The 56922-nt window shown below is 59.5% G+C and carries 56 protein-coding genes (1 of these 56 only partly in view); 32 read left to right on the forward strand and 24 right to left on the reverse strand.

Features of this window, described 5'->3' with window-relative positions; translation table 11 throughout:
• Positions 1-123 precede the first annotated feature (123 nt).
• Positions 124-1344: a CaiB/BaiF CoA transferase family protein gene (locus tag J7E41_RS04880; protein WP_214990523.1), complete on the reverse strand. Its 1221-nt coding sequence runs from the start codon at positions 1342-1344 to the stop codon at positions 124-126.
• A gap of 13 nt (positions 1345-1357) precedes the next feature.
• Positions 1358-2539: an acyl-CoA dehydrogenase gene (locus J7E41_RS04885; RefSeq protein ID WP_029290432.1), complete on the reverse strand. Its 1182-nt coding sequence runs from the start codon at positions 2537-2539 to the stop codon at positions 1358-1360.
• Between the two features lie 158 nt (positions 2540-2697).
• Here J7E41_RS04885 and J7E41_RS04890 point away from each other — a divergent pair, with 158 nt between their 5' ends.
• From J7E41_RS04890 to J7E41_RS04935, 10 genes are all read left to right on the forward strand, one after another.
• Entirely contained in the window at positions 2698-3597 is a 900-nt protein-coding gene (locus J7E41_RS04890) for a LysR family transcriptional regulator (RefSeq protein WP_214990525.1), read from the forward strand.
• A 449-nt stretch (positions 3598-4046) separates the two neighbouring features.
• Positions 4047-5168 carry a Re/Si-specific NAD(P)(+) transhydrogenase subunit alpha gene (locus J7E41_RS04895; protein WP_214990527.1) on the forward strand — a complete coding sequence of 374 codons (1122 nt, stop codon included), beginning with the start codon at positions 4047-4049 and terminating at the stop codon, positions 5166-5168.
• Between the two features lie 15 nt (positions 5169-5183).
• Positions 5184-5507 (forward strand): NAD(P) transhydrogenase subunit alpha, encoded by a 324-nt coding sequence (locus J7E41_RS04900; RefSeq protein WP_155585984.1) that lies wholly within the window; start codon positions 5184-5186, stop codon positions 5505-5507.
• Entirely contained in the window at positions 5504-6940 is a 1437-nt protein-coding gene (locus J7E41_RS04905) for an NAD(P)(+) transhydrogenase (Re/Si-specific) subunit beta (RefSeq protein ID WP_155585985.1), read from the forward strand. The genes J7E41_RS04900 and J7E41_RS04905 overlap by 4 nt, the downstream gene beginning before the upstream one ends.
• A gap of 180 nt (positions 6941-7120) precedes the next feature.
• Positions 7121-8614, forward strand: coding sequence for an acetyl-CoA hydrolase/transferase family protein (locus J7E41_RS04910; protein ID WP_214990529.1), 1494 nt, complete (start codon positions 7121-7123; stop codon positions 8612-8614).
• A 318-nt stretch (positions 8615-8932) separates the two neighbouring features.
• Entirely contained in the window at positions 8933-9148 is a 216-nt protein-coding gene (locus J7E41_RS04915) for a DUF1127 domain-containing protein (RefSeq protein WP_003214752.1), read from the forward strand.
• A 441-nt stretch (positions 9149-9589) separates the two neighbouring features.
• Positions 9590-9910, forward strand: coding sequence for a DUF2388 domain-containing protein (locus tag J7E41_RS04920; protein ID WP_214990531.1), 321 nt, complete (start codon positions 9590-9592; stop codon positions 9908-9910).
• Positions 9911-10017: 107 nt separating this feature from the next.
• A complete protein-coding gene (locus tag J7E41_RS04925; protein ID WP_214990533.1) occupies positions 10018-10326 on the forward strand; it encodes a DUF2388 domain-containing protein in 309 nt (102 codons plus the stop codon).
• 26 nt (positions 10327-10352) lie between these two features.
• The gene (locus J7E41_RS04930) at positions 10353-10673 is read left to right on the forward strand and encodes a DUF2388 domain-containing protein (protein WP_214990535.1); all 321 of its coding nucleotides are present in this window, start codon (positions 10353-10355) and stop codon (positions 10671-10673) included.
• A complete protein-coding gene (locus tag J7E41_RS04935; RefSeq protein ID WP_214990537.1) occupies positions 10670-12631 on the forward strand; it encodes a DUF4105 domain-containing protein in 1962 nt (653 codons plus the stop codon). The genes J7E41_RS04930 and J7E41_RS04935 overlap by 4 nt, the downstream gene beginning before the upstream one ends.
• A 128-nt stretch (positions 12632-12759) precedes the next feature.
• Here J7E41_RS04935 and J7E41_RS04940 read toward each other — a convergent pair whose 3' ends face one another.
• Positions 12760-13161, reverse strand: a complete 402-nt coding sequence (locus J7E41_RS04940) for a GFA family protein (protein WP_214990539.1) — start codon at positions 13159-13161, stop codon at positions 12760-12762.
• 265 nt (positions 13162-13426) lie between these two features.
• Between J7E41_RS04940 and J7E41_RS04945 the strand changes: the two genes are divergently transcribed.
• From J7E41_RS04945 to J7E41_RS04985, 9 genes are all read left to right on the forward strand, one after another.
• On the forward strand, positions 13427-14734 hold the full coding sequence (locus J7E41_RS04945) for a CitMHS family transporter (protein ID WP_214990541.1): 1308 nt from the start codon (positions 13427-13429) through the stop codon (positions 14732-14734).
• 63 nt (positions 14735-14797) lie between these two features.
• The gene (locus J7E41_RS04950; protein ID WP_214990543.1) at positions 14798-15565 is read left to right on the forward strand and encodes a TerC family protein; all 768 of its coding nucleotides are present in this window, start codon (positions 14798-14800) and stop codon (positions 15563-15565) included.
• Positions 15566-15860: 295 nt separating this feature from the next.
• Entirely contained in the window at positions 15861-17519 is a 1659-nt protein-coding gene (locus J7E41_RS04955) for a Na/Pi cotransporter family protein (RefSeq protein WP_214990545.1), read from the forward strand.
• A gap of 68 nt (positions 17520-17587) precedes the next feature.
• Positions 17588-18970, forward strand: coding sequence for a M16 family metallopeptidase (locus J7E41_RS04960; protein WP_214990547.1), 1383 nt, complete (start codon positions 17588-17590; stop codon positions 18968-18970).
• A gap of 72 nt (positions 18971-19042) precedes the next feature.
• Positions 19043-20074, forward strand: coding sequence for a DUF5924 family protein (locus J7E41_RS04965; RefSeq protein WP_214990549.1), 1032 nt, complete (start codon positions 19043-19045; stop codon positions 20072-20074).
• A gap of 55 nt (positions 20075-20129) precedes the next feature.
• Positions 20130-21278 carry an ABC transporter permease gene (locus J7E41_RS04970; RefSeq protein WP_214990551.1) on the forward strand — a complete coding sequence of 383 codons (1149 nt, stop codon included), beginning with the start codon at positions 20130-20132 and terminating at the stop codon, positions 21276-21278.
• Complete coding sequence (locus J7E41_RS04975; RefSeq protein WP_214990553.1) at positions 21275-22078, forward strand: ABC transporter ATP-binding protein; 804 nt, start codon at positions 21275-21277, stop codon at positions 22076-22078. The genes J7E41_RS04970 and J7E41_RS04975 overlap by 4 nt, the downstream gene beginning before the upstream one ends.
• Position 22079: 1 nt before the next feature.
• A complete protein-coding gene (locus J7E41_RS04980) occupies positions 22080-23018 on the forward strand; it encodes an MlaD family protein (RefSeq protein ID WP_214990555.1) in 939 nt (312 codons plus the stop codon).
• Positions 23015-23701, forward strand: coding sequence for an ABC-type transport auxiliary lipoprotein family protein (locus J7E41_RS04985; RefSeq protein ID WP_214990557.1), 687 nt, complete (start codon positions 23015-23017; stop codon positions 23699-23701). The genes J7E41_RS04980 and J7E41_RS04985 overlap by 4 nt, the downstream gene beginning before the upstream one ends.
• On the opposite strand, the gene J7E41_RS04990 is transcribed toward J7E41_RS04985, so the two are convergent.
• The 5 genes from J7E41_RS04990 to J7E41_RS05010 all read right to left on the reverse strand — a co-directional run bounded on the left by J7E41_RS04990 (position 23698) and on the right by J7E41_RS05010 (position 28064).
• Entirely contained in the window at positions 23698-24927 is a 1230-nt protein-coding gene (locus J7E41_RS04990) for a nucleoside recognition domain-containing protein (RefSeq protein WP_155586000.1), read from the reverse strand. The genes J7E41_RS04985 and J7E41_RS04990 overlap by 4 nt on opposite strands.
• Positions 24928-25030: 103 nt before the next feature.
• Positions 25031-26362 carry a glutamate/aspartate:proton symporter GltP gene (gene gltP, locus J7E41_RS04995; protein ID WP_214990559.1) on the reverse strand — a complete coding sequence of 444 codons (1332 nt, stop codon included), beginning with the start codon at positions 26360-26362 and terminating at the stop codon, positions 25031-25033.
• 704 nt (positions 26363-27066) lie between these two features.
• Positions 27067-27534, reverse strand: coding sequence for an inhibitor of vertebrate lysozyme family protein (locus J7E41_RS05000; protein WP_214990561.1), 468 nt, complete (start codon positions 27532-27534; stop codon positions 27067-27069).
• 2 nt (positions 27535-27536) lie between these two features.
• Positions 27537-27701, reverse strand: a complete 165-nt coding sequence (locus J7E41_RS05005) for a DUF1328 domain-containing protein (RefSeq protein ID WP_003170804.1) — start codon at positions 27699-27701, stop codon at positions 27537-27539.
• Positions 27702-27779: 78 nt separating this feature from the next.
• Positions 27780-28064: a hypothetical protein gene (locus J7E41_RS05010; protein WP_214990562.1), complete on the reverse strand. Its 285-nt coding sequence runs from the start codon at positions 28062-28064 to the stop codon at positions 27780-27782.
• Positions 28065-28480: 416 nt separating this feature from the next.
• On the opposite strand from J7E41_RS05010, the gene algB reads away from it, so the two are divergent.
• Positions 28481-29827 carry a sigma-54-dependent response regulator transcription factor AlgB gene (algB, locus tag J7E41_RS05015; RefSeq protein ID WP_214990564.1) on the forward strand — a complete coding sequence of 449 codons (1347 nt, stop codon included), beginning with the start codon at positions 28481-28483 and terminating at the stop codon, positions 29825-29827.
• A gap of 10 nt (positions 29828-29837) precedes the next feature.
• Positions 29838-31625, forward strand: a complete 1788-nt coding sequence (locus tag J7E41_RS05020; protein WP_214990566.1) for a KinB sensor domain-containing domain — start codon at positions 29838-29840, stop codon at positions 31623-31625.
• Positions 31626-31633: 8 nt separating this feature from the next.
• Here the strand turns inward: J7E41_RS05020 and J7E41_RS05025 are convergent, their stop codons facing one another.
• The 6 genes from J7E41_RS05025 to J7E41_RS05050 all read right to left on the reverse strand — a co-directional run bounded on the left by J7E41_RS05025 (position 31634) and on the right by J7E41_RS05050 (position 37276).
• Positions 31634-32410, reverse strand: coding sequence for an N-acetylmuramoyl-L-alanine amidase (locus J7E41_RS05025; RefSeq protein WP_214990568.1), 777 nt, complete (start codon positions 32408-32410; stop codon positions 31634-31636).
• Between the two features lie 100 nt (positions 32411-32510).
• On the reverse strand, positions 32511-34622 hold the full coding sequence (locus J7E41_RS05030; RefSeq protein ID WP_214990570.1) for a GGDEF domain-containing protein: 2112 nt from the start codon (positions 34620-34622) through the stop codon (positions 32511-32513).
• Positions 34619-35497 (reverse strand): endonuclease/exonuclease/phosphatase family protein, encoded by an 879-nt coding sequence (locus J7E41_RS05035; protein WP_214990572.1) that lies wholly within the window; start codon positions 35495-35497, stop codon positions 34619-34621. The genes J7E41_RS05030 and J7E41_RS05035 overlap by 4 nt, the downstream gene beginning before the upstream one ends.
• Before the next feature lie 10 nt (positions 35498-35507).
• Entirely contained in the window at positions 35508-36143 is a 636-nt protein-coding gene (gene dsbA, locus J7E41_RS05040; RefSeq protein WP_214990574.1) for a thiol:disulfide interchange protein DsbA, read from the reverse strand.
• A 191-nt stretch (positions 36144-36334) separates the two neighbouring features.
• Positions 36335-36940 carry a c-type cytochrome gene (locus J7E41_RS05045; protein WP_214990575.1) on the reverse strand — a complete coding sequence of 202 codons (606 nt, stop codon included), beginning with the start codon at positions 36938-36940 and terminating at the stop codon, positions 36335-36337.
• 33 nt (positions 36941-36973) lie between these two features.
• Positions 36974-37276 carry a c-type cytochrome gene (locus J7E41_RS05050; protein WP_214990577.1) on the reverse strand — a complete coding sequence of 101 codons (303 nt, stop codon included), beginning with the start codon at positions 37274-37276 and terminating at the stop codon, positions 36974-36976.
• A gap of 192 nt (positions 37277-37468) precedes the next feature.
• Between J7E41_RS05050 and yihA the strand changes: the two genes are divergently transcribed.
• Positions 37469-38110 carry a ribosome biogenesis GTP-binding protein YihA/YsxC gene (yihA, locus tag J7E41_RS05055; RefSeq protein ID WP_214990579.1) on the forward strand — a complete coding sequence of 214 codons (642 nt, stop codon included), beginning with the start codon at positions 37469-37471 and terminating at the stop codon, positions 38108-38110.
• A 277-nt stretch (positions 38111-38387) separates the two neighbouring features.
• On the opposite strand, the gene polA is transcribed toward yihA, so the two are convergent.
• Complete coding sequence (polA, locus tag J7E41_RS05060; RefSeq protein ID WP_214990581.1) at positions 38388-41195, reverse strand: DNA polymerase I; 2808 nt, start codon at positions 41193-41195, stop codon at positions 38388-38390.
• A gap of 74 nt (positions 41196-41269) precedes the next feature.
• On the opposite strand from polA, the gene J7E41_RS05065 reads away from it, so the two are divergent.
• Positions 41270-41560, forward strand: coding sequence for a DUF2782 domain-containing protein (locus tag J7E41_RS05065; protein ID WP_214990583.1), 291 nt, complete (start codon positions 41270-41272; stop codon positions 41558-41560).
• 56 nt (positions 41561-41616) lie between these two features.
• Positions 41617-42570: a homoserine kinase gene (locus J7E41_RS05070; RefSeq protein WP_214990585.1), complete on the forward strand. Its 954-nt coding sequence runs from the start codon at positions 41617-41619 to the stop codon at positions 42568-42570.
• 136 nt (positions 42571-42706) lie between these two features.
• Here the strand turns inward: J7E41_RS05070 and J7E41_RS05075 are convergent, their stop codons facing one another.
• The gene (locus tag J7E41_RS05075; RefSeq protein WP_214990587.1) at positions 42707-43636 is read right to left on the reverse strand and encodes a zinc ABC transporter substrate-binding protein; all 930 of its coding nucleotides are present in this window, start codon (positions 43634-43636) and stop codon (positions 42707-42709) included.
• Positions 43637-43694: 58 nt separating this feature from the next.
• Between J7E41_RS05075 and zur the strand changes: the two genes are divergently transcribed.
• Genes zur through J7E41_RS05095 form a run of 4 tightly spaced genes read left to right on the forward strand, consistent with a single transcriptional unit; the run spans position 43695 to position 46500 of the window.
• Positions 43695-44177: a zinc uptake transcriptional repressor Zur gene (gene zur / locus J7E41_RS05080; protein WP_435304113.1), complete on the forward strand. Its 483-nt coding sequence runs from the start codon at positions 43695-43697 to the stop codon at positions 44175-44177.
• Positions 44177-44962, forward strand: coding sequence for a zinc ABC transporter ATP-binding protein ZnuC (gene znuC, locus J7E41_RS05085; RefSeq protein ID WP_214990589.1), 786 nt, complete (start codon positions 44177-44179; stop codon positions 44960-44962). The genes zur and znuC overlap by 1 nt, the downstream gene beginning before the upstream one ends.
• Positions 44955-45743 carry a zinc ABC transporter permease subunit ZnuB gene (znuB, locus tag J7E41_RS05090; protein WP_169357212.1) on the forward strand — a complete coding sequence of 263 codons (789 nt, stop codon included), beginning with the start codon at positions 44955-44957 and terminating at the stop codon, positions 45741-45743. The genes znuC and znuB overlap by 8 nt, the downstream gene beginning before the upstream one ends.
• Before the next feature lie 37 nt (positions 45744-45780).
• Positions 45781-46500, forward strand: coding sequence for a PA5502 family lipoprotein (locus J7E41_RS05095; protein ID WP_214990591.1), 720 nt, complete (start codon positions 45781-45783; stop codon positions 46498-46500).
• A 115-nt stretch (positions 46501-46615) separates the two neighbouring features.
• On the opposite strand, the gene katE is transcribed toward J7E41_RS05095, so the two are convergent.
• Entirely contained in the window at positions 46616-48757 is a 2142-nt protein-coding gene (gene katE, locus J7E41_RS05100; protein ID WP_214990593.1) for a catalase HPII, read from the reverse strand.
• Positions 48758-49023: 266 nt separating this feature from the next.
• Here katE and J7E41_RS05105 point away from each other — a divergent pair, with 266 nt between their 5' ends.
• From J7E41_RS05105 to J7E41_RS05115, 3 genes are read left to right on the forward strand one after another with little or no spacing between them, the layout of a single operon-like run.
• The gene (locus tag J7E41_RS05105) at positions 49024-50031 is read left to right on the forward strand and encodes a methionine ABC transporter ATP-binding protein (RefSeq protein ID WP_169357209.1); all 1008 of its coding nucleotides are present in this window, start codon (positions 49024-49026) and stop codon (positions 50029-50031) included.
• Positions 50031-50705: a methionine ABC transporter permease gene (locus tag J7E41_RS05110; RefSeq protein WP_155582256.1), complete on the forward strand. Its 675-nt coding sequence runs from the start codon at positions 50031-50033 to the stop codon at positions 50703-50705. Before J7E41_RS05105 ends, J7E41_RS05110 begins: the two co-directional genes overlap by 1 nt.
• Positions 50706-50756: 51 nt before the next feature.
• Positions 50757-51530: a MetQ/NlpA family ABC transporter substrate-binding protein gene (locus tag J7E41_RS05115; protein ID WP_214990595.1), complete on the forward strand. Its 774-nt coding sequence runs from the start codon at positions 50757-50759 to the stop codon at positions 51528-51530.
• A 115-nt stretch (positions 51531-51645) separates the two neighbouring features.
• Here J7E41_RS05115 and J7E41_RS05120 read toward each other — a convergent pair whose 3' ends face one another.
• Genes J7E41_RS05120 through J7E41_RS05140 form a run of 5 tightly spaced genes read right to left on the reverse strand, consistent with a single transcriptional unit; the run spans position 51646 to position 55560 of the window.
• Positions 51646-52281 (reverse strand): SCO family protein, encoded by a 636-nt coding sequence (locus tag J7E41_RS05120; RefSeq protein WP_214990597.1) that lies wholly within the window; start codon positions 52279-52281, stop codon positions 51646-51648.
• A complete protein-coding gene (gene cyoE, locus J7E41_RS05125) occupies positions 52278-53177 on the reverse strand; it encodes a heme o synthase (protein WP_214990599.1) in 900 nt (299 codons plus the stop codon). Before cyoE ends, J7E41_RS05120 begins: the two co-directional genes overlap by 4 nt.
• Positions 53165-54244 carry a COX15/CtaA family protein gene (locus J7E41_RS05130; protein WP_214990601.1) on the reverse strand — a complete coding sequence of 360 codons (1080 nt, stop codon included), beginning with the start codon at positions 54242-54244 and terminating at the stop codon, positions 53165-53167. Before J7E41_RS05130 ends, cyoE begins: the two co-directional genes overlap by 13 nt.
• A 10-nt stretch (positions 54245-54254) precedes the next feature.
• Entirely contained in the window at positions 54255-54854 is a 600-nt protein-coding gene (locus J7E41_RS05135; protein ID WP_214990603.1) for a hypothetical protein, read from the reverse strand.
• The gene (locus tag J7E41_RS05140) at positions 54820-55560 is read right to left on the reverse strand and encodes an SURF1 family protein (protein ID WP_214990605.1); all 741 of its coding nucleotides are present in this window, start codon (positions 55558-55560) and stop codon (positions 54820-54822) included. The genes J7E41_RS05135 and J7E41_RS05140 overlap by 35 nt, the downstream gene beginning before the upstream one ends.
• Before the next feature lie 84 nt (positions 55561-55644).
• Here J7E41_RS05140 and J7E41_RS05145 point away from each other — a divergent pair, with 84 nt between their 5' ends.
• Positions 55645-55848 carry a twin transmembrane helix small protein gene (locus J7E41_RS05145; protein WP_016978774.1) on the forward strand — a complete coding sequence of 68 codons (204 nt, stop codon included), beginning with the start codon at positions 55645-55647 and terminating at the stop codon, positions 55846-55848.
• Between the two features lie 6 nt (positions 55849-55854).
• Here the strand turns inward: J7E41_RS05145 and J7E41_RS05150 are convergent, their stop codons facing one another.
• Entirely contained in the window at positions 55855-56742 is an 888-nt protein-coding gene (locus tag J7E41_RS05150) for a cytochrome c oxidase subunit 3 (protein ID WP_214990607.1), read from the reverse strand.
• Between the two features lie 34 nt (positions 56743-56776).
• On the reverse strand, positions 56777-56922 hold the final stretch of the coding sequence (locus tag J7E41_RS05155) for a cytochrome c oxidase assembly protein (protein ID WP_155582264.1). 406 nt of this gene lie beyond the right edge of the window; only the last 146 of its 552 coding nucleotides appear in the window; the start codon falls outside the window, past its right edge — the gene reads right to left on this strand; it ends in the stop codon at positions 56777-56779.

A 56922-nucleotide genomic window follows, 5' to 3' on the forward strand; every position in this document is an offset into this window, starting at 1 on the left:
GACTTCCAGAATCTGCCGTCAACCCCTAATTTTGCTTTTCTATCAATTACTTAGGAATGGTTAAGAAACGAGCAGCTCTTCTATATAGAGAGCGTCATCCGCTCTCTATATAGAAGAACCGAATCAGATGACCCCAGCCTCCCTCAACACTGCAACACTTGAAGGCGACAGCCCCAGCACTTGCTCCAACACTTGGCGAGTGTGCTCACCCAGCAAGGGAGGCGCACTTCGGTACTCAACAGGCGTCTTGGAAAGGCGGATAGGGCTCGCTACCTGGGGAACCATACCCGCCAACGCATGAGGCAGCTCAATAGCCAAACCGCGAGCCTGCACCTGCGGATCGGCGAACACCTGTGCCAAATCATTGATAGGCCCACAAGGGACGCCCACTCGCTCAAGTTGCGCCACCCACTCAGCCGTCGTCTTGAATACGGTAGCCTGACGAATCAATGGAATCAGCACCGCCCGATTGGCGACCCGAAGCTTATTAGTGACAAACCGCGGATCATCCGCCCACTGCGGCTGCCCAGCCACCTCAGCAAACTTGCGAAACTGCCCGTCATTACCCACCGTCAGGATGAAGTCACCATCTGCCGTGGGGAAATCCTGATAAGGCACGATATTCGGATGCGCATTGCCCAACCGCTTTGGAGGGACACCTGTGGTCAGGTAGTTCATTGCCTGGTTGGCCAGACAAGCCACCTGCACATCCAACAAGGCCATGTCGATATGTTGGCCACCGCCATCATGATCGCGGTGTGCCATAGCCGCCAGAATCGCAACCGTTGAGTAGAGCCCTGTCAGGATATCGGTCAGCGCCACGCCCACCTTCACCGGCCCGGCTCCCTCATCACCCTCAGGTCGACCGGTCAGACTCATAAGTCCGCCAAGCCCCTGAATCATGAAGTCGTAACCCGCTCTCGTGGCGTAAGGGCCTGTCTGGCCGAACCCCGTAATCGAGCAATAGATCAATTCAGGATTGATCTCCTTCAGCGACTCATAATCCAACCCATAAGCCGCCAGGCCACCCACCTTGAAGTTCTCAATCAGGATGTCCGACTTCGCCGCTAGGTCGCGCACCAACTTCTGCCCCTCCGGACGCGTGAAGTCGATAGTCACCGACTCCTTGTTGCGATTGGCCGACAGGTAGTACGCCGCCTCACTGGTATTCTCACCGTAAGCGTCCTTGAGGAAAGGCGGCCCCCACGCACGGGTATCATCGCCGTTACCAGGTCGCTCGACCTTGATCACCTCAGCCCCAAGGTCCGCCAGAATCTGCCCAGCCCAAGGGCCCGCCAGTACACGCGACAAATCCAGTACCCGCAGGTGCGATAGCGCGCCCATGGTCGTCCTCCTATTAATAGAACGCCTGAATGCCGGTTTGCGCGCGCCCCAGGATCAGCGCATGCACGTCATGGGTACCTTCGTAGGTATTCACCACCTCAAGGTTGACCAAGTGACGGGCAATCCCGAACTCATCAGAGATACCGTTCCCCCCAAGCATGTCACGCGCCATACGCGCGATATCCAGGGACTTGCCGCACGAGTTGCGCTTCATGATGGAAGTGATCTCAACCGCAGCCGTCCCCTCATCCTTCATACGACCCAACCGCAGGCAGCCTTGCAAGGCCAGGGTGATCTCGGTCTGCATATCTGCCAGCTTCTTCTGGATCAATTGAGTAGCCGCCAACGGGCGCCCAAACTGCTGGCGATCAAGCGTGTACTGGCGCGCCGTATGCCAGCAGAACTCCGCAGCCCCCAGCGCGCCCCAGGAAATCCCATAACGCGCCGAGTTGAGGCAAGTGAACGGACCTTTCAAGCCACGCACATCCGGGAAGATGTTTTCTTCCGGCACAAACACATTATCCATAACGATTTCACCGGTGATCGAGGCGCGCAGGCCGACCTTGCCGTGAATCGCTGGAGCACTCAGACCTTTCCAGCCCTTTTCCAGTACAAAGCCACGGATGTCGCCGGCGTCGTCCTTACCCCAGACCACGAACACATCAGCAATCGGGCTGTTGGTGATCCACATTTTGCTGCCGGTGAGGCTATAGCCGCCGTCCACCTTGCGCGCACGGGTAATCATCGCGCCAGGATCAGAGCCATGGTTAGGTTCGGTCAGGCCAAAACAGCCAATCCATTCGCCCGAGGCCAGTTTCGGCAGGTATTTCTGCTTTTGCGCTTCGGTGCCGAACTCATTAATAGGCACCATGACCAGTGAAGACTGCACACTCATCATTGAACGATAACCAGAGTCGACGCGCTCCACTTCCCGGGCGATCAAACCGTAGCTGACGTAGTTCAAGCCGCTACCACCGTATTGCTCCGGGATCATCGCACCGAGCAAGCCGGTTTCGCCCATTTCGCGAAAGATCGCAGGATCGGTCTTTTCATGGCGGAAGGCTTCCAGGACACGAGGCGCCAACTTGTCCTGGGCGAACTGCTCGGCGCTGTCGCGCACCATGCGTTCTTCTTCAGTGAGCTGTTGATCCAGCAACAGTGGATCGATCCAGTTGAAGCTTGCCTTGCCACCCATGAGAAAACCCTCGCGAAGTAAAACCAAAAGTCGTGCATGGAGCCTAGGCCCGGCAGGCGAGGAGGGCAAACGAGGTTTTTGCATAGCCTTGTGCTAATTTCTCACTCCGTAACAATTCAAAAGGGCATATATGCGCTCTATTAGTGAGGGTACGGTACATGCGTAGAAAGATCCCCAGCACCACAGCCTTGGTCAGCTTTGAAGCCGCAGCCCGCCATGAGAGCTTTACCAAGGCCGCACAGGAGCTCTCCATCACTCAAGGCGCCATCTGTCGACAGATCGCCAGCCTTGAGGAATTTTTGAGTGTCGAGCTGTTTCGGCGCTCTCGCCGCGGGGTGAAGCTGACAGAAGCCGGGCTGTCTTATAGCCGCCGAGTCGCTACGCAACTGGATGCCGTGGAGCGGGATACGCTGTCCGTGATGGGTCAGCAGGGCACCAATGTCATCGAACTGGCCGTGGTCCCAACCTTCGGCACCCAGTGGTTGATCCCCCGCCTTAAGGATTTCCAGCACCAACACCCGGAAGTCACCGTCAACCTCACCAATCGCACACGGCCCTTCCTGTTCGCCGATACCGAATTCGACGCCGCGATCTACTTCGGCGACGCCGATTGGTCCGGTACCGAATCCCATAGACTTATGGGAGAAAACCCACTTCCCGTGTGCAGCCCACGCTTGCTGGGGGACCGAACACATTTCAGCCCGCAGGAAATCGCCGAGCTGCCTCTTCTGCAGCAAACCACCCGACCTTACGCCTGGCGCCAGTGGTTCAACGCGCAGCAGTTGAATGTTCCGCGCGACATGACAGGCCCACGCTACGAGCTATTCTCCATGCTGTCCCAGGCAGCCATGCATGACATGGGAGTCGCACTGATACCGCCCTTCCTTATTCAACGAGAGCTAAGCGAGCGCCACCTGGTGGTCGCCAGCCCTCAAGTATTGACCAGCTCCAAGGCTTATTACCTGATGATTCCCGAAAGGAAGGTCGAATCAGCCTCTCTACATGCATTCAGGGACTGGCTGATGGACCAGTCACAGCGCTACAACCCCAATGTTTAAAGGGAGATTCATGTTTATTGACCTTGTAGTCAATTAATTCTAAAGCCTACAGATATACGTATATGTCGCAATTCAACAGACTGTACCTGTCCGCCTAAAATCAGCGGACAACCCACTGACTACGTGGCTTATAGCCCCTATTCGGGCCCAATACTCGCTTATTCATAGTGGCCATGGAGAAAACCTCTGCATTCACCTACAACCCTTTAAACACCTGTATTTAAAGAGGTTATTTCGAAGTGTTGCGACAATCAGTCACAGGGTGACTTGTAGTTAATTTTTCGTCACACGTCATAATCCCTTGAAGGCCGTAAAGTTCGCCTGCAAAATGCCGCGCCCCGCTGTCATTTCAGCGGGATCGTGCTGATCGGCCGCCCCAGATGTGCCACTCGCGGTGCACTGGCCTTTTTACAAAATCAAAAGCAAAAAGATCATGCAGGAGATTTGACGTGCACATTGGTGTTCCTCTCGAAACCCAGACCGGTGAAACGCGGGTTGCTGCAACCCCGGAAACCATCAAGAAGCTGATCGGCCAGGGCCACAAGGTCACTGTACAAAGCGGCGCAGGCGTCAATGCCAGTGTCGTCGACAGTGCCTATGAGGCGGCAGGCGCCACCATTGGCAGTGCCAGCGACGCGCTTGGCGCAGAGCTGATCCTCAAAGTGGTTGCCCCCAACGACAGCGAACTGACACTGATCAAAAGCGGCACCGTACTGGTGGGCATGCTCAATCCGTTCAGCAATGAAACCATCGCCAAGTTGGCCGAGTGCGGCATCACCGCCTTCGCCCTTGAAGCGGCGCCACGTACTTCCCGTGCGCAAAGCCTGGACGTACTGTCCTCCCAAGCCAACATCGCCGGTTATAAGGCTGTGTTGCTGGCCGCTCACCACTACCCACGTTTCATGCCGATGCTGATGACCGCCGCTGGTACGGTAAAAGCCGCTCGCGTGTTGATCCTTGGCGCCGGAGTGGCAGGTCTGCAGGCGATTGCCACGGCGAAACGTCTGGGAGCCGTCATTGAAGCATCCGACGTGCGTCCGGCGGTGAAAGAACAGATCGAATCCCTCGGGGCCAAGTTCGTCGACGTACCTTACGAAACCGATGAAGAGCGCGAATGCGCCGTCGGTGTCGGTGGTTACGCCCGCCCCATGCCCGCCAGCTGGATGCAGCGTCAAGCCCTGGCCGTACACGAGCGCGCCAAGCAAGCCGACATTGTCATCACCACGGCCCTGATTCCCGGTCGCAAAGCTCCGACACTGCTGAGTGCCGAAACCGTCGCGCAGATGAAGCCTGGCAGCGTGGTCATCGACCTCGCGGCAGCTCAAGGCGGCAACTGCCCGCTGACCGTGGCCGACCAGGTTGTCGTCGAAAATGGCGTGACCATTTGCGGCCCGACCAACCTGGCGGGCGCTGTCGCAGCCGACGCCTCCGCTTTGTATGCGCGCAACCTGCTGGACTTCCTGAAGCTGGTCTTCACCAAGGAAGGGCAGTTTGAAATCAACCTCGAAGACGACATCGTCGCCGCGTGCCTGATGTGCCGCGACGGCCAAGTCATCCGCAAAAACGCCTAAGCAGGGATTCAGACGATGGAAGAGCTTATCTCCCCCGGTATCTACAACCTGATCATCTTCGTGCTGGCGATTTATGTCGGTTATCACGTGGTCTGGAACGTGACACCTGCGCTGCACACGCCCTTGATGGCCGTGACCAACGCCATCTCGGCGATTGTGATCGTCGGCGCCATGCTGGCTGCCGCACTCACCGTGACGCCGCTGGGCAAGACCATGGGCACCCTGGCCGTGGCCCTCGCCGCGGTGAACGTATTCGGTGGTTTCCTTGTTACTCGCAGAATGCTTGAGATGTTCAAGAAGAAAGCGCCCAAGGCTAAAGCAGAGGTGCAATCGTCATGAGTATGAATCTGGTCACGACGCTCTATCTGATCGCGTCGATCTGCTTTATCCAGGCCCTCAAAGGCCTGTCGCACCCGACCACTTCGCGGCGCGGCAACCTGTTCGGCATGCTCGGCATGGCGCTGGCGGTCCTCACTACCGTAGGCCTCATCTATAAGCTCGGCGCCGAGCTGGCAACAGCCGGTATCGGCTATGTCATCGTCGGTTTGCTGGTCGGCGGCACCGCTGGCTCGATCATGGCCAAGCGTGTGGAAATGACCAAGATGCCGGAGCTGGTGGCCTTCATGCACAGCATGATCGGCTTGGCTGCAGTGTTTATTGCCATCGCTGCCGTGGTCGAGCCGCAGTCCCTGGGCATCGTCAAACATCTCGGGGATTCGATTCCAGCCGGTAACCGCCTGGAGCTGTTCCTTGGTGCGGCCATTGGTGCAATCACCTTCTCCGGTTCGGTGATCGCCTTCGGCAAGCTGTCGGGCAAGTACAAGTTTCGACTGTTCCAGGGCGCCCCCGTACAGTTCGGCGGCCAGCACAAGTTGAACCTGGTGTTGGGCCTGGCCACGCTGGGCCTGGGCCTGACTTTCATGTTCACCGGCAACCTCAGTGCCTTCGCACTGATGCTGGCATTGGCATTTGTGCTGGGCGTGCTGATCATCATCCCGATCGGCGGTGCCGACATGCCGGTAGTTGTCTCGATGCTCAACAGCTACTCCGGCTGGGCAGCAGCAGGCATCGGCTTCTCGCTGAACAACTCGATGTTGATCATCGCCGGCTCCCTGGTGGGCTCAAGCGGTGCGATCCTCTCCTACATTATGTGCAGGGCGATGAACCGCTCCTTCTTTAATGTGCTGCTCGGCGGTTTCGGCAACACGACGGATGCCGCAGGCCCTGCAGGATCGAAAGAAGCACGCCCGGTGAAATCCGGCTCAGCGGACGACGCCACCTTCCTGCTGACCAACGCCGACACCGTGATCATCGTTCCGGGCTACGGCCTGGCGGTAGCCCGTGCGCAACATGCCCTGAAGGAGCTGACCGAGAAGCTGACCCACCGCGGTGTGACCGTGAAGTACGCGATCCACCCGGTCGCTGGTCGTATGCCCGGCCACATGAACGTACTGCTGGCCGAGGCAGAAGTGCCTTACGACCAGGTGTTCGAGATGGAAGACATCAACTCCGAGTTCGGCCAGGCCGACGTGGTGCTGGTATTGGGCGCCAACGACGTGGTCAACCCGGCCGCCAAGAACGACCCCAACTCGCCGATCGCCGGTATGCCGATTCTCGAGGCGTTCAAGGCCAAGACCATCATCGTCAACAAGCGCTCGATGGCCAGCGGCTATGCCGGCCTGGACAACGAACTGTTCTACCTGGACAAAACCATGATGGTCTTCGGCGATGCCAAGAAGGTCATCGAAGATATGGTTAAAGCTGTCGAATAAACACTGCGCCAGCGCAATACCCAAAACCCTGGCCTTTAGTAGGCTGGGGTTTTTTATTACCGCTGAAAACCCGACAGAAGGCTCTAAATCGCCGCCCGGCATTCGACCATGGTAGCGGGACGAAACTTTTTGAAATCACTAGACTGCGCATCTTGCTTCCGTAGCCCGAGATAACCATCCATGCACCGTGATCGTATCCGCTTGCCTTCGCTGTTGAACAAGGTCATGAGCGCGGCTGATGCCGCTGCACTGATCGAGGACGGCATGACCGTCGGCATGAGCGGCTTCACCCGCGCCGGTGAAGCCAAGGCCGTGCCTCACGCCCTGGCCGAACGGGCCAAGACCTCACCGCTGAAAATCACTCTGATGACCGGCGCCAGCCTGGGCAACGACCTGGACAAGCAACTGACCGAGGCTGGCGTACTGTCGCGGCGCATGCCGTTCCAGGTTGACAGCACCTTGCGCAAGGCGATCAACGCCGGCGAAGTGATGTTTATCGACCAGCACCTTTCGGAAACCGTCGAACAGTTGCGCAACAATCAACTCAAACTGCCAGACATCGCCGTGATCGAGGCCGTGGCGATTACTGAGCAGGGGCATATTGTTCCGACGACCTCAGTGGGCAACTCCGCCAGTTTCGCGATTTTCGCCAAGCAAGTGATCGTTGAGATCAACCTGGCGCACAATCCGAACCTGGAAGGCCTGCACGACATCTATATACCGACCTATCGTCCCACCCGCACGCCGATCCCGCTGGTGAAGGTCGACGACCGTATTGGCAGCACCGCGATCCCGATTCCGCCTGAAAAAATCGTCGCTATCGTCATCACCAACAAAGCGGACTCCGCGTCCACCGTGACTCCGCCTGACCACGACACCCAGTGGATCGCCAATCACCTGATCAACTTCCTCAAGCAGGAAGTGGACGCCGGCCGCATGACCAACAAGCTCGGCCCGCTGCAAGCCGGCATCGGCAACATCGCCAACGCGGTGATGTGCGGCCTGATCGAGTCGCCGTTCGAAGACCTGACCATGTACTCCGAAGTACTGCAGGATTCGACATTCGACCTGATCGACGCCGGGAAGCTGAGCTTCGCCTCGGGGAGCTCCATCACCTTGTCGGAGCGCCGTAATGCCGACGTGTTTGGCAATCTGGAACGCTATAAAGACAAGTTGGTACTGCGCCCCCAGGAAATCTCCAACCATCCTGAGGTAGTACGCCGCCTGGGCATTATCGGCATCAACACCGCGCTGGAGTTCGATATCTACGGCAACGTCAACTCCACTCACGTCTGCGGCACGCGGATGATGAACGGGATTGGCGGCTCGGGCGACTTCGCCCGCAATGCGCACCTGGCGATCTTTGTCACCAAGTCGATTGCCAAGGGTGGGGCGATTTCCAGCGTGGTGCCGATGGTCAGCCATGTCGACCACACAGAGCATGATGTCGACATCCTGGTCACCGAGATCGGCTTGGCGGACTTGCGGGGCTTGGCGCCACGGGAACGGGCACGGGTCATCATTGATAACTGCGTGCACCCTGATTACCGGGACGCCTTGAACAGCTACTTCACTGCTGCTTGTGCAATCGTCGGTCACACGCCGCACATCCTGCGCGAAGCATTGAGCTGGCACATCAACCTGGAAGAAACCGGGCGCATGTTGAAGGCTTGATTGATACAGATCCGGGCTGATGCAAATACACTTTCTTCAGCCCGTGCTTGCCACCGAGGTATTTTCAAAAAACTGTACTGCTGTACTGGTCATTTCCTACCGAAAAATCCCACATACCCTTCGAAAAATGCCAACTTCGCACCATTTAAGTGCAGATAGGTACAGTTGCCCCATTTCCGTACAGTACAGCCCTTATAAACAGTTAACTGCCCCCTCACAATACAGGTGAACTGTATCTAGAGAGTCTTGCGCGGGAGGAGGATCATTGGCATCAGTTAAACCACTACCTAATCCCGCCACAAGCGGAAGGATGTCATCATGGAACGTACACTCAGTTCCGATCTGTTCTTCGAAGAAAAAGCTGTAAACACCCAGGCTTCCCTGCCTCTGCGCGTTCTCGCCAACCTGATGTTGTGGCAGCGCCGCATCTCCAGCCGCCATCAACTGGCTCGTCTGGATTCGCGTCTGCTGGCTGACGCCGGTATCAGCGAAGCTCAACGCTACGAAGAGCTGAGCAAGCCGTTCTGGCGCTAATTAGCGTCCGCTGGCCCTGACCCACCGGGTCCACCGCCAGCATCCCGAATTGTTGTAGCAGAACCCGCCCCGGGTAACCGGAGGCGGGTTTTGTTGTTTCTGGGACCTGAATTTCGGGTCGCGTGCAGATGGCTTGCACAGCGACAAGTACAGTTTAAAAAACAAAACAAAAAACCAGTACAATTTAGCTTTGGTGTATCTGACCAGGTAAAGCCTGACTCTCCCCACAGGGTGCTCCAGACCGCCATGGCCGATGTGTCCAGGCCCTTCTGGCGGGAGTAATCGCACCAACGGACTATCCGAATGGATAAACGGCAGCTTAATATCCTGTCACCATGTGGCGAACCCTGTAGAACGGCCGTCTGATGCCCAATGGCAACAACGTCCCGCTTAACAGTGGCAGCTGTGCGCCACCTTTCGTTCATTTACAGGAGTCACCCTATGTCCCGTCTTCGCGTGCTGAGCGCTGCTGCGCTGCTGGTCCTGGCTGCCAACGCCAACGCTTCCAGCCTGATCATGACCACGGATTCGATTGTCGGCGCGTTAAAAGCCACTTCCGACGCCAGCTCCGATGCAACCTCTTCCCTGCGTGACAACAAGGTCGTACGCGCCGCCCGTGACGACGCCGCCAGCTTTGTTGCCAGCGAAGGCGCCATTCGCGGCGTGAAACTGGAAAGCGCCTTGGCACAGATCCGCCAACAGGCCCCACAACTGAACACCGCCACTGACGCACAGTTGGCCCAGGCCATCCTGGCCATCTGACCGAAGGTTGGAACGAAGGGGGCGCCAACCGCCCCCTGATTCGACGCCGCTGGCTCTCGTCCGGGCATTACGCTAGCCTTGGCGCTCGTTTTCAGTTGTCGAGTCCCATGGCTTTTTCATACCGCCTGTTGATCGTTTCCGTGTTGCTTTCTGCCTGCTGGTCGTCAACGGCCCTGGCTTTTGACCTGTCCACCCAGAGCGTCGTTGTCAGTGCGTATGCCACCAGCAAAGTGACCTCCGCACCGTTCGACCATAAACTGATACTGGCCGCCCAGGATGACGCTGCTGCTTTCATTGCCACTGACGGCCAATGGCGGGGAGCCCGACTGGAGTCAGCGCTGGACTATCTGCGTCGCACCCAGCCAAAACTTAAAGCCAGTGACCTTGAACTGGCCCAAGCAATTCTCGTCCAATAATCATCTTCATGTTTCGGAGTCACCCCATGCGTAGACCGCTGATCGCCGCCGCCCTCGGCCTGCTGTTGCTGACCGACGTTGCCCAGGCGCAAACCCTGGTGGCCACCAGTAACATCATTGTTCGTGCCTTTGGCCGCACCATTGATTTCACTTCGGACACCACCACTTCCATCCGTGACTCCAAAGTCGTGCGCGAAGCCCACGACGACGCCGCCAGTTTCGTTGCCACCCACGGCGACATTCGCGGCGCCCAACTGGAAGCCGCGTTCGATACCCTGCGTACCCGTGTGCCCGAAGCCCGCGACGCCAGTGATCAGGTCCTCGCCGAAGCCATCCTCGCACTGTGAGGCGCCTCGCAGCCTGGCTCCTGGCCGGGACTGTGCTGCTGTGTGCCAGCGCAGCCCAGGCCAGCCTGCAACTGCGGCTCAAGACTGATGGCTTGAGCCCTGCCGAACAGCAGGCCAGCCAGGCATTGCTGGATGAAGCCATGCAATCCCTGCCGCCGCGCTTCATCGAGCAGTTGGACCGACGTATCGACGTCGGCTGGACCAACAACATGCCCGCAAACGCTTACGGCCAGGCTTCGCTGGTGTCCGAACTGGACCTGAACCGCAACCTGCTGGCCAGCCTCACCGACGGCAGCGCCGCAACTAAACAGACCAACCGCCCCCACGGCACCGTGCGCCGGGAAATGCTTGCCACCGTGCTGCATGAACTGACCCACATCTACGACCGCGCGCGCCTGTGGTCCAGCGCCGACCGCACGCTGATCCAGCGTTGCAGCCGACAGAACAGCATCACCGGCCTGATTGGCCTGCCCGATCAATGCCGTGGCCAAAATGACCGCCGTTTCACCCTCAGCGATGACCCACGCCTGCTGGACCTGGCCGGCTGGCCGCAATATGTCGGCCGCCGTGGCGAACGCGAACAGAACAACCACCAGGTCGCGCGTAGCCCGGACATCTACGAAACCACCAGCCCTCTGGAGTTCGTCGCGGTCAACATGGAGTACTTCCTTCTTGACCCGAGCTACGCCTGCCGACGCCCCGCGCTGTATCGCTATTACCAGGAACACTTCGGCTGGGCGCCGCCGGCCAAGGACACCTGCGCCAAGACGTTCGCCTTCCTCAATGCCGGTAATGATTTCGCCAAAACACCCCTCGGCCAGGTCGACCCGGAACGGGTATACGCCATCGACTACTTGCTGGCCGAAGCCAACCAGAACCTGGTAAGCCGCTGGGGCCACAGCATGTTGCGCCTGGTGATCTGCGCGCCAGGCCGGCCCCGAGGCCCGGATTGTCGGCTGGATCTGGACCAACACCTGGTGTTGTCCTACCGCGCCTTCGTTGGTGACGTACAACTGTCGAGCTGGGATGGCCTGGTGGGCAAGTACCCATCACGCCTGTTCGTGCTGCCGCTGGCCCAGGTGATCGACGAATACACCAAGACCGAACTGCGTAGCCTGGCCTCGGTACCGCTGATCCTGACGCGCCAGGAGATCAACGACACTGTCGAGCACGCCGCTGAGATGCACTGGAGCTACGACGGTAATTACTTCTTCCTCTCCAACAACTGCGCGGTGGAGGGCCTGAAACTGTTACGCAGCGGCAGCGCCAACCCGCAACTGACCGGTTTGGACAACATCACCCCCAACGGTTTGCTGGAAGTGCTGAAGGGCCGGGGTCTGGCCGACACCAGCGTGCTGGACGACCCTAAAGAGGCACTGCGCCTGGGCTATCACTTCGATTCCTTCCGCGAGCGTTACCAGGCGATGTTCGAGGTGCTGCGCAAACACCTGCCCATCCAACAGACCCAGGTCGAAGACTGGCTGGCGCTAAGCGCCGAAGAGCGTCGCCCATGGTTCGATAAGGCCGACCTGCGCACCAGCGCCGCCTTGCTGCTGCTGGAGCAGGCAAGTTTCCGCCGGCAACTGATGCTGGCTCAGGATGAGGTCAAGCAACGCTACCTCGGCGCCCGGGAGCTGAAGAACGGCGGGATGGACAAGGCCAATGCCACCTTGCAGCAGATCCTCGCCAATAGCGGCTTCCTCAGTCGCCCGGCGGAATTGCTCGGCAGCCGTGGTTACGGCCTGCCGCAGCCCGTCGAGTCGCAACGTCTGGAGTCGGAAAGCGCCTCGCGCCAGAAGCAGCTGCAGTTGCTGACCGGCGACCTGGATAAAGAGGTGAGGGCGCTGCTTGATCCGTCCCGTGCAGCGCAGATTGCCGCGAGCGAAGCCAATCTCAAGCAACTGGGCGAACACTTGCGTGCGCTGCACAAAGCGGCCGGTGGATTGGAATTGCCTTGAAGGCATCGCAGGCAAGTCGAAAGCGGTGCATCAGTCGCAGATTCAGTGCCTGACACACCGCTTTCGCGAGCAAGCCCGCTCCCACATTTGACCGTGTACGCTTCAACTTATCGCCCCAACAACACCGTCTACAACGCCTCGCCATGCTCCTCCGGCAACTGCTCATCCAGATGCAACCACGGCAATCGGTTCGCCACCCAAATATGCCGATCTGCCGGTGCCCGCTCAGGATAATCCAGCGTCGCGATAGTCACATCGATGCTCTCCGGGCTCAGTTGTGTCACCAGCGCCAACTGCGCCCCACAATTCGAACAGAAATATCGCGTGCACGTCGCTGAAGAATCGTACTGCGCAGGCTGCCCGGCGACCCAGGTGAACGCTGATCGGGGCAGGGTGATCCAGGTCGTCACCAGCCCGCCACTGACACGCCGGCAAATCGAACAGTGACAATGGGCAATGTCCACCAACGGTCCATCGAACCGGTAACGCACGCTGCCGCAATGGCAGCCACCAGCGTGTTGCTCGCTCATTTTCCACCTCCCAGGCTCATCAATTCGTCAGATTACTCCCCGTCGCCTGTTTGCTCAGCGAAAGCTGGCTGAAAGCTTCCGGGTCTAGGATCGCCTCCCACTACCGGCAACAGACCGGTTGTTAACAACAACAATGGTGATTCCCGATGTCCCCTCGTACCCGCCTGTTCGCCCCGACCCCACCCGTACGCCTCGCGCTTTTCGTTCTGCGCTGACCCCTAACCGGTTCGCCATTCCCTAGCCGCGCTACGCCTGGAGTATTCCTATGCTGACTTTCCTTGGCTTTGCCATGGTCATCACGTTCATGTTCTTGATCATGACCAAGCGCCTGTCCGCGCTAATCGCTCTGATCATTGTTCCAATACTGTTCGCGCTGTTCGGTGGTTTTGCACCGAAGATCGGCCCGATGATGCTCGAAGGCATCACCAAGCTCGCGCCGACTGGCGTGATGCTGATGTTTGCCATCCTCTATTTTGCCTTGATGATCGACTCTGGCCTGTTCGACCCGGCCGTGCGCAAGATCCTCAAGCTGGTCAAGGGCGACCCGCTGAAAGTCTCGGTCGGTACGGCCGTACTGGCACTGGTGGTATCCCTTGACGGTGACGGCGCCACCACCTACATGATCTGCGTGGCCGCCATGCTGCCGCTGTACCAGCGCATCGGCATGAGCCCGCGGATCATGGCCGGCTTGATCATCCTCGCCGGCGGCGTGATGAACATGACCCCTTGGGGTGGCCCGACTGCCCGTGCCGCCAGTGCCTTGCACGTGGACCCGTCGGACATTTTCGTGCCGATGATCCCGGCGATGCTCGCTGGCGTGGTGGCGATCCTGGTGATTGCCTACATGTATGGTAAGCGCGAACGTGCACGCCTCGGTGAACTGCACTTGCAGGGCGATGAAATCGACCACAGCGAAATCAGCGTCTCGCAATATCCGGACGCCCGCCGTCCAAAGCTGATCTGGTTCAACGGCGCCCTGACCTTCGCCCTGATGTGCACCCTGATCGCCGGCCTGTTGCCGTTGCCGGTGCTGTTCATGGTGGCCTTCAGTATTGCGATGATCGTCAACTACCCATGCCTGCAGCAGCAGAAAGACCGCGTCGCCGCCCACGCCGGCAGCGTATTGGCGGTGGTCGGGCTGATCTTCGCCGCCGGTATCTTCACCGGCATCTTGTCGGGCACCGGCATGGTCGACGCCATGTCCAAGAGCTTGCTGGCGGTAATCCCAGAGGCAATGGGTCCTTACCTGGCGGTAATCACTGCGCTCGTCAGCATGCCGTTCACCTTCTTCATGTCCAACGATGCCTTCTACTACGGCGTATTGCCGGTACTGGCCGAAGCCGCCAGCCACTACGGTATTACCGCCGTGGAAATGGCCCGCGCCTCGATCGTTGGGCAACCCGTACACCTGCTGAGCCCGCTGGTGCCTTCGACCTACCTGCTGGTGGCCCTGGCCGGTATCGAATTCGGTGATCACCAACGCTTTACTCTCAAGTGGGCAGTGCTGGTATGCCTGTGCATAATGTTCGCCGCGTTGCTGATGGGGATTTTTCCGCTGTTCAGCACTCTATAATCGTACCGAATCACCGCGCGGCGCTTCAGCTGGCGCGGTTAACACTTGCTCAAAGGAATACACATGGAATGGCTGACCAATCCGGAAATCTGGATTGCCTTCTTCACCCTGACGGCTCTCGAGATCGTCCTGGGCATCGATAACATCATCATGATTTCGATCCTGGTCAGCCGTATGCCCAAGCATATGCAGGCGCGCACCCGGATCTTCGGCCTGGCCCTGGCCATGGTCACGCGAATCCTGTTGCTGCTGTCGATCACCTGGGTCATGCAACTGACCGCCGATCTGTTCGTGGTTCTCGGCCAGGGTATTTCCGGCCGCGACATGATCCTGTTCTTCGGTGGCCTGTTTCTGCTGTGGAAAAGCTCCCAGGAGATGTACCACGCCCTGGAAGGTGAAGACGAAACCCAGGACGAGCCGAAAGGCGCCGGTGGCAAGTTCATCTACACCATCATCCAGATCGCGATCATCGACATCGTGTTTTCCCTGGACTCGGTCATCACCGCCGTCGGCATGGTGTCCCACGTCCCGGTGATGGTGGCCGCGATCGTCGTCGCCGTACTGGTAATGATGCTGGCCGCTGGCACCATCAGCGAATTCATCGACAAACACCCGTCGTTGAAGATGCTGGCGCTGTCGTTCCTGCTGGTGGTGGGTACCGTGCTGATTGCCGAAGCCTTCGACGTTCACGTGCCGAAAGGCTACGTCTACTTCGCCATGGCCTTCTCCCTAGCCGTAGAAGCGGTGAACATCAAGATGCGCACCGCCATCGCGAAAAAGAAGAAACAGCAGGACCCGGTGAAACTGCGCAAGGACATTCCGGGTCAATAAGCTGGGGGCTCCCTGTAGGAGCGAGCTTGCTCGCGAAGGTCGTCAACGATACCGCGTACTGTCTGGTTAAACGCGGTGTCCTGACGCTCTTCGCGAGCAAGCTCGCTCCTACAGAGCCCCTTTTTTTCATCTGCAAAAAGCTGATTTCATGACAGTTTTGTTTCAATCCCATCTTTAGCTATGCGATGCTGGCGCAGAGCCCATTCGCCAACTACAGCTTAAGTACAAGACGTAGCACAGCACGCGGCACTATTACTTGCCCCGATGGGGCACGACTCAATACAGGGGGCCGAGCATGCTGACCCTGCTCAATCTGCTTTCCGCCGTGACCCTGTTGATCTGGGGTACGCACATCGTCCGGACCGGCATCCTGCGGGTTTACGGTTCCAACTTGCGCCAAGTCATCGGGCAGAACATGTCCAAGCGCTGGCTGGCGTTTATCGCCGGCATCCTCGTGACCGCCATGGTGCAAAGCAGTAACGCTACGGCAATGCTGGTGACCTCCTTTGTCGGCCAGGGCCTGATGGGGCTGGTGCCCGCCCTGGCAACCATGCTCGGCGCTGACGTCGGGACCGCGCTGATGGCCCGGGTGCTGACATTGGACCTGTCCTGGCTGTCGCCGCTGCTGATTTTTCTTGGGGTGATTTTCTTCCTGTCCCGCAAACAGACCCGAGCCGGGCAGATGGGCCGAGTCGGTATCGGCCTGGGCCTGATCATCCTCGCGCTGCAATTGATCGTCGAAGCCGCCGGCCCCATTACCCATGCACAGGGCGTTAAAGTCCTGTTCGCTTCATTGACCGGGGATATCTTGCTCGACGCTCTGATCGGCGCCCTGTTCGCAATGATTTCCTACTCCAGCCTGGCCGCCGTCCTGCTGACCGCCACCCTGGCCGGCGCGGGAGTTATCAGCTTGCACGTGGCCATCGGCCTGGTGATCGGTGCCAACATCGGCAGCGGCGTGCTGGCGTTTCTCAGCACCAGCATGCAGAACGCCGCCGGTCGCCAAGTGGCCCTGGGTAGCTTGTTGTACAAGCTGATCGGCTTACTGCTGATCATTCCGGTCCTCGATCCGCTGGTGAAGTGGATGGACAGCCTGGACTACAGCCCCCAAGGCATGGTGATCTCCTTTCACCTGCTCTATAACGTCACCCGCTGCCTGATTCTGTTGCCCACCATCGGTCCGATGGCCCGCCTGTGCGCCTGGCTGCTGCCGGAGCGTGAAGAGGTCAACGGCCTGGCCAAGCCGCGCCACCTGGATCTGACGGCATTGGCCACCCCGAGCCTGGCGCTGGCCAACGCGGCCCGCGAAACCCTGCGCCTGGGGGACCTGATCGACAACATGCTCACCGCAATGCTGGAAGTGCTGCGGGGCAAGCAGACCGCCATCACCCAGGAAATACGCAGCCTGAGCGACGACGTCGAGGCGCTCTACAGCGCCATCAAACTTTACCTCGCGCAAATGCCTCGCGAAGACCTCAGCGAACAGGACAGCCGCCGCTGGGCCGAGATCATCGAACTGTCGATCAACCTGAAACTGGCCGGGGACCTGATCGAGCGCATGTTGCGCAAGGTCCAGCAGCAAAAGACCTCCCAGCGCCGCTCGTTTTCCGAAGTCGGCCTGGAAGAACTGGCGGGCCTTCAAACACAGTTGATCGCCAACCTGCGCCTGGGCCTCTCGGTGTTCCTCAGTGCCGACCCGGAAAGCGCCCGGCAACTGCTGCGGGAAAAGCGCCGGTTCCGCGCCCAGGAGCGGCGCCTGGCTCACGCCCACGTCAGCCGCCTGCAACGCAAAATCGTACAAAGCCTGGAGACCAGTTCCCTGCACCTGGAGCTGATAGCCGACATGAAACGTCTGAACTCGCTGTTCTGCAGCAGTGCCTATGTGGTACTGGAAACCTCCGAGACCGGAGCACTGGGGGCGGACAATATGACCGATATCACCCATTCGCCCTGAACGTCCGGCCGACACAGAAGTCAGTTATAGCTGACGGGAGAAACACACTCTCTGCCAGGGACCTGCTTATGCGTCGCATGCTACTCGCCTGCCTGCTGATGGGATCAGCACACTCCTTTGCCTTCGATCGCCTGCAGGTCGAAGGCTATACGCTGCCCAACGGCCTGCAACTGCTGCTCAAACCGGGCACCGAGCGCGGGCATGTGGCCATTCGCCTGGTGGTGGGTGTGGGCCTGGATGACTTCAGTTGCGAAGACAAAGAGCTGCCGCACCTGCTGGAACACCTGTTGTTCAGCGGTATCGACGGTGGCGGCGAAGGCGCCCTGGAGGAGCGGATGCAAGCCCTGGGCGGAGAATGGAACGCCTACACCAGCAACGCCGACACCACCTTCGTCATCGAAGCCCCCGCACAAAATCAGCGCAAGGTGCTGGACCTGTTGCTGGCGATCCTGACCCGCACCGAACTGACCGATGCGGCAATCACCACCGCCAAGCAAGTCGTCGAGCGCGAAGACGGCGGCCACTATTCACACTTGCAACGCCTGCTGGACCGCCAGGACCTGGGCCACAGCGCCAGTAACCAGCTGGCCGTAGAGCTGGGTCTCAAATGCGCCGAACGTGCCGAGGTCGACCACCTGACCCGCACCCAACTGGAAAAGCTGCGCCAGGATTGGTACGCCCCAAACAACATGACCTTGATCATCGTCGGCGACCTCGACAAGCTGCTGCCGGCCTACCTGGAGCGCACCTACGGCCAACTCGACCCGGTTGACCCCACCGAGCATCGCCCGCTGCCAGAAATCCAACACGCGGCCGCAACGCATCGCGATCTGATCCACGGCTGGGTCGGCGACGGTGCCAAGCTGCACTGGCTGCTCCCCGAGCCGGTACTGGATGACCAGCACGATGAAACCTACGACCTGCTCAAGGACTACCTGGATTGGGCGCTGTATCGCCAGTTGCGGCTCAAGCACAGCTTGTCCTACGGTCCCTGGACCGAGCGAGAAGTGCTGGGCGGCGTGGGTTTCCAGAGCCTCAATGCCGACCTTGACCGGGAAAAACTGCCCGAGGCCGAGCAGGTACTGGAAACACTTAGGGCCCAATTGCTCAAGGACGGCCTCGACCCGGCCACGTTCGCTCGCCTGCAACAGGCTGCCATCGCGCGCCAGGCTTGGGCGGTGCAGGGCAACAGTGCCTTGGCTGACTATTACTGGAGCGCCTCGGGCGACTACGCCGACGGGCACTTCAGCGATCCAGTCAAACGTCTCAAGGCCGTCAGCCTTGAACAAACCAACCAGGCCATGCGCCAGCTCTTCAAGCAGCCCGGGTACTGGCGCATCGAGAAACCCTTGTTCAGTTACGACGCCCTGAGCTGGATCACCGGGGGCGTACTCGGGCTGATTGCGATTGTGTTGCTCGGCATCCGCCGTTATCGCAAAGGAATTGCGTAATGAAGCCCCGACAAAACAGCTAAGGCGTTATTCTGTCTGGGATTTTTTCCTACAACGACTGTGAACCGCCGAATGCCTACCCTGACCCATTACATCCAGCGCATCCTGGAACTGATAAAGCGCTACCCAGGGGTGATTGCGCTCGGCGGTTTTATCTCGGGTGTGGGCAGCTTCATTCTGGTGGATCGCCAACAGGGTATGGCCAGCTGGATCGCGGTCATCATGCTGGTGAGCTGGTTATGGCTGATGCTGGAAAACAGCTTCACCCAGTTGTTCAGTAAAGTCTTCAAACGGGAAATCCCCGAGCCACTGCTGCGTTACGCCACGCAAATGATTCATCAGGAAAGCCTGTTTTTCGTGCTGCCGTTCTTTTTCGTCACCACCACCTGGAACAGTGGCCAATCGGTTTTCACCGGCCTGTTGGGGGCGGCGGCGCTGGTATCGATCATCGACCCGTTGTATTACAAATGGCTGGCACCCAAGCGCTCACTGTTCCTGGCCTTGCACACCCTGACCCTGTTTGCGGCACTGCTCACCGCATTACCGATCATCCTGCACCTGACCACCGCCGAGAGTTACAAGCTGGCGCTCGGTGTGGCGATGGCGTTGTCGATTCCGAGCCTCGCCGTCAGCCTGCCCCTGCGCAGCGTGCGCGGTTGGGCGATGTTGCTGGCCGTGACCGCCGCCATCGGTTGCGCCGGCTGGTTCCTGCGCAGTTGGGTCCCGCCCGCGACCCTGTGGATGACCGAAGTAGCCATCAGCACCCAATTGCAGGACCGCACTCCTGGTGATGATTTGAAAGAAGTCAGCGCCAGCCAGCTGCGCAGCAGCGGCTTGTATGCCTACACCGCTATCAATGCACCGCGCGGCCTGGATGAGCGGATCTACCACGTCTGGAAATTCAACGGCACAGAGGTTGACCGCATCGCCTTGGATATCCACGGTGGGCGCAAGGAAGGCTATCGAGCCTGGACCCACAAGCAGAATTTCCCACCCGACGCAGTAGGGCGCTGGCAAGTTCAGGTGCTGACCGAAGACGGGCAAGTGATCGGCGTGCTGCGCTTCAAGGTGACTGACACGACGACGACAGACGCGCCAAAGTAGGCTGGATCGTGCTATTACGTAGGAACTGTGTAGTAGCCAAACAAGCACGGAGCTTATGACTAGCAGCACAACCGCCGGTAACGCCCATTTGGACACCTCCGCCCACCCTGCGCAGCTCAGGGTTACGGGGGATTGGACTCTGGCCCACTACAGCAACCTGAAAAAACTGTCCGAAATCCTTGATGGCCAATATGACGCCAGCACTCGCATCGACCTGAACGGCCTTGGCGCCCTGGACACTGCTGGCGCTTCGTTGCTGGTGGAATTGCTCGGCCCCGAGCGCCTCGAGCAATCGGCCGAACACACCGACTGCAACCTTTCCATCGCCGATCGTGCGCTGCTCAAAACCGTCTACCGCTCCTTGAACGATTTCTGCGTGCCCGTCAAAGAGCCAGAAGAAGCCGTCGGCATTCAAGTGCTGGCGCGTATCGGCCGGGCAGTGGATACGGTCTGGCAAGACGCGATGAAACTGCTGGGCTTTATCGGCCTGATCCTGGAAACCTTCGCCCGCGGCGTTTTCCGGCCCAAGCGCTGGCGCCTGACGCCGATGGTTGCCCATATCGAACAAACCGGCCTGGACGCTGCGCCCATCGTTGCCTTGCTGACCTTTCTGGTGGGCGCCGTGGTGGCGTTTCTCGGTGCCACGGTGCTGGCCAGTTTCGGCGCAAGCATTTTCACCGTGGACCTGGTGGCGTTCTCTTTCCTGCGGGAATTCGGGGTATTGCTCACTGCGATCCTGATGGCCGGCCGTACCGCCAGCGCCTTCACCGCACAAATCGGCTCGATGAAGGCCAACGAAGAAATCGACGCTATCCGCACCTTGGGCCTCGACCCGATGGAGTTGCTGGTGCTGCCCCGCGTGCTGGCGCTGCTGGTGGCGCTGCCGATGCTGACGTTCCTGGCGATGCTCTCGGGGATTGTCGGCGGTGGCGTGGTCTGCGCCGTGGCCCTGGATATCTCACCGGCGATGTTCCTCTCGCTGCTGCAATCGGACATTGGCGTTCAGCATTTCCTGGTGGGCATGGTCAAAGCGCCGATCTTCGCCTTCCTGATTGCCGCCATTGGTTGCCTGGAAGGCTTCAAGGTCAGCGGCAGTGCCGAGTCGGTGGGTGCCCACACCACCTCCAGCGTGGTGCAGTCGATTTTCGTGGTGATCGTGCTGGATGCGGTCGCCGCCTTGTTCTTCATGGAGATGGGCTGGTGAATCGCGTACATCGTGCGCCTGCCGAGGCGGTGATCGAAGTCCGTGGTCTGTGCAACCGCTTCGGTGCCCAGAGCGTCCACGAAAACCTCGACCTGGATTTATACAAGGGTGAGATCCTGGCCGTGGTCGGTGGGTCCGGCAGCGGCAAGTCGGTGCTGTTGCGCAGCATCATCGGCCTGCGCCGGCCCAGCGAAGGGGAAGTGCGGGTGTTTGGGCAAAATTTGCCCAGCCTTTCGGAACACGAGCGGTCGCTGGTGGAGCGGCGTTTCGGCGTGCTGTTCCAGAAGGGCGCACTGTTTTCCTCGCTGACGGTCACGGAAAACGTCGCGTTGCCACTGATCGAACATGCCGGCCTCAGCCGTCCCGACGCCGAACACCTGGCGGCGGTGAAGCTGGCCTTGGCCGGCCTGCCACTGTCAGCCGCCGACAAGTACCCGGCCTCGCTCTCCGGCGGAATGATCAAGCGTGCGGCCCTGGCGCGGGCACTGGCACTGGACCCGGACATCCTGTTCCTTGATGAGCCGACCGCCGGCCTCGACCCCATTGGCGCGGCGCAATTCGATCAATTGATCCTGACCCTGCGCGATGCGTTGGGCCTGAGTGTGTTCCTGGTCACCCATGACCTCGACACGCTGTACACCATCACCGACCGAGTGGCGGTGCTGGCGCAGAAAAAAGTCTTGGTGGCCGACGCCATCGATGTCGTCTCGGAAACGGACGACCCCTGGATTCACGAATACTTCCATGGCCCACGCGGCCGCGCGGCATTGGATGCCGCTAAACAGCTCAACGAGGTATGACATGGAAACCCGAGCCCATCATGTGATGATCGGCCTGTTCAGCGTACTGGTGGTGGTCGGCGCGATGCTGTTCGGCCTGTGGCTGGCCAAGTCCAGCGTCGACAGCGCCTTCCAGGATTACGAAGTGATCTTCAACGAAGCGGTCAGCGGTCTGTCCCAGGGCAGCGCCGTGCAGTACAGCGGGATCAAGGTCGGTGACGTCACCAGCCTGCGCCTGGACCCCAAGGATCCACGCCGGGTACTGGCACGCATCCGCCTGGCCGGGCAGACGCCGATCAAGGAAGACACCCAGGCCAAGCTGGCACTGACCGGCATCACCGGTACCTCGATCATCCAGCTCAGCGGCGGTACGCCACAAAGCCCGGAACTCCAGGGCAAGGACGGCGAGCTGCCGCAAATCATCGCCTCGCCGTCGCCGATTGCGCGCCTGTTGAATAACAGCAACGACCTGATGACCAGCATCAACCTGCTGTTGCACAACGCCAACCGCATGTTCTCCCGGGACAACGTCGACCGGCTCAGCAAGACCCTGGACAACCTGCAACAAACCACCGGGGCGATTGCCGATCAGCGTGGCGATATCAAGGTCGTCATGCAGCAATTGACGCAAGTCAGCAAGCAGGCGAGCGCCACACTGGAGCAGACCACCGCCCTGATGCGCAACGCCAACGGCCTGCTCAACGAGCAGGGCAAGCAAGTGTTTGGCAGCGCCGAACAGGCCATGCAGTCCCTGGAACAAAGCACCGCGACCATCAATGCCTTGCTGACCGACAACAAGGACTCCCTGAACAGCGGCATGCAGGGCCTCAACGAACTGGCCCCGGCCGTGCGCGAGCTGCGCGATACCCTGGGTTCGCTGCGGGCCATTTCCCGCCGCCTGGAAGCCAACCCCAGCGGTTATCTGCTGGGCAGCGACAAGAACAAGGAGTTCACGCCATGAAGCGTGCTTACCGCGTCATCGTCCCTGTAGCCCTGGCCTTGGTCAGCGCTTGCTCGATCTTGCCCAAGGCCGACCCGTCGGACGTCTACCGGTTGCCTTCGGCCCAGGTCGCCACCCATGGCACACCTGTGTCCTGGTCGCTGCGCCTGGCCAAGCCACAGACCAGCGAATTCCTCGACAGCCCACGCATTGCCGTGGTGCCTCAGGGTGACTTGATCAGCAGTTATGCAAATTCGCGCTGGAGCGATCCGGCGCCGGTGCTGTTGCGTAATCGTCTACTGGATGGGTTCCAGCGGGATGGGCGGGTGACGCTGCTCAGCACCGATGACACCAATCTGCAAGCCGACTTTGAGTTAGGCGGGCAGTTGCAGGCATTCCAGAGTGAGTACCGGGGCGGGGCGGTCGAGGTGGTGATTCGCTTGGACGCGCGGCTGGTGCGAGCCGGTGATCAGCGGATTATTGCCAGCCGGCGGTTTGAAGTGCGCCAGCCGGTAAGTGATACCAAAGTCCCGGCGGTGGTTGCAGGGTTTGGTCAGGCTGGGGATGCGCTGAACAAGCAGGTGGTGGCTTGGGTGGTGGGACAAGGCAATATACAGCGCCCAAACGCTGAGGGCCCTTTCGCGAGCAAGTGGGAGCGGCGGTGCGACGATTCGACTTGCTCGCGAAAGCAATTGAAGCCTTAACCGAAGAACCAGTAGCACACCGCGATAGCGGCAACCACACCAGCAAACTCCGCCAACAACGCACACCCCACCGCGTGCCTCGCCCGCTGAATGCCCACCGACCCAAAGTACACCGCCAACACATAGAACGTGGTCTCGGTACTGCCCTGAATCGTCGCTGCCACCAGCGCCGGGAAGCTGTCAACGCCCTGGGTCTGCATGGTCTCAATCAACATCGCCCGCGCCGCACTGCCCGAGAACGGCTTGACCATCGCCGTCGGCAACGCATCGACAAAGCGGGTGTCCATACCGGTCCAGGCCACCACATGGCGAATCCCTTCCAGGCCGAAGTCCAGCGCGCCGGAGGCCCGTAATACGCCTACCGCACAGAGCATCGCCACCAGATAAGGCAACAGGTTCTTGGCAACGTCGAAGCCTTCTTTGGCACCTTCGACGAATGCCTCGTAGACCTTCACCTTGCGCAGCGCACCGATCACCAGAAACAACATGATCAGGCCAAACAGCGTCAGGTTACCGAGGATCGATGACAGGCCAGCCAGGGCTGTGGCGGACAGCGTCGCCAGCAACGCCATGAAACCGCCCAGCACCAATGCCCCCGGAATCAGATAGGCCAGCACCACCGGATCCCACAGCCGCAGGCGCTGCATGACGGCCACCGATAACAGGCCCACCAAAGTCGAAGCGCTGGTGGCCAGCAGGATCGGCAAGAACACCAGCGTCGGGTCGGCCGCGCCTTGCTGGGCGCGGTACATGAAGATGGTCACCGGCAGCAGGGTCAGGGAGGACGCGTTAAGCACCAGGAATAGGATTTGCGCGTTGCTGGCGGTATTGGGGATGGGGTTGAGCTCTTGCAGCGCCTTCATGGCCTTGAGGCCGATAGGCGTCGCGGCGTTGTCCAGGCCCAGGCCGTTGGCGGCAAAGTTCAGGGTGATCAAGCCGATGGCCGGGTGGCCGGCGGGTACTTCCGGCATCAGGCGCCGAAACAACGGCCCCAGGGCCTTGGCCAGCCAGTCGACGATCCCGGCTTTCTCGGCGATGCGCAGAAAGCCCAGCCACAAGGTCAGGGTGCCGAACAGCAGCACCATTACTTCTACCGACAACTTGGCCATGGCGAAAATGCTTTCCACCATCGCCGCAAAGATCCCGGCGTTACCGCCAATCAACCATTGCGCCAGTGCTGACACCATTGCCACGACAAAGAAGCCAAGCCACAGGCCATTGAGCATCAGTTAAATCCCCCGAAAGATGGGGCGAATGATAGCGGGGCTGACAGAAACGACAAACCCCGGATTTCCCGGGGTTTGTTCAGGTCAGGCAGACATCGCGTTATTAGCCGCGAGTAGCCTCGCCAGCTGGCAGGACTTGTTTGGTGCGCCAGTGTGGCAGGGAGTTCCAGTAGCGCTCGCCCTTGGCATCGTCGTACATGCCTTCCCAGCGAGAGATAACCAGCACCGCCAGGGCGTTGCCGATCACGTTCAGTGCGGTACGGGCCATGTCCATGATGCGGTCGACACCGGCGATGAATGCCAGGCCTTCCAACGGAATACCCACGCTGCCCAAGGTGGCCAGCAGCACCACGAACGACACACCCGGAACACCGGCGATGCCTTTGGAGGTGACCATCAGGGTCAGCACCAGCATCAGTTGCTGGCCAATCGATAGATCGATGCCATACAGCTGCGCAATAAAGATCGCGGCGATGCTCTGGTACAAGGTCGAACCGTCGAGGTTGAACGAGTAGCCGGTGGGTACCACGAAGCTGCAGATAGCCTTCGGCGCGCCGTAGGCTTCCATCTTCTCGATCACGCGCGGCAACACGGTTTCGGAACTGGCGGTGGAGTAAGCCAGGACCAACTCATCCTTGAAGATGCGCATCACCTTGATGATCGAGAAGCCAAACAGGCGAGCGATCAATCCCAGAACCACAAAGGCGAAGAACAGGATGGCGACGTAAACCAGGATCACCAACTTGGCCAGCGGCAGCAAGGAGGCGAAGCCGAAGTTGGCAACGGTCACCGCGATCAGCGCGAATACACCGATAGGGGCGTACTTCATGATCATGTGGGTGACTTTGAACATGCTTTCGGACACGCCCTGGAACATCGTGACCAGAGGCTCGCGCAGCTCTGGCTTGAGGCTCGACAAGCCAAGGCCGAACAGCACGGAGAAGAAGATGATCGGCAGCATTTCGCCACGAGCAACGGCGGCAAAGATGTTCGACGGAATCAGGTTGAGGATGGTCTCAATGAACGCATGCTCATGCTGAACCTCAGCGGCAGTCGCCTGGTACTTGGAGATATCGACGGTACCCAACGTACTCATGTCGATACCGGCACCAGGGTGGAACAGGTTGGCCAACAACAAACCGACCACAATGGCGATAGTGGTGACGACTTCGAAGTAAAGAATGGTTTTTACACCGATCCGACCGAGCTTTTTCGCATCACCAACACCTGCGATTCCGACAATCAGCGACGAAATCACGATCGGGATAACGATCATCTTGATCAGGCGGATAAAGATATCGCCAGCAGGCTGCAAGACGTTGCTGATCCACCAGGCCTTTTCGGCACTGAAATGGTTAAGCACCGCACCGATTGCAATCCCCAGCACCAGACCGATGAGGATCTGCCAGGCGAGGCTTAGCTTTGCCTTCTTCATGTCATTACCCTTACTTCAAGTGGACTCAGGCAGATGCGCCAGCTGGAACGCTCGAGAGCGAAAAAGTGTGTGCATCGGCCCCCGTAGAAGGTCACCGCAAGTCAACCGACATGGCTCACTGGCAGGCGAAAAAGGCGCAACTATTCCGATGCACGGAGGCGACGTCTAATGCCGTAAACGCCTACCCTATGCCGAATCGGCATGAAGTTTTTTGTCCGAACGGTCAGTTCAAATACGACATTTCGGCAGGCATACCTGCCGTGAACCAGCCATTTCAGGCTCGCTCAGGGATTTTAGAAAATTTATATCGGGCGATAAAAACTTGTGAAAATTCCTATGCATACCATCAGAAAAGTCCTCTGGTGGGGCGCAAACTTTCTCGATAGATGGTCGCCTGGAAACACCAAGAAATGGTTGGGATGAAGCAAAAGGGGAATTTGCAGCTAAGAACGGCATGAGATATGAGCTGCATGAGAGCAGCAAGCCCGTCGCAAGTTCAACAAGCCACCGGGCTTGTGAACTTGCGTCGCAGCTTTTCTCCTGACCCGGCCCTTGCGCAGGCACCCCCTGTACCCGTAGGTCGCGCCGATCCAGCTTGATCAGTGCAACCCGGCCCCTTGGTCATGCATCACCTTTATAGAGTGGTGCAAACAGAAAGAAGCGGTGGGCTTCTTTCCAGGTATGCCAGGCCCGTCAGACGGAGCCTAATACCAATTCGGATCTTTCTTCAGTTGCTCTTTAAGCAACCCTTGCATGCCTTCGTCCGGCTTACCGAGGAAACGGTATTCGGCATGCCGTGTCGGGGATTTATCCGCTGGCAGGCCGGCAGGCACTTCCACCAACATCCCATAGGCATGTTTCTTGTCGAAGCTGACGGCCACAATCAAGCGTTTGCTCAGACAGGTCTGCTCGGTTTCACAGAGCGGTCCTACCAAATACTGATTGCCATCTTCAGTCACAGCGTTCATTTGCTCGGCGGAGCCCGAGAGGTTCATGACCCACTCAGGCAGGCGCTCTTCCTTCTTGACCACGCCCTGCCAGGTTTCGCGGTATTGCGGGTCCGCACCCAGCAGTTCGTTGACCCTGGACTGGCCGTCATTGGCCGCCATGGCCAGGCCACTGCCGCCCAACAACAGGACGGCAGCTACAGCTTTAAGAGACGAATTGAACATATTCAGCCTCGGCCACGACGACCAAAAAAGAAAGACGCGATGAACATCACCAGGAAGACCACAAACAGAATCTTGGCGATACCCGTGGCGGTGCCCGCGATACCACCGAAGCCCAGGACTGCAGCCACAATGGCGATGATCAGAAATGTGATTGCCCAACTCAACATGGTGATTCTCCTTTCGCTTCTTTAGAGGTAACAGCGGTGCAACCTTGCAGGTACTCAACTCGAGCAACCGCTTCATGCCTAGAACACCCAACGCTCCTGATAAGGCAGGTCATCCAGGGCCGAGCCTTGGTCAACCGTCATCAATTGCGGGGCTGTCACGTCGGCGGCGGTGCTGCCAACAGAACGGAAATGGGTCTGAGTCATCATCGGATGCTCGAACTGCGCAACAGGCGGCTGACTCTGTTTCCAATGCTGCACCTGCTGACCACCGATCAAGGTCACCATCAATGCCAGACTGGCAAACAGGCCTTGCTGCAAGCGCAGCGGCGATACATGCAATTGGCTGAAGCTTTGGCGAGTCATCCTGAATCTCTCCGCATTCTGATTATTCGTTTTAGCTCGTAGGCTGTTTCATTGCCCAGCGATGCTTGCAAAAGGACTATTGCAGTCCGCATGCCAGTTTTTTAATGAGATAAAAATCAATAAAATCAATAGGTTATTATCAATGTGATTTTCATCTTACGAGCATCCTGCACGATGCCCCTTTCCATACCGTGCGAAATGCACGATGGTCAGTGGTCGGATCAAGGGATAGGAAACGGTGTCTCGAATGCCGGAATGGCACAGGGATGCTTGTACGCTCTCAATCGGCCCCTTCGAGGAGCCGTCGCAGATAGCGGGGCAGTGGGGGCATTTAATCAATCAGAATAAACCATGCAACTTGCCCGATTATTCCGGGACTAAACAAGATCATTCATTTTTAAGGGAGCGCGGGACAGATGGAATCAGCCAAGGAACTTCAAGGCCGCATTCTTTTAGTGGATGACGAGTCCGCGATCCTTCGCACCTTCCGCTACTGCCTGGAAGATGAAGGCTACACCGTAGCCACTGCCAACAGCGCCGCCCAGGCCGATGCCTTGCTGCAACGCCAAGTGTTCGACTTGTGCTTCCTGGACTTGCGTCTGGGGGAGGACAACGGCCTCGATGTGTTGGCGCAAATGCGCATCCAGGCGCCGTGGATGCGCGTGGTGATTGTCACTGCCCATTCGGCCGTCGACACAGCCGTCGACGCCATTCAAGCCGGAGCTGCCGATTATCTGGTCAAGCCGTGCAGCCCTGATCAGTTGCGCCTGGCCACCGCCAAACAACTGGAAGTACGCCAGCTCTCGGCCCGCCTGGAAGCACTGGAAGGCGAAGTGCGCCAACCCAAGGATGGCCTCGACTCCCACAGCCCGGCGATGATGGTGGTGCTGGAAACCGCGCGCCAAGTGGCGAGCACTGACGCCAATATCCTGATCCTCGGCGAGTCCGGCACCGGTAAGGGTGAGCTGGCCCGGGCGATCCATGGTTGGAGCAAACGCGCGAAGAAGTCCTGCGTCACCATCAACTGCCCGTCCCTGACAGCAGAGCTAATGGAAAGCGAACTCTTCGGTCACAGCCGCGGCGCCTTTACCGGCGCCAGCGAAAGCACCCTGGGTCGGGTTAACCAGGCCGATGGCGGCACGCTTTTTCTCGATGAAATCGGCGATTTTCCCCTCACGTTGCAGCCAAAGTTGTTACGTTTTATCCAGGACAAGGAATACGAGCGCGTCGGCGACCCGGTCACTCGCCGTGCTGATGTACGGATCCTGGCAGCCACCAACCTGAACCTGGAAGACATGGTCCGTGACGGGCGTTTCCGCGAAGATTTGCTGTATCGCTTGAACGTCATCACCTTGCACCTGCCACCGCTGCGCGAACGCAGCGAAGACATCCTCACCCTCGCCGACCGATTCCTTGCGCGCTTCGTCAAGGAATATGCCCGGCCGGCCAGGGGTTTCAGCGATGAGGCGCGGGAAGCACTGCTCAACTACCGCTGGCCAGGCAACATCCGCGAGCTGCGTAACGTAGTGGAGCGAGCCAGCATCATCTGCGCTCAAGAGAAGGTTGAGCTCAGCCACCTTGGGATGGCCGAGCAGCCGACCAATAACGCCCCCCGCATCGGTGCGGCGTTGAGCCTGGACGAACTGGAGAAAGCCCATATCGGCGCGGTCCTGGCCACCAGCGATACCCTTGACCAAGCGGCCAGAACCCTCGGCATTGATGCGTCGACGCTGTACCGCAAACGCAAACAATACAACCTGTGAGCTGCACCCTATGAAGCTTGCGATGAAACTGCGCACTCGGTTGTTTTTGAGTATTTCAGCGCTGATCACCGTTGCCCTGCTGGGATTGTTGCTGGGCCTGGTGAGCGTCATGCAAATGGCCCAGACCCAGGAGTCGCTGATCCGCAGCAATTTCATCACCCTGGACCTTGGGCTCAAACTGCGTCAGACCTTGGGCGACCAGTTGATCATGATGCTCAACGAGCATCCGGACCAGGCCGCGCTGCAAGCCTCAAAACAGCAATATTTCGACCTGCTGGACCAAGGGATCGCCCACGAACAGAGTGACGGGAAGAGCAGCGGGTTCACCCAGGCACGCACGGACTACCTGAACTTCCTGAAGGCTTTCGATGAGCCCCATCAAGCCTCACCGGCGCTGGGCAACAACGACAAGCTCACCGACACCTTCAACGTGTTGCGCAACGGCCTGATCGCCGAGCACAAGGGCGCCCTGGAAAACATCAACGACACCGAGCACAAGTCCCGGGAACGCGCCCTGCTGATTGCCGGCCTGCTGGGGCTGGTCGGCATCGCGGTGCTGATCATCGGCTTTGTCACGGCCCACGGCATTGCCCGGCGTTTTGGCGGGCCGATCGAGGCACTGGCCAAGGCCGCCGACAAGATCAGCCAGGGCAACTTTGAGGTGACGCTGCCTATTTCCTCCGCCGCAGAGATGAACCTGCTGACCCGACGCTTTGGCATCATGGCTGAAGCCTTGCGCCAGCATCAGGTAACCAATGTCGATGAGCTGCTCGCAGGGCAACAACGTCTGCAGGCGGTGCTCGACAGCATCGACGATGGTTTGCTTATGATCGACCGCCAGGGCCGGTTGGAACACCTTAATCCGGTGGCTCAGCGCCAGTTGGGCTGGGACGAGCATCGACTGGGCCAAGGCCTGGGTGAGGCGCTGGAGCGTCCTGAACTGGATGAACAGCTGCATCTGGTCCTGCGCGGGGGCAATCTGGAACGAGCGCCCGAGGACCTGGAAGTGGAAGTCGAGGGTGAACTGCGCCTGCTGACCTACAGCCTGACACCGGTCAGCCACACCCAAGGGCATATCCTGGGGGCAGTGATGGTGCTGCACGACGTCACCGAACAACGCGCTTTCGAGCGGGTGCGCAGCGAATTTGTATTACGCGCCTCCCACGAGCTACGTACACCGGTCACCGGTATGCACATGGCGTTCGGTCTGTTCCAGGAACGGGCAAAGTTTCCTCCCGAGTCTCGCGAAGCTGACCTGCTGAGCACGGTCAATGAAGAAATGCAGCGCCTGATGCAACTGATCAACGACTTGCTCAACTTCTCGCGCTACCAGAACGGCTTGCAGAAGCTCACCCTGGCGCCCTGCGATATCACTGATCTGCTTGAACAGGCCCGCGCGCGTTTCGCCGAACAGGCGAATGCCCAAAACATCGAACTGCTGGTGGAGGTGCAATCCCGGGTGCCGAGACTGCATGCCGATCAGACGCAGCTGGAACGCGTCCTCGATAACCTGCTGGGCAACGCCCTGCGCCATACCGCTGAAGGTGGGCAAATCCATCTACAAGCACGTCGTCACGGGGAGCGGGTGATCGTCAGCGTCGAGGACAACGGCGAAGGTATCGCCTATGGCCAACAGGGGCGGATCTTCGAACCCTTCGTTCAGGTGGGCCGCAAGAAAGGCGGTGCCGGCCTGGGCCTCGCGCTGTGCAAGGAGATCGTGCAACTGCATGGCGGGCGCATGGGGGTCTATTCGCGGCCAGGGCAGGGCACACAGTTTTATATGGCCCTGCCGCTATAGGCTTTTTGCTACGGCTGATTCAACGCCCGCAAGATCGCCGCGCTCTCGGCATCCGGCGTCCCATCGAACAGCGATGCCCGGAAATGCATCTGGAACGCCGCCAGTACATGGCGCGTCGCCACGTCCAGCTCACCTGTCTGCGGCGTCGGGTAGCCTAATCGCGCCAACTCCTCCTGGAACCAGGTAATGCTCGGTAGCTGACTCGCGTACTGTGCCTTATAGCGAGCGACTGCCTGAGCGTTCGGCCAGACCCCAAGCCCCTCGTCAGCCAGGCGCTTCCAGGGGAACAACGGCCCCGGGTCCAGCTTGCGCAGCGGGGCGATGTCGCTATGGCCAATAATGTTTCGCGGGTCGATCTTGTTACGCTTGCTGATGTCCTTGAGCAAGACCACCAGCGACTGGACCTGAGCTTCGGAATAGGGGTACCAGACACGGCCCGTCGGTGTATCGCGATACCCGGGGTTAACGATCTCGATCCCGATGGAACTGGAGTTGAGCCAGGTGCGGCCCATCCACTCACTTTCCCCGGCATGCCAGGCGCGCTGACTTTCATCTACCAGCTTATAGATGGTGGCGGACGCATTATCACCGATCAGGTAATGACTACTGACCTGACCATGGGTCAATAACGCCAGTGAACGCTCAAGGGAGGCAGAGGTGTAGTGCACGATGACAAACTGCACACGGTTGTCGTGGTTCACCGAAGGGTGGCTGGTATCCAGGCGAGGGCCGCTCGCGCAACCGGCAAGCATCAGAAACAGAAGGGCAGAACACAGAAATTTCATGGCAGAAGACGGTACGCTTAAAGACGATAATGCAACAGTGTAACGTACCGTTTGCTGCCAAACCTCCAAATGCGGGCTTTTAAACAAAATGGAACATTTTTCAGGCGGCCTGCACCTGATTGCGCCCCGCCGCCTTGGCCCGATACAGCGCCTCGTCGGCGCGCTTGAGGGCCAATTCACTGCGCTCCCCCGACTGAAACTGCGCCATGCCGATGGACACAGTGATCGTCACCGGTTCGCCCTTGAAGTGAAATGGGCACGCTTCGATGGCTGCACGCAGGGTTTCACCCAACGCGAGTGCGTCGGCCAGGCTTGATTCCGACATGAGCAGGACAAACTCCTCACCACCAAAACGCGCGATAAAATCCGTAGGCCGCAGGCGCTTGCGTAACACATTAGCGATGATTTTCAGCACCTTGTCGCCGGCCAAATGGCCGTAGCCGTCGTTGATACGCTTGAAGTGATCCAGGTCAAGCATGGCCAGCGACAGGCTGTTACCACGCTGGTGCCAGGCGTTGACCTCATGTTCCAGGCGCTCGCTCCAGGCCGCACGATTGGGCAACCCTGTGAGTGGATCAATCAAGGCCTTCTGGCGCTGCACCTCAAGGTGTTCGCGATAGCCCTGAGCCTCTTGCTCCATGTTCGCGACCCGTTCCGCCAGCCCCTGCAAACGCGCGGCGACCTCCTGCTCGCGCTGGTCACGCTGCTGCTGATGCTGATCCATGGTGCCCAACAGGCCTTCAAGGTGGCTTTCCAGTACATGCTTGAGGCTTTCCAGGTCGGCGGCGTCTTGAACACTGCTTTGCAAGCCATCCACCTGCTCGCGGATTTGCGTATCCAGCTCCCGCGCTGCCGAGCGACCGTCTGCGTGGCCATCACTGGCCGCCTGCAAATTGCTCTGGAACGCCTCAAGCCGACCATTGAGTTGCTTGAGGTAGGCTTCGAACTCGTGCTGGCCGCTGTCGGTAACCGCCAGCATCAACACGGCCAGATCATCAAGGATTGGCAGCAACTCGTACCAGTTCAGCCCATGAGCCAGTCGCTCGCGCATCGCTTCGGCCTGGGGCCGGTGACGCTCGGGCAAGGACAAGTCTTCCAGCAAACCCAGCAGAGTGTCTTCGATATGCTTGGCCACCGAGCTGTAGGAAGGCTCGGGAGAGTCCGGCAAAGCGTATTGCAATACTTCAGGATTGAGGTCTTCCGACTCGTCGGCCAGGACCGGCGGCAAGGACAGACTACCGATAGCCGTGAACTCCGGCGTGCTGACCTGAACCGCAGGCGCTGAAACCATCGCAGCCAGAGCACTTTCGGGTACCGGCTCATCCGTTTCGTCGGCGCCTTGTTCGGCCTTCAGGGACTCGAGGGTTTCTGGCAGTGCTTCAAGAACTGGCGCAGGAGGCACGATGTTTATCGGCGGGGAGAGTACGAATGCTTCGTTGGCGACCTCGGCAGCCTCTACCACCGCAGGGCGCTCAGCCTCGGGCGCAGGTGCTTGGGCAGGCGTGGGAGCAGGTGCAGCCTCTGATAACGGAACAAAAGCCCGCAACGCTTGCGTCAGCTCCACCGACTGCGGAGGGGGTTCTGGCGCAGTCACAAGCTTCGCAGTGTTGCTCACCGCAACCGCCGGCGCCTCCACTGGATGGCGCGACAGTGCTGCCGGCTTAGCGTCCAGCACCTCTGCGTCAGCCTCCTTTGCGCCAAACAAGCGTTGCAACAACCCTGGACGACTGGACTCGCTCTCCGGCTCCAGCTTATCTAACGCCTGCCCCTGAAGACCACTCAACTCGCTGAGCAGCAACGGAATCTCCCGCGCCTGGCCCACCCGGCTGTCCAGTTGCTTGGCAAACGCCTTGAGCGGACGACTGACCTCACGAGGCAGCGGCAGCGCCTGCAACTGTGTCACCAGCGCAGTGAGCGCGGTGCCGATCTGATCAACCCGGGTTTCTCGACGTTGCTCGGAGTCCAGCACCGCTTTTTCCAGGCGCGGTAACAAAGCGGCCAAACCGGCGTCCATGTCGTCAGTGCGAACAACATCACGCATTTCCTTCATGCATTGATCAACCGCCCGGTCGGTGCCCTCAGCCGCCAATGTGCTGCGCACCAGCCCCCGACGCAACAGGTCGAGGCGGGCAGCCCAGCGGCGCTCGAGCTTGTCTTGTTGCTCGACGCTTAACAGGTATTTTTCTTTCCAGCGCTGGGCGTCGTCGCTCATGCAAGGGATCCGCGAGGGCCGGGGCTCAACGCGGGTAATGCATCAGCCGTGAGCGAACCTGGCAGACGAATCTCTACCGCGACCGGCAGGTGATCGGAGATGGGCTGCGCCAGCACCTGCACACGTTCGAGCGTCAGGGTCGGGCTTAGCAGGATATGGTCAAGACAACGTTGCGGGCGCCAACTGGGGAACGTGGCCTCGACTTGTGGAGCCAACAGCCCAAGGTCGCGCAACGGGGAATTCTGCAGCAGGTCGCTGGCATGGGTGTTCATGTCACCCATCAGCACCTGGTGTTTGTAACCGCCAATCAACTCTCGGATGTAGGCCAGTTGCATAGTGCGGGTTCGAGCCCCCAGCGCCAGATGCATCATCACCACCACCAACGCCTCGGGGCCTTCACCGAAACGTACGAGAATCGCCCCTCGGCCCTTGGGGCCCGGCAACGGGTGATCCTCGATCGCCCATGGCTTCAAGCGGCTGAGCACACCATTGCTGTGCTGCGCCAGGCGGCCGAGGTTGCGATTGAGTTGTTGATACCAGTAAGGAAATGCACCCAGCTGAGCAAGATGCTCGACCTGATTAACGTAGCCGGAACGCAGGCTGCCACCATCGACTTCCTGCAAGGCTACCAAGTCGAAGTCACCCAAGAGATCGCCAATCTTTTGCAGATTACCGGCACGCCCATTGTGGGGCAGCAAATGCTGCCAGCCCCGAGTCAGGTAATGCCGGTATTTCTCGGTACTGATCCCCACCTGGATATTGAAGCTCAGCAGGCGCAACCGGCTGTCTGCCGGCAAGCCTGTGGATTCCAGGTGGTGTTCGTTGACCTGCGGGTCATGCAGACCAACCACACGTTCAGTACCCCAGCGGCGCATGACGGGCCCCTTACTTGGCTGCGCGCTCTTTGGCGATCAGCTGGTCGGCAACGTTCAGGGTCTCTTCCGGACCACCGGTGGTACCCAGGTCAAAGCGGTACTTGCCGTTGACGATCATGGTTGGAACGCCTTGCACGCCGTATTTCTGAGCGAGTTCCTTGGCCTGTTTGATCTGGCCCTGGATGGCGAAAGAGTTGAAAGTCGCCAGGAACTTGTCCTTGTCGACGCCTTGGGTGGCGACGAAATCAGCCATTTCATCTGGCTTGGTCAGGCGCTTGCCTTCTTTCTGAATGGCATTGAACACCGCGTTGTGGACCTTTTGCTCAACACCCATGGCTTCCAGGGTCAGGAACAACTGGCCGTGAGCATCCCAAGGGCCGCCGAACATGGCTGGAATACGCTTGAAATTCACGTCCGATGGCAGCTTCTCGGCCCAAGGGTTGATGGTCGGCTCAAACGCGTAGCAATGCGGGCAGCCATACCAGAACAGCTCCACGACTTCGATCTTGCCCGGCACAGAAACCGGTACAGGATTGGCCAATTCAACGTAGGTTTTACCGGCTTCAAGCGGCACGTCGGCAGCTTGTGCGGTCATGCCGAAGAGGCTGGCCGTGACGAGAGCGGCGCTGAGGATCAGATTACGCATGCTTTACTCCTGGACAAATAAAGTCGCCTCGCGCGACCTTTATTCAGACAGGTCTACACGGGCATGAGTTCGTTAGTGTAACGGCAGCGGCCACAAAAAAGGGCGGCCAAAGCCACCCTTTTTATGCTCGCATCGACAGATTAATCGAGCGTTAACGTTGCAAGAGATGTGATCCCCTGCAACGCCCGGCCTTAGTGCAGGCCCTGAATGTACTGGGACACCGCTTCGATGTCCTTGTTACTCAATTTACCCGCGATGCTCTGCATGATCTTGGTATCGCCGTCGTTGGTACGGTTACCTTCGCGGAAGTCGGTCAGTTGCTTGCCCACATACTGGGCGTGCTGGCCGCTCAAGTGCGGGAAGCCTGCAGCGGCAAGGCCGGCGCCATTAGGCGAGTGGCAACCGATGCACGAAGGCATGCCTTTTTCCAGGTTGCCGCCACGGAACAACTCTTCGCCGTGCGCCACCAGCTTGGGATCCGCTGCGCCAACGCTGCCCTTCTGGCTGGCGTAATACGATGCAATATCCGCCAGGTCCTGATCGCTGAGATTGGTCAGCAAGCCGGTCATTTCCAGGACCGTACGCTTGCCGTCCTTGATGTCGTGCATCTGCTTGGTCAGGTAACGCTCGCCCTGGCCCGCCAGTTTGGGAAAGTTTGGCGCCGGGCTGTTGCCATCCGGTCCATGGCAAGCACCACATACGGCGGCTTTCGCCTGGCCAGCAGTGGCGTCGCCTGCAGCATGGGCAACACCGGTGATGCCCAAGGTCAACAGCAGACTCACGATCAGTTTGTTCATCAGCTAATCCAACTACGGCTAAGGGTTATAGAGTTATGGACCGGGTTTGCTCGCCATCAAACGAATGATGGCCTGGTAATCCTCGGTACTGCAGTCCATGCATAAACCACGCGGCGGCATCGCCTTGAAACCCTGGGTCACGTGTTGCACCAACGTCTCCATGCCTTGTGCCAATCTTGGCGCCCAAGCTGCCTGGTCACCCCGTTTGGGGGCGGTTGGCAGTTGTCCGGCATGGCAGGCCACGCAAACACGGTTGTACACAGCTTCCGGATCCTGTGTAGCCTGAGCGCTGTAAAGCGGTATCAGGACACCGACAGCTAGCAGCCACTTGGTCATGCAACAACCTTTTCAGGGTTTGAGAGCGTTTTGCGTTCTAATGCGCAATAAAGGTCTATCGCTCCCGTGAACTTCATCCTTCGCTGGGACAAAGCACACACAAAATCTGCGGCATTATATACTGGCGCTACTGAAACGGAAACGACACCGCTTGCCGCACCTACTCCCGGCACCGCCCACATCGGAAATCTCATGCAACTCAAGAACCCCATCCTCGGCCTGTGCCAACAGTCCACCTTCATGCTCAGCGCCGCCAAAGTCGACCAATGCCCCGATGACGAAGGCTTTGAAGTCGCCTTCGCCGGGCGTTCCAACGCCGGCAAATCCAGCGCGCTGAACACCCTGACCCATGCCAGCCTGGCGCGCACCTCGAAAACGCCAGGGCGCACACAGCTGCTCAACTTCTTCAAGCTAGACGATGATCGGCGTCTGGTCGACCTGCCGGGCTACGGTTATGCAAAAGTACCCATCCCGCTGAAGCTGCACTGGCAGCGTCACCTGGAAGCCTATCTGGGTGGCCGGGAGAGTTTGAAGGGTTTGATTCTGATGATGGACATCCGTCATCCAATGACCGACTTCGACCTGTTGATGCTCGACTGGGCCGTCGCCAGCGGCATGCCGATGCACATTCTGCTGACCAAGGCCGACAAGTTGACCTACGGCGCAGCGAAAAATACCTTGCTCAAGGTACAGACCGAAATTCGTAAAGGCTGGGGCGACGCGATCACCATCCAATTGTTCTCGGCGCCAAAACGCATGGGCCTGGAAGAGGCCTACACCGTGCTGGCAGGCTGGATGGAACTGGCGGACAAGGGTTCTGAAGCAGCAGAATAAAAAGCTTCAGGCAAAAAAAACCCCGGACTTCGTATGGGGAGGGAAGTTCGGGGTACAAGTTCCGGACCGCTAGGGTAAGGTCCAGATATCTGCCAACACTTAACACAACATAGGAGCATTGAAGGGCTTCACCACCCATTCAGTAACTCTGAGTGACCTTTCGCGGGTTAAGTTCCGGCAGGCCAGAAAAAACTATTGGCAATAAGGCTCGGCGATTACCGACCTAAAGCACTGCCAAGCGTTTGCCGCGACATGATGCCGCGGCAAAGCGGGGCTCTTAGTGCGCCTCGTCCCAGTTATTGCCCACTCCGACTTCCACCAGCAACGGCACATCCAGCTTCGCGGCACCACTCATGTGCTCGCGAATCTTCTCGCTGACTTCGGCCACCAGATCCTCACGGACCTCAAGCACCAGTTCATCGTGCACTTGAAGGATGACCTTGGCATCCAGGCCTGACGCCGTCAGCCAGTCATCCACTTTGACCATTGCCTTCTTGATGATATCCGCCGCAGTGCCCTGCATCGGCGCGTTGATCGCCGTACGCTCTGCGCCAGCGCGCTCCTGAGGCCTGTTGGAGTGAATGTCCGGCAAATACAGCCGGCGCCCGAACAACGTTTCGACGTAACCCTGATCAGAGGCCTGGGCGCGGGTGCGTTCCATATATTCGCGAACCCCGGGATAGCGGGCAAAGTAGACATCGATATAAGCCTTGGCCGTCTTGGTGTCGACGCCGATGTCCTTGCCCAGCTTCTGCGCGCCCATACCGTAGATCAGGCCAAAGTTGATCGCCTTGGCGCTGCGACGTTGATCGGACGTGACCTCCCCCAGCTCAACCTTGAACACCTCGGCCGCCGTGGCCGTGTGAACATCCAGATTGTCGCGGAACGCATTCAGCAAACCTTCATCCTTGGACAGGTGCGCCATGATGCGCAGCTCAATCTGCGAATAGTCCGCCGCCAGCAACTTGTAGCCCTTGGGGGCGACGAAGGCCTGACGGATCCGTCGGCCTTCCGCGGTACGCACCGGAATGTTCTGCAGGTTCGGATCGCTGGAGGACAGGCGCCCGGTCGCAGCCACGGCCTGATGGTACGAGGTGTGAATACGTCCGGTACGTGGGTTGATCTGCTCAGGCAACCGGTCGGTATACGTGCTTTTCAACTTGCTCATGCTGCGGTACTGCATCAGCACCTTGGGCAGCGGATAGTCATCTTCGGCCAACTTGGCCAGTACTTCCTCGGCGGTGGAGGCTTGGCCCTTGCCGGTCTTCTTCAGTACCGGCAGTCCCAGCTTTTCGTAGAGAATCGCCCCCAGCTGCTTGGGCGAGCCGAGGTTGAATTCCTCACCAGCGATCTCAAACGCCTCACGCTCCAGCGCCACCATCTTGTTGCCCAGCTCGATGCTCTGGACACCCAGCAGCTCGGCATCTACCAGGGCGCCCTGGCGCTCGATGCGGGCCAACACCGGGACCAACGGCATCTCGATGTCCGTCAACACGCTGGCCAGGCTCGGCAGGGCCGTGAGCTGTTCGTAGAGTGCCTGGTGCAAGCGTAGGGTCACATCGGCGTCTTCTGCCGCATAAGGGCCAGCCTGCTCAAGAGGAATCTGGTCGAAGGTCAGTTGCTTGGCACCCTTGCCAGCGATGTCCTGGAAGCTGACCGTGTCATGGTCCAGGTACATTTTCGCCAGGCTGTCCATGTCGTGCCGGGTCGCGGTGGAGTTCAACACGTAGGATTCGAGCATGGTGTCGAAGGCAATACCGCGCACGGTGATGCCACATGCTGGGTCACCGCCGATGGCGCAGTTGGCCAGAATGTTCATGTCGAACTTGGCGTGCTGGCCGACCTTGAGTTTTTGCGGGTCCTCCAACAGCGGCTTCAAAGCCAGCAGCACGGTGTCCCGGTCCAACTGATCCGGCACGCCAATGTAGGAATGGGTCAACGGGATGTAGGCCGCTTCATTGGCTTGCACGGCAAAAGACACACCCACCAGCTGTGCTTGCTGGGCGTCGATCCCGGTGGTTTCGGTATCGAAGGCAAACAACTTCGCGTCGTTGAGCTTCTTCAACCAGACGTCAAATCGAGCCTGGTCGAGGATGGTTTCGTACACAGGCTCGACAGAAACCGTCGCACCCGCTTCAACAACCGTTTCCACAACGGCAGAAGCCACCGGAGCAGCCTCGGCAACCGCTTTCAGCTCGACACGCTTGGCGTCGCGCTGAATCTCTTCGTACCAACTCTTGAATTCAAGCAGGGTGTAAAGCTCAAGCAGCTTTTCACGATCAGGCTCGATCAGGTGCAAATCTTCCAGCCCCACGTCCAGCGGCACATCGATCTTGATGGTCGCCAACTGATAGGAGAGGAAAGCCATCTCCTTGTGCTCTTCAAGCTTGGCCGGCAGGGTCTTGGCCCCCCGGATCGGCAGGGTCGGAACGATGTCGAGCTGCTCATAGAGCTCCTTCAAACCACCGTTGACGCCCACCAGCAAGCCGGAAGCGGTCTTCGGACCAATGCCGGGAACGCCTGGGATGTTGTCGGACGAATCCCCCATCAGCGCCAGATAGTCGATGATCTGCTCGGGAGCGACACCGAATTTCTCCTTCACGCCCTCAATGTCCATGGCGCTACCGGTCATGGTATTGACCAAGGTAATGTGCCCGTCCACCAGTTGCGCCATGTCCTTGTCACCGGTGGAGATCACCACCGGCCGGTCGGCGGCCGCACTGCTGCGGGCCAGAGTGCCGATCACGTCGTCGGCCTCGACGCCTTCGACGCACAGCAGCGGGAAGCCCAGGGCGATCACGCTTTGGTGCAGCGGCTCGATCTGCAGGCGCATGTCATCGGGCATGCTCGGGCGGTTGGCCTTGTATTCGGCGTACATCTCATCGCGAAATGTCCCGCCCTTGGCATCAAACACCACCGCGAACGGACTGTTCGGGTACTGCTTGCGCAGGCTTTTGAGCATGTTCAACACGCCCTTGACCGCACCGGTCGGCAGGCCTTTGGACGTGGTCAGTGGTGGCAACGCGTGGAAGGCGCGGTACAGGTATGAAGAACCGTCCACCAGGACGAGGGGGGCTTGGCTCATGAGCAGGATCAACCTTTTCGGCGGGTCAGGCGCTAGAATAGCCGGACCAATGACGACAAAGGGACAAGGTTATCATGCGCACACTAAATCGCTTGTTGCTGACGGGCTTGATTGCATTCGTTCCACTGGCTGCCGTCGCGGCAGACACTGCGCCTTCAGCAGGTCCGGAAGTAACCATCCGCACCGAAGGCGACAAAACGATCCAGGAATACCGCCAAAACGGCTTCCTGTATGCGATCAAGGTCACCCCAAAGGGAGCACCACCGTATTTTCTGGTGCGCGCGGACGGAACCGATGCGAACTTCATTCGCTCGGACCAGCCGGATATGCTGATCCCGTCATGGAAGATCTTCGAATGGAAATGATTTCTTAACTTAAACCGGCGCTGCGCCCTGCAGCGCCCGTAATGGCAGTTTTAACCATGTCTGTGTTCACCCCCCTGGCTCGGCCCGAGCTGGAAACCTTTCTTGCCCCTTACGGGCTCGGCCGCCTGCTCGACTTCCAGGGGATTGCCGCCGGTAGCGAAAACACCAATTTCTTTATCAGTCTAGAACAGGGCGAGTTTGTTCTGACCCTGGTAGAACGTGGCCCGGTGCAGGAAATGCCGTTCTTCATCGAGCTGTTGGACGTGCTCCACGACGCCAACCTGCCGGTGCCTTACGCCCTGCGCACCACCGACGGCGTGGCCCTGCGAGAACTCGCCGGCAAACCGGCACTGCTACAACCGCGCCTGGCCGGCAAGCACATCAAAGACGCCAACGCCCAGCATTGCGTGCAAGTGGGCGAATTGCTCGGCCACCTGCACCTGGCCACTCAAGGCACGAAAGTGCTGGAACGCAAAACCGACCGCGGGCTGGATTGGATGCTCAGCGAAGGCGCGCAACTGATCTCGCACTTGGACGAGGAGCCCCGGCGCCTGCTGCAAGACGCTCTGGACGAGATCGAGCAGCACAAGGCGCAGATCCTCGCACTGCCCCGGGCCAATATCCACGCCGACCTGTTTCGCGACAACGCGATGTTCGAAGGCACGCACCTGACCGGGCTGATCGACTTCTACAACGCCTGCTCCGGGCCGGAGCTGTACGACGTGGCCATTGCCTTGAATGACTGGTGTTCGGACACCAACGGCGTGATCGACGGGCAACGGGCACGAGCGTTGTTGGGGGCATATGCCGGACTGCGACCGTTTACCGCGAAGGAAGCGCAGCTGTGGCCGACGATGTTACGGGTGGCATGCGTGCGGTTCTGGCTGTCACGGCTGATCGCGGCTGAATCCTTTGCCGGCCAGGACGTGCTGATTCATGACCCGGCTGAGTTTCAGCAGCGCTTGGCGCAACGCCAGCAGGTCAATACGCCACTGCCGTTTGCCTTGTAAGCAATAGAACAAGTGTACTCGGTCAAAATGTGGGAGCGGGCTTGCTCGCGAAAGCGGTGGATCAGTCAACATATCCGGCGACTGGCCCACCGCTTTCGCGAGCAAGCCCGCTCCCACATTTGGCTTGTGCTGTGGCTTACAACGACTCCAGGCAGCCCGCCAGGTCATTCCCCAACTTCTCCAACACCTGCTCATACCCTTGGGCCGTGGCCGGGGTGTAGCCGCCGAGCGCGTCCAGTTCCGCCAGTTTCACGGGCAAACCGGCGACGAGCGTCTCCGCCAGACGCGGGCGCAACGGCGGTTCGCTGAATACGCAGGTCTTGCCGACCTCCTGCAAGCGCGTCCGCATCGCCGCCACATGCTGGGCACCGGGCTGCACCTCCGCCGCAACGCTGAACACACCGGTATGTTTGAGGCCGTAGGCGTTTTCGAAATAATCGAACGCTTCATGGAACACAAAGTAAGGTTTGCCGGCAACATCCGCCATCCGGGCTTTCAAGCGAGCATCCAGCGCATCCAGGCGGCCATCAAAGGCTTTCACGTTGCTCTGATAACGCTCCGCGTTGGCTGGATCAACGGCGCTAAGGTCCGCTGCCATGCGGGCAGCAATCACCCGGGCATTAACCGACGACAACCACAAATGCGCATCCAGGCTGCCTGGACGGTGATCGTGATCATGTTCGTCGGCATCTTCGGCATGAGAGTGGCTATCTTCGGTAAAGCGACGGAGTTTCATCCCAGGAAGATCCTGCACCGCTACCGTTGGCAAGCTGCGACCTTTCAATACGCGCGGCAGAAAGCTTTCCATGTCCGGCCCGATCCAATACAGCAGATCGACCGACTGCACACGCCGTACGTCGGAAGGACGCAGCGCGTAGTTATGCGGCGACGCGCCCGGCGGCAACAACACCTCTGGAATCGCCACCCCGTCCTGTACGGCGGCGGCGATCAATTGCAGGGGCTTGATGCTGGTCAGCACCCGAACCTCAGCCTGAGCAGCCCCCGTAATGAATAAACTGGTGACAAATACGACAAAAATGGGAAAAAGTCTGGACACGATGACCACTCAAGGAGGCAGGAACAGGTAACATAATAACGTCTCTCACAAATATCTGTCGCCGCTCATGCCTAAAACACCGCTTGCCAGCCGTCCCCATGACCACTCTCACTGCGTGCATACCGCGCTGTCGGAGGCCGATGCCCTGTGCGCACGTCAAGGCCTGCGCCTGACCGCCCTGCGCCGTCGGGTGCTGGAACTGGTCTGGCAGAGCCACAAGCCTCTGGGGGCCTACGACATCCTCGGCGTGCTCAGCGAGCAGGACGGCCGCCGCGCCGCGCCGCCGACGGTTTACCGAGCGCTGGATTTCCTGCTGGAAAACGGTCTGGTACACCGTATCTCCTCGCTCAACGCCTTCGTCGGCTGCAATCACCCGGAGCACGCCCACCAGGGCCAGTTCCTGATCTGCCGCGAATGCCACGCCGCCATCGAGCTTGAACAAAAAAGCATCAGCGACAGCATCATCAAGAGCGCTGCCGAAGTCGGCTTCAAGGTCGAAGGGCAAACCGTCGAAGTGGTCGGCATCTGCTCGGGTTGCCAGGGGGCTTGATGAGCACTGCGCTAATCCGCCTGGAGCAAGTCGGGGTCACGTTCGCCGGGCAAAACGTGCTGGATAACATTGCGCTAAGCGTCGAGCCGGGGCAGATCGTCACCCTGATCGGTCCCAACGGTGCCGGCAAGACCACGCTGGTACGCGCCGTACTGGGCCTGCTCAAGCCCGACAGCGGCAGTGTCTGGCGCAAGCCGAAGCTGCGGGTCGGCTATATGCCGCAAAAGCTGCACGTCGATCCGACCTTGCCGCTGTCGGTACTGCGTTTTCTGCGCCTGGTGCCTGGCGTGGACCGTGCCCGCGCACTGTCCGCCCTCAAGGAAGTCGGTGCCGAGCAGGTCATCGACAGCCCGGTGCAAAGCATCTCCGGTGGCGAAATGCAGCGTGTGCTGCTGGCCCGCGCCCTGTTGCGCGAACCGGAATTGCTGGTACTCGATGAGCCCGTACAAGGCGTCGACGTCGCCGGCCAGGCCGAGCTGTACAGCCTGATTACCCGGCTGCGAGACCGCCACGGCTGCGGCGTACTGATGGTTTCCCACGATTTGCACCTGGTGATGAGCACTACCGACCAGGTGGTGTGCCTCAATCGCCATGTGTGCTGCTCCGGCCACCCGGAACAAGTCAGCGGCGATCCGGCCTTCGTCGAACTGTTCGGCAAGAACGCCCAGAGCCTGGCGATTTATCACCACCACCACGATCACGCCCATGACCTGCATGGCGCCGTGGTCAACGACACATCCGCCTCCCACACTCACGTTCATGGAGATAGCTGCAAGCATGGCTGATTTTCTGCTCTACGCCCTGCTGGCAGGCTTGGCTCTGGCATTGGTGGCGGGCCCGCTGGGCTCGTTCGTGGTCTGGCGGCGCATGGCTTATTTTGGCGACACCTTGTCCCACGCAGCACTGCTGGGTGTGGCCATGGGCTTTCTGCTGGATGTCAGCCCGACCATCGCCGTCACCGTCGGCTGCCTGCTGCTAGCGGTGCTGCTGGTGACCCTGCAACAGCGCCAGCCGCTGGCCTCCGATACATTGCTGGGGATATTGGCACCAAGCACCCTGTCGCTGGGCCTGGTGGTGCTGAGCTTCATGCACGAAGTGCGGATCGACCTGATGGGCTACCTGTTCGGCGATCTGCTGGCGATCAGCCCAACGGACCTGGCCTGGATCCTCGGCGGCAGCGCGGCAGTGCTGGTGCTGTTGGTGGCCCTGTGGCGCCCGTTACTGGCCATCACCGTCCACGAAGAACTGGCCACTGTTGAAGGCTTGCCCGTAGCGGCGCTGCGCATGACCCTGATGTTGCTGATTGCCGTGGTGATTGCTGTCGCAATGAAGATTGTCGGCGTATTGTTGATCACGTCGCTGCTGATCATTCCCGCCGCTGCCGCCCAGCGTCACGCCCGTTCTCCGGAGCAAATGGCGATTGGCGCAAGCCTGCTGGGAATGCTTGCGGTGTGTGGTGGCCTGGCGCTGTCCTGGTTCAAGGACACCCCGGCCGGCCCGTCAATTGTGGTCACGGCGGCCGCACTGTTTCTGCTGAGTTTTGTCCTGCCCCGTCGTGGGGTGTAGACTTGCTCGCTTTTTGCGCAATTAGAGAGTCGCAGGAATGAAGCTGTTCACCTCCCGTTATCTGCTCCTTGCCGCATTTTCCCTGCTGCTGGGCGCCTGCCAAAGCACGCCGCCCGTGCCCCCTGAGGCCCCGGACTCACGGGCTTCGGCCATTGCGCAGCTGGAACAAAACCTGGCCAGCAGTGAGCTGGCCACCGCTGAAGACCAACTCACCGCACTGCAGGCTCAGTCCCCCAACGACCCGACGCTGGAGCCTTACCAGCGCCAATTGGCCGAAGCCTACTTGCAGCGCAGCCAGATCGTTCTGCAAAAAGGTGATGTCAACGCCGCCGCCACCGCTTTGAGCCGCGCCCGCGCATTGATGCCCAAGGCCCCAGCGCTGACCGGCGGCGTCAACAGTGCCATCGCCCACGCCCGTAAAGCGGAGCTGGATAAAGCCGAAGCTGCGTTGAAAGCCGCCGAAGCCCAGCCACCGGCCAAGGTCATCGACCCGACCGCTGAAAGCACCACAGTTGCGCTGAACCTCACCGATATCGCGGAATTGCGCCATCAACTGGATGCAATCGCTACCGATGTGGTGAATTACCAGTGTGACGTGAGCATCCAGGCTCCACGCACTCAGGACTACCCATGGTTGGCCACATTGCTGACCAAACGGGTAAAACGGATCGATTCGGGGTATGACCTGAAGATTCACCGGCAGATTCTGAAGAACATCCCGGCGCAAGTAGTCCTGATCCCGCGCAAGACTGAATAACGCCATTCGCGAGCAAGCCCCCACATTTCGAATTGTGAATACATTTCAAAATGTGGGGGCTGCGGTGCGACGATTCGACTTGCCTGCGATAGCGACCTAACAAACAACCGATGACTTAAGCCGGAACCGCCTTGGCCTTCGGCTCCCGATCCCAGACCCGATGCTGGGCAATCGCCGCAAAAAACGCCTTCAACGCCTTGGCATCCCCGCCGACAATCAAGCCCGCATCCGTCGTTAGCTTCAGCACATCCAGCAATTGCTTCGCCTCACCGGCCAAGGCAATCGCCTTCAAATGCTTGTACGCCTCCAACAAGTAATGCAACGCCACACCGTCGCCGCTCAACGCCTGCACCGACTTGGCTCCGCCCGGCACAAACACCGCGTCGAACGCTACCGACGGCAAGCCTTCCATGGACGCATCCACCGGCAAGCTCTTTCCATCCGCCGTGATCACCGGTGCCGACGTCGGCCCCAGCAGCTTGGCGTGAGCACCGTGGGCCAGCAATGCCTTCTTCAACGCGGCAATCGCTGCACCATCGACACCGTTGGCCGCCAGAATCGCGACTTTTCGCGTCTTGATGTCACCCGACAAGAGATTCGCCTGGCTTAGCGCCGGCGAGCGATCCGGGGACGTCTTGCGCTCTGGCACCGTACCTTTCTTCGGCACCGGCAGCCCCAGGTTCTGCGCCACACGCTTGGCCAATTCCAGATCGATATTGGCCAGGACCTCATTGACCTGCCGAGCCCGGATAAACTCACGCTCCACCTTGCCCAGTTCGAAGCTGTAGGCGGCGATGATGTGCTCCTGCTCAGGCTTGCTCATGCTGCGAAAGAACAACCGCGCCTGGGAGAAATGATCGCTGAACGACTCGCTGCGCTCACGAATCTTGTAGGCGTCAATGCGCTCCGGATAGGTTTCAAAGCCGCCATCCTGCGCCGCGGGCGGGGTTTCTTTTGGCCAGCCGCCATCAATCGAGTTCGGCTCGTAGGAAGCACGACCCTTGTCGATAGTGGTGCGGTGCATGGCGTCGCGCTGGCTGTTATGGAACGGCGTGACCGGCCGGTTGATCGGAAGCTCATGAAAATTCGGCCCACCCAGGCGGCTGATCTGCGTGTCGGTGTAGGAAAACAGCCGACCTTGCAGCAGCGGGTCATTGGAGAAGTCGATACCCGGCACGATATGCCCCGGGCAAAAGGCGACCTGCTCGGTTTCCGCAAAATAGTTATCCGGGTTGCGGTTGAGCACCATCTTGCCCAGCGGTGTGATGGGCACCAGCTCTTCGGGAATCAGCTTGGTGGGGTCGAGAATGTCAAAGTCGAACGTGTGTTCATCCTTTTCAGCAATGATCTGCACCCCCAGCTCCCATTCCGGGTAATCGCCACCTTCAATGGATTCCCACAGGTCGCGGCGGTGAAAGTCGGTGTCTTTACCGGCCAGCTTTTGCGCTTCATCCCACACCAGGGAGCAGGTACCCACCGTAGGACGCCAGTGAAATTTGACGAAATTGGACTGACCTTCGGCATTCACAAAACGGAAGGTGTGAACACCAAACCCCTGCATGCTTCGCAGGCTTTTTGGAATCGCCCGGTCAGACATGGCCCAGATCACCATATGTGCCGACTCTGGCTGCAGCGAAACAAAATCCCAAAACGTATCGTGAGCCGAGCCCCCGGTAGGTATCTCGTTGTGCGGTTCGGGTTTTACCGCGTGGACAAAGTCCGGAAACTTGATGGCATCTTGAATGAAGAACACCGGCATGTTGTTGCCCACCAGGTCGAAGTTGCCTTCCTCCGTAAAGAATTTCACGGCAAAGCCGCGCACATCTCGCACGGTATCGCCCGAACCTCTAGGGCCTTGTACGGTGGAAAAGCGAACGAACACCGGGGTTTTATGCCCCGGATCCCGCAGGAACCCGGCCTTGGTCAGGGCCGAATGATTGCTGTAGGACTGGAAATACCCATGGGCGCCCACACCGCGGGCATGCACGATGCGCTCGGGAATGCGCTCATGGTCAAAGTGCGTGATCTTTTCACGCATGATGAAGTCTTCCAGCAGCGAAGGCCCTCGGGAACCGACCTTCAACGTGTTCTGGTTATCGGAGACTTTTACGCCCTGGTTGGTACGCAGCGCCTGGCCCGTCGCATCAGAGCGAAATTTTTCCAGGCTTTGCAGCTTGGCATTGGTGTTGCCCCGGTCCAGGGTATCGGTACCTGCGAGTTCGCTCTTGGGCGGGGTCACTGGCTTTTTCGTGCTCATCAGACAAAAACTCCTCGTTTGCATTGGCCAGAGCGGTCTCCGGCTCGTTTGAGCAAAACCCAGGCACGGCACCCGGGAATTTCGAGTTGCCTAATTAGTGACTGATACGTTTTTGTACCGTTCCTTTTTTATGACCTTTGATCGCGTTATCGCCAAATCGCTGGTTGAATGCGAAATAAATGCTAAGAACCTCTATACGGACAGGCTAAAATGCGCGCCCGGCTAACCGCTGATCCCTTTTCAATGCGCCCCACAAGGTTCGCTACGTGATCGAGTTTCATAACGTCCATAAAACCTACCGGGTCGCCGGTAAGGATATCCCCGCCCTGCACCCCACCAGCCTGCGCGTCGAAAACGGCCAGGTGTTCGGCCTGATTGGCCACTCCGGTGCGGGAAAAAGTACCCTGCTGCGCCTGATCAATCGCCTGGAGCAACCCAGCGGTGGCCAGATCATGGTGGATGACGAAGAAGTCACCGCCCTGGATGCCAACGGCCTACGGCGTTTTCGGCAGCAGGTCGGGATGATCTTCCAGCACTTCAACCTGTTGGCATCCAAGACCGTCGCCGACAACGTGGCGCTGCCGCTGACCCTGGCGGGCGAGTTATCGCGCCGCGAGATTGACCAGCGTGTGGCTGAACTGCTGGAGCGGGTCGGCTTGTCGGACCACGCCAAGAAGTACCCGGCGCAGTTGTCTGGCGGCCAGAAGCAGCGCGTCGGCATCGCCCGCGCCCTGGCCACCAAGCCGAAAATCCTGCTGTGTGATGAAGCCACCAGCGCCCTCGACCCCCAGACCACCGCCTCGGTCCTGCAACTGCTGGCCGAGATCAACCGCGAGCTGAAGCTGACCATCGTGCTGATCACCCATGAAATGGACGTGATCCGCCGGGTCTGCGACCAGGTAGCCGTGATGGACGCTGGCGTGATCGTCGAGCAAGGTTCTGTAGCCGACGTCTTCCTGCACCCGAAGCACCCGACCACCAAGCGCTTCGTACAAGAAGCCGATCAGGTCGACGAAAGCGAACAGCGCGATGACTTCGCCCACGTACCCGGCCGCATCGTGCGCCTGACATTCCAGGGCGAAGCGACCTACGCACCGCTACTGGGTACCGTCGCGCGTGAAACAGGCGTGGACTACAGCATCCTCGCCGGCCGTATCGACCGCATCAAAGACATCCCCTACGGGCAATTGACCCTCGCCGTCACCGGCGGCGACATGGAGGCGGCGTTCGCCCGCTTCACCGCGGCAGACGTCCACATGGAGGTGCTGCGCTAATGGAGACCCTGTTGAGTTTTTTTGCCAACATCGACTGGTATGAAATCTGGCTCGCCACCGGTGACACCATGCTCATGCTCTTCGGTTCGCTGCTGTTCACCGTATTGCTGGGCCTGCCACTGGGCGTGTTGCTGTTCCTGTGCAGCCCACGCCAACTGTTCGAACAGAAAGGCCTGTACGCCCTGCTGTCGTTGATCGTGAACATCCTGCGCTCGCTGCCGTTCATCATTTTGCTGATCGTGATGATTCCGTTCACGGTACTGATTACCGGCACCTCCCTCGGGGTAGCGGGTGCGATTCCGCCACTGGTGGTCGGCGCGACGCCGTTCTTCGCGCGCCTGGTGGAAACCGCCCTGCGCGAAGTGGATCGCGGAATTATCGAAGCGACCCAGGCCATGGGCGCCAGCACTCGCCAGATCATCACCAATGCACTGCTGCCAGAGGCTCGCCCCGGTATTTTCGCAGCGATTACGGTGACGGCGATTACACTGGTTTCCTACACGGCCATGGCCGGCGTGGTGGGTGCAGGTGGCCTGGGTGACTTGGCGATCCGCTTTGGCTATCAGCGCTTCCAAACCGATGTGATGGTGGTCACCGTGGTGTTGCTGCTGATCCTGGTGCAAATTCTGCAAACCGTTGGCGATAAGCTAGTGGTGCACTTTTCTCGAAAATAACGGCTGTTGCCGGCGCGAAGCCGACCAATGCCCGAACAAGGAGCTTGCTGGATGAAAAAACTACTGGTTGCTTTCGCCGCCGTTGCCGCGTTTTCCGCCCACGCCGCCGAGACCCTGACGGTCGCCGCTTCACCGGTGCCGCATGCGGAAATCCTCGAGTTCGTGAAACCGGCACTGGCCAAGGAAGGGGTTGATCTGAAGGTGAAGGTCTTCACCGACTACGTTCAGCCGAACGTACAGGTGGCCGAAAAGCGCCTGGATGCCAACTTCTTCCAGCACCAGCCGTATCTGGATGAGTTCAATAAGGCCAAAGGTACAAAGCTGGTGAGTGTCGCCGGCGTGCACCTGGAGCCTCTGGGCGCCTACTCCAGCAAGTACAAGAAGCTCGCCGAGCTGCCTGATGGCGCCAACGTGGTGATCCCGAATGACGCCACCAACGGCGGCCGCGCGCTGTTGCTGCTGGCCAACAACGGCCTGATCACCCTGAAGGACCCGACCAACATCCTGTCGACCATCAAGGACATCACCGGCAACACCAAAAACTTGAAATTCCGTGAGCTGGAAGCCGCCACCCTGCCGCGCGTGCTGACCCAGGTTGACCTGGCGCTGATCAACACCAACTACGCGCTGGAAGCCAAGCTGGATCCTTCCAAAGACGCCCTGGTCATCGAAGGCAAAGACTCGCCTTACGTGAACATCCTGGTGACCCGTGAGGACAACAAGGATTCCGACGCGGTGAAGAAGTTGGTTGCAGCCCTGCACACCCCGGAAGTGAAAGCGTTCATTCTTGAGAAGTACAAAGGCGCGATCTTGCCGGCGTTCTGATCCAACCTGAAAAGCTCCGATCTCCAGAACACTGGAGATCGACTGTGGGAGCTGGCTTGTGTGGGAGCCAGCTCCCACACAAGCCAGCTCCCACTTTTTTGCGCCACCGCCAGGCTTATTTGCGCTGCAACAACCCTGGCAACTGCGCCACCAGCTTCTGGTTGTTCAGCGGCGCACGGATAAACCCACGCTGGGTGCCATCCGGCCCGATCAACGCCAGGTTGCCGCTGTGGTCGACGGTGTAGTTCGGCTTGCTGGTGTCCGCCGGAATGAACGGGATGCTCACGGCATTGGAGACCTTCTGCACGTCATCCACCGAAGCACCGGTCAGGCCTTCAAATTGCGGGTCGAAGTAACCCAGGTACTGCTTGAGCTGCGCCGGGTTATCACGATTGGGGTCCACGCTGACCAGGATCACCTGCAGTTTGTCCACTACGTCCTTGGGCAGCTCGCTTTTGATCTGCCGTAGCTGGGCGAGAGTGGTCGGGCAGATGTCCGGGCAGAAGGTGTAGCCGAAGAACAACACGCTCCACTTGCCTTTCAACTCATTGACCACCACCGGCTGGCCGTCCTGATTGGTCATGGTCACAGGTGGCAGTTGCCGGCTTTGCGGCAGCAGGATGATCCCCGCATCGATCAACGTCGTCGGATCGCCTTCGCCCTTGCCGGACAGTACTTTGTTGACAGTCAGGCCCATGATCAATGCGACCACGGCCACCAGAATAAAGACAGTTTTTTGAGTTCGAGTCATAGGTTCAACAGTAAGTAGTGGTCTACGAGCAGGGCGATAAACAGTAAAAACAGGTACCAGATAGAGTACTTGAAGGTGTTGATCGCCGCGTGCGGCCGACTGCCACGGTACAGCACCCAGGCCCATTGCAGAAAGCGCCCACCCAGAACCAATGCACATCCCAGGTACAACAGGCCGCTCATATGGATGACATAGGGCATCAGGCTGACCGCCAGCAAGGCGAAGGTGTACAGCAGGATATGCACCTTGGTGTAGTGCTCGCCATGAGTCACCGGCAGCATCGGGATATCGGCCTTGGCGTATTCCTCCTTGCGGTGAATGGCCAGGGCCCAGAAATGTGGCGGGGTCCAGGCGAAGATGATCAGCACCAGCAGCAAGGGCTCGGCACTGACATGGCCGGTAACCGCTACCCAACCCAACAAAGGTGGCGCGGCGCCGGCAAGGCCGCCAATCACAATGTTTTGTGGTGTCGCGCGCTTAAGAAAGCCGGTATAGATCACCGCGTAACCCAGCAGCGAGGCCAGCGTTAGCCAAGCCGCCAGCGGATTGGTAAACGCCAGCAGCAAGGCCAGCCCGGCCACCGCCAGCGCCAGGGCGAAGGTCAGGGCCGCGGCCGGTGAGACACGACCTTCCGCCAGCGGGCGTTTGTGGGTGCGAGCCATCACTGCATCGATGCGCCGGTCCACCACATGATTGACCGCCGCCGCACCACCGGCACACAGGGCGATCCCCAGGTTGCCGAAGATCAGCACAGCCCACGGCACCCCGGCGCGGGTTGCGAGGAACATGCCGACCAGGGAGGTGATGAGCATCAGCACCACCACTTTGGGCTTGGTCAGTTCCAGATAGTCACGCCAGATTGCCTGGCGGTGACGCTCGCCGGTCAGGGTCGCCATGGCATCTCTCCTTTTATTGTTATGAGGCCCGACACCTGCCCGCGAGGGCTGAAGCGCCATCCCAGCGGCAAGTGATGGCGGACCCGGACCAGGCTGGTTCGGGCGTGGTAGTTAATGAGCACCAGCGTCAGCAATAACGCTGCGCCACCGGCGTTATGAGCGACTGCCACCGGCAGCGGCAGGTGAAAATACACATTGCTCAACCCAAGGCTGATTTGCGCCGCCAGGGCTATCAGCAACAGGCCAGCCAGACGGGTCATGCCGACGACCTTGAGCTGCCAGGCCAGGCCCAGCAACACGACGGTCACCACCAAAGCACCTATCCGGTGGGTGAGATGAATCGCGGTACGCGCATCACTGTCGAGCTGGCCACCCAGGTAGTTGGGGCCGATATGCTGGGTCAGGTGAAACCCATTGGCGAAATCCGCCGCCGGCCACCACTGCCCGTGGCAGGTCGGCAAGTCGATACAGGCCACCGCCGCATAGTTGGAACTGACCCAACCGCCCAACGCAATCTGGCCGATCACCACCACCAGCCCGGCTGTCGCCCAATACTGCAAACGCTTGGGCACGATCAACGCCGGCAACACGCCGGACAATCGCAAGGTCAGCAAAAACAGCAGGCTCAAGGTCGCAAACCCACCGAGCAAATGCCCGGTCACCACCTGGGGCCAGAGCTTGAGCGTCACCGTCCACATGCCAAACGCGGCCTGGGCAAACACCACGGCCAACAAAAACAAAGGCAACTTCAGCGGCTGGCCGGGATGATGCCGATGGGTCCAGGCCCGTGCAGCCAACAGTACAATCAACAGACCAAGGGTACCGGCAAAGTAGCGGTGGACCATCTCGCTCCAGCCCTTGTCAGCCTCCACCGGCGTGTCCGGGAAGTGCAGTTCGGCATGGGCCAACTGGGATTCGCTTTGCGGCACGCTGATAAAGCCATAACAACCCGGCCAATCCGGGCAACCGAGGCCCGCGTGAGTCAGCCGGGTATAGGCGCCGAGCAGCACCACAATCAGCGCCAGCAAGGTGGCAAACAGCGCGAGGCGAAATCCAAGTTTGGCCATGACGATGCCCTTATCCGATATTCGACAGTTTCAGCAGCAGGCGCAGGTCGTTCAACAAATCCTTGCCCTTGACCTGAGCGTCATAGCGCAACACCAGGTTGCCGTGAGGGTCGATAATCCACAGCTGCGCATCACCGCTGCCCTGGGCTGCGGCGTCTTTATTGAAGGTCGACAGGTCCAGGGAGTAACGCTGCAATTGCGGGTATTCGGCCTTGAGCTTGGCGTCATAGTCAGTGCTGACGGGCTGCGCACTGGCCAAGGCATGACTGGCGCGGGACGCATCGCGGCCCAGGCCGATCTGTAGTTGGCGCGCCAGGTACACCAGTTGCCGGCAATCGGCGGCGCAGGCCGCAGGTGCAGTGACCAGCAACTGCCAGCGGCCCTCTTCGGCCTGCACGCCGATATCGGCGCGGGTCTGACCATTGCCGATCATCTCGCCGTGGTAACTGCGGCTTTCCGGCACCCAGAACTGCAACTTGTACATAAAAGTGGCCAGCACCATTGGGCCGATCACCATCAGCAGGATAAAGATCAGTTGCCAGCGCCCCTTGCGCCGGTCAGGCGCCGCAGGCGCGTCAGACATGTTGAGTGGATTCATGGCCGCTCCCATCGTGCTTCTCCTTTGCGTTGTGCCATCCGAGGTAGAGGTAAAGACCGAACAGGGCTAGCGCCATGGCGAACCACTGCACGGCATACCCGAGGTGTTTTTCCGGCCCCATGGCCACCACCGGCCAGTTGGTTTCGTAGGTGCCGGGGCCCGCTTCGGCTCGCAGCTCGTAGCCAAACCCGCTGCGCGCAAGCTCCGTCCACAGCATGTCGGGGTGCAGCACGGTCAGCAGGCGTGGCCATGGCGCGCCAGCCGGGTCTGCATGCAATTGGAACGCGGCCCCGGGCGCTACGTAGACCCACGCGTCGATATTCAGCAACTGTTCAGGGGTGGTGAAGACCGGCGGCGTGCGTCGGTCCGGCCAAGGCAGCCAGCCGCGATTGAGCAGCAACCATAAACCGCTGGCCTGATCATGAAAGGGTTGCAGCAACTCGACGCCCACCTTGCCGTCGCGAAAGCGGTTATCCAGCAGCACGCTGTGCTCGGTATCGAACTGCCCACGCAGACGCACTCGACGGAAGGCTGGATCAGTCGTCGTACGCAGTTGCTCGCTGCTCATGGGCTCGGCAGCGCGACGCTCAGCGTAGCTGTCCAGCAGCGTTTGTTTTTCCTGGCCACGGGACAACTGCCAAAAACCGAGAGACACCAGCAGCGGTAGCAGCACTAACACCACCAGCGTCGGCGCAATCCCGGGACGAAAGCGTTTCATGGCGTGACCGTAGAGGTCAGTGCTGCACTGGCTATACTGAATCTCATTGCTCGCCCCTCCCCAAAAGAGCCCCGGAGCCAAACCATGCTCAAAGCAGCCATTGCCCTGATGCTGATCGCTACCGTTGTGAGTCTGTTCAGTGGCTTGTTCTTCCTGGTCAAGGACGAGGGCAACTCCAATCGCCTCGTCACTGCCCTGACCGTGCGTGTCGTACTGGCCGTCATCACCGTGGCGCTAATCGCCTGGGGTTTCTTCAGCGGCCAGTTGGTCTCACATGCGCCGTGGTAGAGCGCTTCACAGCACGTAAACGAAGAAAAACAGCCCGATCCACACCACATCGACAAAGTGCCAATACCAACTGGCTGCCTCGAAGCCAAACTGGTGCTCAGCGTCAAAATGCCCCCGCATGACCCGCATCAGCATCACGAACAGGATGATGGTGCCAATGGTCACGTGGGCACCGTGAAAACCGGTGAGCATGAAGAAGGTCGCGCCGTACACGCCGGAACCCAGGGTCAGGCCCAGCTCCTTGTAAGCGTGGATGTATTCCTCTGCCTGAAAGCCCAGGAATGCCCACCCCAGTAACACGGTGATCGCCAGCCAGATCTTCAGCGCGCCGCGATGACCTTTGCGCAAGGCGTGATGGGCGATAGTGATGGTCACGCTGGAACTGACCAGCAAGATGGTATTGATCAGCGGCAAGCCCCAGGGACTGATGGTGCCTTTGGGCGCTGGAAACAGCGTTGGGTCAGGGTTATTGAGCAATGGCCAGGCGAATTCAAAATTCGGCCAGAGCATGTGCGCCACGCCTTTATGGCCTTCCCCTCCCAGCCACGGGCCGGACAAATGGCGCACATAAAACAGCGCCCCGAAGAACGCGATAAAGAACATCACCTCGGAAAAGATGAACCAGCTCATGCCCCAGCGAAAGGAGCGGTCCATCTGCGAGCTGTACAAACCGGCGCGACTCTCTTTGATCACAGCGCCGAACCAGCCAAACATCATGTAGGCCAACAGCAGGCCGCCAACGAAAAAGATCAGCGGGCCGTGGGATTCCGGGCGCGCAGCCTTCAGGTCATTGAACCAGGTAGCCAGTCCGAACACCGTGATCAGCATGCCCACGGTGGCAATTATTGGCCATTTGCTTTGTGCTGGTACGTAGTACGTATCATGATTCGACATGTATTCGTTCTCCTAATCGAGCCCGCAGGCACGCCTAGCCGCCGGTATGGACAGCCACGGGCGGTTGGCGCGCGGTGATATCGAACAGCGTGTACGCCAGGGTCAAATGCTTCACATCCTTGGGCATGTCGCGGTCGACAATAAAGCGCACGGGCATCTCGATACGCTGACCTGGCTGCA

It is taken from the genome of Pseudomonas fluorescens, from assembly GCF_018614655.1.
Lineage (GTDB): Bacteria > Pseudomonadota > Gammaproteobacteria > Pseudomonadales > Pseudomonadaceae > Aquipseudomonas > Aquipseudomonas fluorescens_BX.

Coding starts and splice junctions, on each gene's coding strand:
- J7E41_RS05150 (WP_214990607.1), bottom strand. CDS start 56,742: ATGTCGAATCATGATACGTACTACGTACCAGCACAAAGCAAATGGCCA.
- J7E41_RS05115 (WP_214990595.1), top strand. CDS start 50,757: ATGAAAAAACTACTGGTTGCTTTCGCCGCCGTTGCCGCGTTTTCCGCC.
- yihA (WP_214990579.1), top strand. CDS start 37,469: ATGCAACTCAAGAACCCCATCCTCGGCCTGTGCCAACAGTCCACCTTC.
- J7E41_RS04880 (WP_214990523.1), bottom strand. CDS start 1,344: ATGGGCGCGCTATCGCACCTGCGGGTACTGGATTTGTCGCGTGTACTG.
- J7E41_RS04940 (WP_214990539.1), bottom strand. CDS start 13,161: ATGAGCGAGCAACACGCTGGTGGCTGCCATTGCGGCAGCGTGCGTTAC.
- J7E41_RS04930 (WP_214990535.1), top strand. CDS start 10,353: ATGCGTAGACCGCTGATCGCCGCCGCCCTCGGCCTGCTGTTGCTGACC.
- J7E41_RS05110 (WP_155582256.1), top strand. CDS start 50,031: ATGGAGACCCTGTTGAGTTTTTTTGCCAACATCGACTGGTATGAAATC.
- J7E41_RS05135 (WP_214990603.1), bottom strand. CDS start 54,854: ATGGGAGCGGCCATGAATCCACTCAACATGTCTGACGCGCCTGCGGCG.
- J7E41_RS04945 (WP_214990541.1), top strand. CDS start 13,427: ATGCTGACTTTCCTTGGCTTTGCCATGGTCATCACGTTCATGTTCTTG.
- J7E41_RS04905 (WP_155585985.1), top strand. CDS start 5,504: ATGAGTATGAATCTGGTCACGACGCTCTATCTGATCGCGTCGATCTGC.
- J7E41_RS05140 (WP_214990605.1), bottom strand. CDS start 55,560: ATGAAACGCTTTCGTCCCGGGATTGCGCCGACGCTGGTGGTGTTAGTG.
- J7E41_RS05000 (WP_214990561.1), bottom strand. CDS start 27,534: ATGTTCAATTCGTCTCTTAAAGCTGTAGCTGCCGTCCTGTTGTTGGGC.
- J7E41_RS04965 (WP_214990549.1), top strand. CDS start 19,043: ATGCCTACCCTGACCCATTACATCCAGCGCATCCTGGAACTGATAAAG.
- J7E41_RS05130 (WP_214990601.1), bottom strand. CDS start 54,244: ATGGCCAAACTTGGATTTCGCCTCGCGCTGTTTGCCACCTTGCTGGCG.
- J7E41_RS04955 (WP_214990545.1), top strand. CDS start 15,861: ATGCTGACCCTGCTCAATCTGCTTTCCGCCGTGACCCTGTTGATCTGG.
- znuC (WP_214990589.1), top strand. CDS start 44,177: ATGAGCACTGCGCTAATCCGCCTGGAGCAAGTCGGGGTCACGTTCGCC.
- J7E41_RS05045 (WP_214990575.1), bottom strand. CDS start 36,940: ATGAACAAACTGATCGTGAGTCTGCTGTTGACCTTGGGCATCACCGGT.
- cyoE (WP_214990599.1), bottom strand. CDS start 53,177: ATGGCGACCCTGACCGGCGAGCGTCACCGCCAGGCAATCTGGCGTGAC.
- polA (WP_214990581.1), bottom strand. CDS start 41,195: ATGAGCCAAGCCCCCCTCGTCCTGGTGGACGGTTCTTCATACCTGTAC.
- zur (WP_435304113.1), top strand. CDS start 43,695: ATGCCTAAAACACCGCTTGCCAGCCGTCCCCATGACCACTCTCACTGC.
- J7E41_RS04900 (WP_155585984.1), top strand. CDS start 5,184: ATGGAAGAGCTTATCTCCCCCGGTATCTACAACCTGATCATCTTCGTG.
- dsbA (WP_214990574.1), bottom strand. CDS start 36,143: ATGCGTAATCTGATCCTCAGCGCCGCTCTCGTCACGGCCAGCCTCTTC.
- J7E41_RS05020 (WP_214990566.1), top strand. CDS start 29,838: ATGAAGCTTGCGATGAAACTGCGCACTCGGTTGTTTTTGAGTATTTCA.
- J7E41_RS05145 (WP_016978774.1), top strand. CDS start 55,645: ATGCTCAAAGCAGCCATTGCCCTGATGCTGATCGCTACCGTTGTGAGT.
- znuB (WP_169357212.1), top strand. CDS start 44,955: ATGGCTGATTTTCTGCTCTACGCCCTGCTGGCAGGCTTGGCTCTGGCA.
- katE (WP_214990593.1), bottom strand. CDS start 48,757: ATGAGCACGAAAAAGCCAGTGACCCCGCCCAAGAGCGAACTCGCAGGT.
- J7E41_RS04915 (WP_003214752.1), top strand. CDS start 8,933: ATGGAACGTACACTCAGTTCCGATCTGTTCTTCGAAGAAAAAGCTGTA.
- J7E41_RS05050 (WP_214990577.1), bottom strand. CDS start 37,276: ATGACCAAGTGGCTGCTAGCTGTCGGTGTCCTGATACCGCTTTACAGC.
- J7E41_RS04970 (WP_214990551.1), top strand. CDS start 20,130: ATGACTAGCAGCACAACCGCCGGTAACGCCCATTTGGACACCTCCGCC.
- J7E41_RS04950 (WP_214990543.1), top strand. CDS start 14,798: ATGGAATGGCTGACCAATCCGGAAATCTGGATTGCCTTCTTCACCCTG.
- J7E41_RS04920 (WP_214990531.1), top strand. CDS start 9,590: ATGTCCCGTCTTCGCGTGCTGAGCGCTGCTGCGCTGCTGGTCCTGGCT.
- J7E41_RS04925 (WP_214990533.1), top strand. CDS start 10,018: ATGGCTTTTTCATACCGCCTGTTGATCGTTTCCGTGTTGCTTTCTGCC.
- J7E41_RS05030 (WP_214990570.1), bottom strand. CDS start 34,622: ATGAGCGACGACGCCCAGCGCTGGAAAGAAAAATACCTGTTAAGCGTC.
- J7E41_RS04980 (WP_214990555.1), top strand. CDS start 22,080: ATGGAAACCCGAGCCCATCATGTGATGATCGGCCTGTTCAGCGTACTG.
- gltP (WP_214990559.1), bottom strand. CDS start 26,362: ATGAAGAAGGCAAAGCTAAGCCTCGCCTGGCAGATCCTCATCGGTCTG.
- J7E41_RS05065 (WP_214990583.1), top strand. CDS start 41,270: ATGCGCACACTAAATCGCTTGTTGCTGACGGGCTTGATTGCATTCGTT.
- J7E41_RS04885 (WP_029290432.1), bottom strand. CDS start 2,539: ATGGGTGGCAAGGCAAGCTTCAACTGGATCGATCCACTGTTGCTGGAT.
- J7E41_RS04985 (WP_214990557.1), top strand. CDS start 23,015: ATGAAGCGTGCTTACCGCGTCATCGTCCCTGTAGCCCTGGCCTTGGTC.
- J7E41_RS04910 (WP_214990529.1), top strand. CDS start 7,121: ATGCACCGTGATCGTATCCGCTTGCCTTCGCTGTTGAACAAGGTCATG.
- J7E41_RS05120 (WP_214990597.1), bottom strand. CDS start 52,281: ATGACTCGAACTCAAAAAACTGTCTTTATTCTGGTGGCCGTGGTCGCA.
- J7E41_RS05005 (WP_003170804.1), bottom strand. CDS start 27,701: ATGTTGAGTTGGGCAATCACATTTCTGATCATCGCCATTGTGGCTGCA.
- J7E41_RS05095 (WP_214990591.1), top strand. CDS start 45,781: ATGAAGCTGTTCACCTCCCGTTATCTGCTCCTTGCCGCATTTTCCCTG.
- J7E41_RS04890 (WP_214990525.1), top strand. CDS start 2,698: ATGCGTAGAAAGATCCCCAGCACCACAGCCTTGGTCAGCTTTGAAGCC.
- J7E41_RS05035 (WP_214990572.1), bottom strand. CDS start 35,497: ATGCGCCGCTGGGGTACTGAACGTGTGGTTGGTCTGCATGACCCGCAG.
- J7E41_RS05025 (WP_214990568.1), bottom strand. CDS start 32,410: ATGAAATTTCTGTGTTCTGCCCTTCTGTTTCTGATGCTTGCCGGTTGC.
- algB (WP_214990564.1), top strand. CDS start 28,481: ATGGAATCAGCCAAGGAACTTCAAGGCCGCATTCTTTTAGTGGATGAC.
- J7E41_RS04990 (WP_155586000.1), bottom strand. CDS start 24,927: ATGCTCAATGGCCTGTGGCTTGGCTTCTTTGTCGTGGCAATGGTGTCA.
- J7E41_RS05010 (WP_214990562.1), bottom strand. CDS start 28,064: ATGACTCGCCAAAGCTTCAGCCAATTGCATGTATCGCCGCTGCGCTTG.
- J7E41_RS05070 (WP_214990585.1), top strand. CDS start 41,617: ATGTCTGTGTTCACCCCCCTGGCTCGGCCCGAGCTGGAAACCTTTCTT.
- J7E41_RS04960 (WP_214990547.1), top strand. CDS start 17,588: ATGCGTCGCATGCTACTCGCCTGCCTGCTGATGGGATCAGCACACTCC.